Source organism: Rhodococcus sp. SBT000017, assembly GCF_003688915.1.
In the GTDB taxonomy this organism is placed as follows: Bacteria; Actinomycetota; Actinomycetes; order Mycobacteriales; family Mycobacteriaceae; genus Rhodococcoides.
Genome location: NZ_REFU01000001.1, coordinates 575719 through 633389, shown reverse-complemented (window position 1 = coordinate 633389; position 57671 = coordinate 575719). Strand labels below are relative to the sequence as shown.

At 64.9% G+C, this 57671-nt stretch carries 54 protein-coding genes and 1 tRNA gene (2 of these 55 only partly in view); 31 read left to right on the top strand and 24 right to left on the bottom strand.

Annotated elements, in window-relative coordinates; translation table 11 throughout:
- The 12 genes from argF to infC form a co-directional block, all read right to left on the bottom strand.
- Positions 1–844 carry the 5' portion of an ornithine carbamoyltransferase gene (gene argF, locus AYK61_RS02800; RefSeq protein ID WP_121869725.1) on the bottom strand. The gene continues 92 nt to the left of window position 1, outside the view, so only the first 844 of its 936 coding nucleotides appear in the window; it begins with the start codon at positions 842–844; its stop codon lies beyond the left edge, outside the window.
- Complete coding sequence (locus tag AYK61_RS02795) at positions 841–2046, bottom strand: acetylornithine transaminase (RefSeq protein ID WP_121869724.1); 1206 nt, start codon at positions 2044–2046, stop codon at positions 841–843. Before AYK61_RS02795 ends, argF begins: the two co-directional genes overlap by 4 nt.
- Positions 2043–2957, bottom strand: coding sequence for an acetylglutamate kinase (gene argB / locus AYK61_RS02790; RefSeq protein WP_121869723.1), 915 nt, complete (start codon positions 2955–2957; stop codon positions 2043–2045). Before argB ends, AYK61_RS02795 begins: the two co-directional genes overlap by 4 nt.
- Positions 2954–4156, bottom strand: coding sequence for a bifunctional glutamate N-acetyltransferase/amino-acid acetyltransferase ArgJ (gene argJ, locus AYK61_RS02785; RefSeq protein ID WP_183130396.1), 1203 nt, complete (start codon positions 4154–4156; stop codon positions 2954–2956). Before argJ ends, argB begins: the two co-directional genes overlap by 4 nt.
- Positions 4157–4188: 32 nt before the next feature.
- Complete coding sequence (gene argC / locus AYK61_RS02780) at positions 4189–5244, bottom strand: N-acetyl-gamma-glutamyl-phosphate reductase (protein ID WP_121869721.1); 1056 nt, start codon at positions 5242–5244, stop codon at positions 4189–4191.
- A 52-nt stretch (positions 5245–5296) separates the two neighbouring features.
- A complete protein-coding gene (locus AYK61_RS02775) occupies positions 5297–5854 on the bottom strand; it encodes a hypothetical protein (RefSeq protein WP_121869720.1) in 558 nt (185 codons plus the stop codon).
- Positions 5855–5945: 91 nt separating this feature from the next.
- Positions 5946–8432 carry a phenylalanine--tRNA ligase subunit beta gene (gene pheT, locus AYK61_RS02770; RefSeq protein ID WP_121869719.1) on the bottom strand — a complete coding sequence of 829 codons (2487 nt, stop codon included), beginning with the start codon at positions 8430–8432 and terminating at the stop codon, positions 5946–5948.
- A gap of 56 nt (positions 8433–8488) precedes the next feature.
- Positions 8489–9556, bottom strand: a complete 1068-nt coding sequence (gene pheS / locus AYK61_RS02765; protein ID WP_121872376.1) for a phenylalanine--tRNA ligase subunit alpha — start codon at positions 9554–9556, stop codon at positions 8489–8491.
- 140 nt (positions 9557–9696) lie between these two features.
- The gene (locus AYK61_RS02760) at positions 9697–10503 is read right to left on the bottom strand and encodes an RNA methyltransferase (RefSeq protein WP_121869718.1); all 807 of its coding nucleotides are present in this window, start codon (positions 10501–10503) and stop codon (positions 9697–9699) included.
- A gap of 38 nt (positions 10504–10541) precedes the next feature.
- The gene (rplT, locus tag AYK61_RS02755; RefSeq protein WP_032378959.1) at positions 10542–10931 is read right to left on the bottom strand and encodes a 50S ribosomal protein L20; all 390 of its coding nucleotides are present in this window, start codon (positions 10929–10931) and stop codon (positions 10542–10544) included.
- An 87-nt stretch (positions 10932–11018) separates the two neighbouring features.
- Positions 11019–11213: a 50S ribosomal protein L35 gene (gene rpmI / locus AYK61_RS02750; protein ID WP_032394297.1), complete on the bottom strand. Its 195-nt coding sequence runs from the start codon at positions 11211–11213 to the stop codon at positions 11019–11021.
- A gap of 114 nt (positions 11214–11327) precedes the next feature.
- Positions 11328–12068, bottom strand: coding sequence for a translation initiation factor IF-3 (gene infC / locus AYK61_RS02745; protein ID WP_045199680.1), 741 nt, complete (start codon positions 12066–12068; stop codon positions 11328–11330).
- Between the two features lie 380 nt (positions 12069–12448).
- Between infC and AYK61_RS02740 the strand changes: the two genes are divergently transcribed.
- Positions 12449–12829 carry a DUF1844 domain-containing protein gene (locus AYK61_RS02740; RefSeq protein ID WP_045199679.1) on the top strand — a complete coding sequence of 127 codons (381 nt, stop codon included), beginning with the start codon at positions 12449–12451 and terminating at the stop codon, positions 12827–12829.
- A 96-nt stretch (positions 12830–12925) separates the two neighbouring features.
- Here the strand turns inward: AYK61_RS02740 and uvrA are convergent, their stop codons facing one another.
- A complete protein-coding gene (uvrA, locus tag AYK61_RS02735; RefSeq protein WP_121872375.1) occupies positions 12926–15856 on the bottom strand; it encodes an excinuclease ABC subunit UvrA in 2931 nt (976 codons plus the stop codon).
- 259 nt (positions 15857–16115) lie between these two features.
- Here uvrA and AYK61_RS02730 point away from each other — a divergent pair, with 259 nt between their 5' ends.
- The 3 genes from AYK61_RS02730 to AYK61_RS02720 all read left to right on the top strand — a co-directional run bounded on the left by AYK61_RS02730 (position 16116) and on the right by AYK61_RS02720 (position 20594).
- Entirely contained in the window at positions 16116–16805 is a 690-nt protein-coding gene (locus AYK61_RS02730) for an MBL fold metallo-hydrolase (protein ID WP_121872374.1), read from the top strand.
- 137 nt (positions 16806–16942) lie between these two features.
- Complete coding sequence (locus AYK61_RS02725) at positions 16943–18133, top strand: DoxX family protein (protein ID WP_121869717.1); 1191 nt, start codon at positions 16943–16945, stop codon at positions 18131–18133.
- A 139-nt stretch (positions 18134–18272) separates the two neighbouring features.
- Positions 18273–20594, top strand: a complete 2322-nt coding sequence (locus tag AYK61_RS02720; RefSeq protein WP_121869716.1) for an ATP-binding domain-containing protein — start codon at positions 18273–18275, stop codon at positions 20592–20594.
- Positions 20595–20660: 66 nt separating this feature from the next.
- Here AYK61_RS02720 and AYK61_RS02715 read toward each other — a convergent pair whose 3' ends face one another.
- Positions 20661–21113, bottom strand: a complete 453-nt coding sequence (locus tag AYK61_RS02715) for a universal stress protein (protein WP_032378962.1) — start codon at positions 21111–21113, stop codon at positions 20661–20663.
- Positions 21114–21295: 182 nt separating this feature from the next.
- Here AYK61_RS02715 and AYK61_RS02710 point away from each other — a divergent pair, with 182 nt between their 5' ends.
- Both AYK61_RS02710 and AYK61_RS02705 read left to right on the top strand, forming a co-directional pair.
- Entirely contained in the window at positions 21296–24157 is a 2862-nt protein-coding gene (locus AYK61_RS02710; protein ID WP_121869715.1) for an alpha/beta fold hydrolase, read from the top strand.
- Positions 24154–25011, top strand: coding sequence for an ABC transporter permease (locus tag AYK61_RS02705; RefSeq protein WP_121869714.1), 858 nt, complete (start codon positions 24154–24156; stop codon positions 25009–25011). The genes AYK61_RS02710 and AYK61_RS02705 overlap by 4 nt, the downstream gene beginning before the upstream one ends.
- 6 nt (positions 25012–25017) lie before the next feature.
- Here the strand turns inward: AYK61_RS02705 and AYK61_RS02700 are convergent, their stop codons facing one another.
- On the bottom strand, positions 25018–25884 hold the full coding sequence (locus AYK61_RS02700; protein ID WP_121869713.1) for an SCO6745 family protein: 867 nt from the start codon (positions 25882–25884) through the stop codon (positions 25018–25020).
- Between the two features lie 30 nt (positions 25885–25914).
- On the bottom strand, positions 25915–28077 hold the full coding sequence (uvrB, locus tag AYK61_RS02695) for an excinuclease ABC subunit UvrB (RefSeq protein WP_121869712.1): 2163 nt from the start codon (positions 28075–28077) through the stop codon (positions 25915–25917).
- A 78-nt stretch (positions 28078–28155) separates the two neighbouring features.
- Between uvrB and AYK61_RS02690 the strand changes: the two genes are divergently transcribed.
- Entirely contained in the window at positions 28156–28701 is a 546-nt protein-coding gene (locus AYK61_RS02690) for a DUF402 domain-containing protein (protein ID WP_094612596.1), read from the top strand.
- Between the two features lie 31 nt (positions 28702–28732).
- On the opposite strand, the gene coaE is transcribed toward AYK61_RS02690, so the two are convergent.
- Positions 28733–29950 (bottom strand): dephospho-CoA kinase, encoded by a 1218-nt coding sequence (gene coaE, locus AYK61_RS02685; RefSeq protein ID WP_121869711.1) that lies wholly within the window; start codon positions 29948–29950, stop codon positions 28733–28735.
- 129 nt (positions 29951–30079) lie between these two features.
- Between coaE and AYK61_RS02680 the strand changes: the two genes are divergently transcribed.
- A complete protein-coding gene (locus AYK61_RS02680; protein WP_121869710.1) occupies positions 30080–30289 on the top strand; it encodes a hypothetical protein in 210 nt (69 codons plus the stop codon).
- 156 nt (positions 30290–30445) lie between these two features.
- Here the strand turns inward: AYK61_RS02680 and rpsA are convergent, their stop codons facing one another.
- Positions 30446–31924, bottom strand: coding sequence for a 30S ribosomal protein S1 (rpsA, locus tag AYK61_RS02675; protein ID WP_027497255.1), 1479 nt, complete (start codon positions 31922–31924; stop codon positions 30446–30448).
- Between the two features lie 215 nt (positions 31925–32139).
- Here rpsA and AYK61_RS02670 point away from each other — a divergent pair, with 215 nt between their 5' ends.
- Positions 32140–32967 (top strand): class I SAM-dependent methyltransferase, encoded by an 828-nt coding sequence (locus AYK61_RS02670; protein WP_121869709.1) that lies wholly within the window; start codon positions 32140–32142, stop codon positions 32965–32967.
- A gap of 15 nt (positions 32968–32982) precedes the next feature.
- On the opposite strand, the gene AYK61_RS02665 is transcribed toward AYK61_RS02670, so the two are convergent.
- Positions 32983–34080, bottom strand: a complete 1098-nt coding sequence (locus AYK61_RS02665) for an isocitrate/isopropylmalate dehydrogenase family protein (RefSeq protein ID WP_121872373.1) — start codon at positions 34078–34080, stop codon at positions 32983–32985.
- A 10-nt stretch (positions 34081–34090) separates the two neighbouring features.
- On the opposite strand from AYK61_RS02665, the gene AYK61_RS02660 reads away from it, so the two are divergent.
- The 3 genes from AYK61_RS02660 to trxA all read left to right on the top strand — a co-directional run bounded on the left by AYK61_RS02660 (position 34091) and on the right by trxA (position 36262).
- The gene (locus AYK61_RS02660; RefSeq protein ID WP_121869708.1) at positions 34091–34597 is read left to right on the top strand and encodes a 2'-5' RNA ligase family protein; all 507 of its coding nucleotides are present in this window, start codon (positions 34091–34093) and stop codon (positions 34595–34597) included.
- Between the two features lie 209 nt (positions 34598–34806).
- Complete coding sequence (locus tag AYK61_RS02655; RefSeq protein ID WP_121869707.1) at positions 34807–35805, top strand: helix-turn-helix domain-containing protein; 999 nt, start codon at positions 34807–34809, stop codon at positions 35803–35805.
- Between the two features lie 85 nt (positions 35806–35890).
- Positions 35891–36262: a thioredoxin gene (gene trxA, locus AYK61_RS02650; RefSeq protein ID WP_121869706.1), complete on the top strand. Its 372-nt coding sequence runs from the start codon at positions 35891–35893 to the stop codon at positions 36260–36262.
- 77 nt (positions 36263–36339) lie between these two features.
- Here trxA and polA read toward each other — a convergent pair whose 3' ends face one another.
- Entirely contained in the window at positions 36340–39081 is a 2742-nt protein-coding gene (polA, locus tag AYK61_RS02645; protein WP_121869705.1) for a DNA polymerase I, read from the bottom strand.
- A gap of 260 nt (positions 39082–39341) precedes the next feature.
- Here polA and AYK61_RS02640 point away from each other — a divergent pair, with 260 nt between their 5' ends.
- From AYK61_RS02640 to AYK61_RS02625, 4 genes are read left to right on the top strand one after another with little or no spacing between them, the layout of a single operon-like run.
- Positions 39342–40682 carry a branched-chain amino acid ABC transporter permease gene (locus AYK61_RS02640; RefSeq protein ID WP_121872372.1) on the top strand — a complete coding sequence of 447 codons (1341 nt, stop codon included), beginning with the start codon at positions 39342–39344 and terminating at the stop codon, positions 40680–40682.
- Between the two features lie 4 nt (positions 40683–40686).
- A complete protein-coding gene (locus AYK61_RS02635) occupies positions 40687–41676 on the top strand; it encodes a branched-chain amino acid ABC transporter permease (protein WP_121869704.1) in 990 nt (329 codons plus the stop codon).
- 52 nt (positions 41677–41728) lie between these two features.
- Positions 41729–42736, top strand: a complete 1008-nt coding sequence (locus tag AYK61_RS02630; RefSeq protein ID WP_121872371.1) for an ABC transporter ATP-binding protein — start codon at positions 41729–41731, stop codon at positions 42734–42736.
- Positions 42736–43551 carry an ABC transporter ATP-binding protein gene (locus tag AYK61_RS02625; RefSeq protein WP_121869703.1) on the top strand — a complete coding sequence of 272 codons (816 nt, stop codon included), beginning with the start codon at positions 42736–42738 and terminating at the stop codon, positions 43549–43551. Before AYK61_RS02630 ends, AYK61_RS02625 begins: the two co-directional genes overlap by 1 nt.
- Positions 43552–43696: 145 nt before the next feature.
- On the opposite strand, the gene AYK61_RS02620 is transcribed toward AYK61_RS02625, so the two are convergent.
- Complete coding sequence (locus AYK61_RS02620; protein WP_121869702.1) at positions 43697–45031, bottom strand: ABC transporter substrate-binding protein; 1335 nt, start codon at positions 45029–45031, stop codon at positions 43697–43699.
- A gap of 173 nt (positions 45032–45204) precedes the next feature.
- The gene (locus AYK61_RS02615) at positions 45205–45837 is read right to left on the bottom strand and encodes an ANTAR domain-containing response regulator (protein ID WP_121869701.1); all 633 of its coding nucleotides are present in this window, start codon (positions 45835–45837) and stop codon (positions 45205–45207) included.
- Positions 45838–45957: 120 nt separating this feature from the next.
- Between AYK61_RS02615 and AYK61_RS02610 the strand changes: the two genes are divergently transcribed.
- Positions 45958–46034: transfer RNA gene (locus AYK61_RS02610), tRNA-Leu, on the top strand.
- A gap of 58 nt (positions 46035–46092) precedes the next feature.
- Here the strand turns inward: AYK61_RS02610 and AYK61_RS02605 are convergent.
- Together AYK61_RS02605 and AYK61_RS02600 are read right to left on the bottom strand one after the other, a co-directional pair.
- The gene (locus AYK61_RS02605) at positions 46093–47259 is read right to left on the bottom strand and encodes a site-specific integrase (protein WP_121869700.1); all 1167 of its coding nucleotides are present in this window, start codon (positions 47257–47259) and stop codon (positions 46093–46095) included.
- Positions 47259–47936 (bottom strand): helix-turn-helix domain-containing protein, encoded by a 678-nt coding sequence (locus AYK61_RS02600; RefSeq protein ID WP_121869699.1) that lies wholly within the window; start codon positions 47934–47936, stop codon positions 47259–47261. The genes AYK61_RS02605 and AYK61_RS02600 overlap by 1 nt, the downstream gene beginning before the upstream one ends.
- 137 nt (positions 47937–48073) lie before the next feature.
- On the opposite strand from AYK61_RS02600, the gene AYK61_RS02595 reads away from it, so the two are divergent.
- From AYK61_RS02595 to AYK61_RS02535, 14 genes are all read left to right on the top strand, one after another.
- A complete protein-coding gene (locus AYK61_RS02595) occupies positions 48074–48319 on the top strand; it encodes a helix-turn-helix domain-containing protein (RefSeq protein ID WP_259467904.1) in 246 nt (81 codons plus the stop codon).
- Positions 48320–48411: 92 nt separating this feature from the next.
- Complete coding sequence (locus AYK61_RS02590; RefSeq protein WP_121869698.1) at positions 48412–50211, top strand: hypothetical protein; 1800 nt, start codon at positions 48412–48414, stop codon at positions 50209–50211.
- A gap of 556 nt (positions 50212–50767) precedes the next feature.
- Entirely contained in the window at positions 50768–51220 is a 453-nt protein-coding gene (locus AYK61_RS02585; protein ID WP_121869697.1) for a hypothetical protein, read from the top strand.
- Positions 51217–51495, top strand: a complete 279-nt coding sequence (locus AYK61_RS02580; RefSeq protein ID WP_121869696.1) for a flagellar hook-length control protein — start codon at positions 51217–51219, stop codon at positions 51493–51495. The genes AYK61_RS02585 and AYK61_RS02580 overlap by 4 nt, the downstream gene beginning before the upstream one ends.
- On the top strand, positions 51492–51656 hold the full coding sequence (locus AYK61_RS27210) for a hypothetical protein (protein ID WP_183130137.1): 165 nt from the start codon (positions 51492–51494) through the stop codon (positions 51654–51656). Before AYK61_RS02580 ends, AYK61_RS27210 begins: the two co-directional genes overlap by 4 nt.
- A 33-nt stretch (positions 51657–51689) precedes the next feature.
- On the top strand, positions 51690–52409 hold the full coding sequence (locus AYK61_RS02575; protein ID WP_121869695.1) for a recombinase family protein: 720 nt from the start codon (positions 51690–51692) through the stop codon (positions 52407–52409).
- Between the two features lie 32 nt (positions 52410–52441).
- The gene (locus AYK61_RS02570; RefSeq protein ID WP_121869694.1) at positions 52442–53602 is read left to right on the top strand and encodes a hypothetical protein; all 1161 of its coding nucleotides are present in this window, start codon (positions 52442–52444) and stop codon (positions 53600–53602) included.
- The gene (locus AYK61_RS02565; protein ID WP_121869693.1) at positions 53599–54096 is read left to right on the top strand and encodes an endo-1,4-beta-xylanase; all 498 of its coding nucleotides are present in this window, start codon (positions 53599–53601) and stop codon (positions 54094–54096) included. The genes AYK61_RS02570 and AYK61_RS02565 overlap by 4 nt, the downstream gene beginning before the upstream one ends.
- Positions 54097–54193: 97 nt before the next feature.
- A complete protein-coding gene (locus AYK61_RS02560; RefSeq protein WP_128645194.1) occupies positions 54194–54610 on the top strand; it encodes a hypothetical protein in 417 nt (138 codons plus the stop codon).
- Positions 54611–54684: 74 nt separating this feature from the next.
- Entirely contained in the window at positions 54685–54915 is a 231-nt protein-coding gene (locus tag AYK61_RS02555) for a hypothetical protein (RefSeq protein WP_121869691.1), read from the top strand.
- Positions 54915–55112, top strand: coding sequence for a hypothetical protein (locus AYK61_RS02550; RefSeq protein WP_121869690.1), 198 nt, complete (start codon positions 54915–54917; stop codon positions 55110–55112). The genes AYK61_RS02555 and AYK61_RS02550 overlap by 1 nt, the downstream gene beginning before the upstream one ends.
- 164 nt (positions 55113–55276) lie before the next feature.
- Positions 55277–56629, top strand: coding sequence for a terminase large subunit domain-containing protein (locus AYK61_RS02545; protein ID WP_237669051.1), 1353 nt, complete (start codon positions 55277–55279; stop codon positions 56627–56629).
- On the top strand, positions 56626–56991 hold the full coding sequence (locus AYK61_RS02540; RefSeq protein WP_121869689.1) for a hypothetical protein: 366 nt from the start codon (positions 56626–56628) through the stop codon (positions 56989–56991). Before AYK61_RS02545 ends, AYK61_RS02540 begins: the two co-directional genes overlap by 4 nt.
- Before the next feature lie 42 nt (positions 56992–57033).
- Positions 57034–57671 carry the 5' portion of a hypothetical protein gene (locus AYK61_RS02535; protein WP_147458291.1) on the top strand. Its footprint extends 52 nt past the window's final position, so 638 of the gene's 690 nt are visible here — the first part of the coding sequence; its start codon is at positions 57034–57036; its stop codon lies off the right edge, out of view.

Below are 57671 nucleotides of genomic sequence, written 5' to 3'. Positions count from 1 at the left end.
GACCGTCGAGCACCTCGTCGGTGATCTCCTCGCCGCGATGTGCGGGGAGGCAGTGCAGCACAACGGCGTCCGACTGGGCTTTCGAGAGCAGATCGGAATCGATGCGATACGGCCGGAACGGAGCGACGCGATCGAGGCCGTCGTTCTCCTGACCCATCGACGTCCAGGTGTCGGTGACGAGCGCATCGGCACCGCTCGCCGCCTCGACCGGGTCCTCGGTGATGGTGATGGTGGCCCCGGTCTGCTCGGCGCGCGCATGCGCCGCGTCGAGAACGTAGCCGAGCGGCGCGAAATCCTTGGGCGCGGCGATCCGCACGTTCAGCCCGGCCGTAACTCCGCCGATGAGCAGCGAGTGCGCCATGTTGTTGGCACCGTCACCGAAGTAGGCCAAGGTGCGGCCCCGCAGATTCCCCTTGTGCTCGATCAGGGTCTGCAGATCCGCCAGAACCTGGCAGGGGTGGAACTCGTTGGAGAGGGCGTTGACGATCGGAATCGTTGCGCCGGTGGCCATCTGCTCGAGGCGCTTCTGCCCGAACGTGCGCCACACGACCGCCTCGACATAGCGCGAGAGAACCCGCCCCGTGTCCTGCAGCGTCTCCTCGCGACCCAGCTGGGTGTCGCGGCCTGTCACGACGACGGCATGACCACCCAACTGAGCGATGCCCATCTCGAACGAGAAGCGAGTACGCGTCGAGTTCTTCTCGAAGATGACACCGATCCCCTTGGGGCCCTCGAGCGGACGCTTCGAGAACGGTGCACGCTTGAGCTCTGCTGCCAGAGCAAGGATTTCGCCTTGCTGCTCAGGCGTGATGTCGTCGTCCCGGAGAAAGTGCTGAACGGTCATGGCTGATGAGCCTCCTGTGCTGCGTCGAGAATTGCCGGTAACGCCGTCACGAACGACGCGGCTTGCTCTTCGGTGATGATCAACGGTGGCGCGAGCCGGAGCACGTCGGGCTGTGCCGCGTTGAGGAGGAAGCCTGCCTCGCGCGCCGCCGCTTCGGCCGCCGGTGCGACTGCGGCGGTGAGGACAACGCCGAGGAGAAGACCCGAACCGCGCACATGGCTCACCAGAGGGTGATCGAGACCCTCGATGGAGTGCGCGATGGTCTTGCCGATGCTGTCCGCGTGCGAGATCAGATCCTCGTCGGCAATGGTGCGCAGGACGGCCAGAGCCGCCGCAGCGCATACGGGGTTACCACCGAACGTGGTGCCGTGCTTGCCCGGATGCAGCAACTCTCCTGCCGCACCGATGCCGATGCAGGCCCCGATGGGCAGGCCACCGCCCAGACCCTTGGCGAGCGTGATCACGTCGGGCACGATGCCGACCGACTGGTGGGCGTAGAACCATCCCGTTCGGCCGATACCGGTCTGCACCTCGTCCAGGACCAGCAGCGCACCGTGCTTCGCGGTGATCTCCCGCGCCGCAAGGAGGTATCCCTCGGGCGGAACCACCACACCGCCCTCGCCCATGATCGGTTCGAGAAACACTGCGGCGGTGTCGGAATCGACGACGGCTGCCAGCGCGGCGACATCGCCGTACGGAACATGGTGCACGCCTGCAGGCATCGGCTCGAACGGGATCCGCTTGTCCGGCTGACCGGTCAGCGCGAGAGCACCCATCGTCCGTCCGTGAAAGGACTTCTCGGCTGCCACGATGTTGGGGCGGCCGGTCAGGCGAGCGATCTTGAAGGCAGCCTCGTTGGCCTCGGTGCCCGAATTGCACAGGAACACCCGGCCGGTGGATCCGGCACCGAGGTGCGCGAGCAATTGCTCGGCCAGCGCGATACCGGGTTCTGTCGCATAGAGATTCGAGGTGTGACCCAGGGTGGACAGCTGAGTGGTGACCGCCTCGATCACCGCCGGATGGGCATGTCCGAGGATGTTCACGGCGATACCCGCGAGCAGGTCCAGATACTGCTTTCCGTCGGCGTCCGTCACCACCGCACCCTCACCGCGCACGAGCGCCACGCGCGGAACACCGTAGTTGTCCATCAACGAATTCGACCACCGCTGCTGCAGATCGAGGGTGGACTCGGTGCCGGTCATGGCGTGACTCCTGACGTAGAAGAGTGATCGGGGGTGACCATGGTGCCGATTCCCTCACCGGTGAACAGCTCCACCAGCACCGAATGTTCGACGCGACCGTCGATGACATGAGCCGACGGAACACCGGCTCGAACCGCCCGCAGGCAGGCTTCCATCTTCGGCACCATTCCGGCATCGAGCGAGGGCAGCAACGCCTCGAGCGTGGACGCGTCGATCTCGGAGGTCAACGAGTTGCGATCGGGCCAATCCGTGTACAGGCCTTCGACATCGGTGAGCACCACCATCTTCTCGGCGCCGATGGCACTGGCGAGCGCCGCTGCCGCAGTGTCGGCGTTGATGTTGTGGACGACGCCGTCGCGATCCGGAGCGATGGTGGACACCACCGGAATGCGCCCTGCTGCAATGAGATCGAAGACCGCTGCGGGGTTCACCGAGGTGACGTCGCCGACGAGGCCGATGTCGGTCTCGATGCCGTCGACCAGCACGGTGCGACGCGTCGCGGTGAACAGGTGCGCGTCCTCACCGGAGATTCCCACGGCGTAGGGACCGTGACCGTTGATCAAGCCGACGAGCTCGCGCCCGACCTGCCCGAACAGCACCATCCGCGCGACGTCCATGACCTCGGGCGTGGTGACGCGGAATCCGCCGCGGAATTCACCTGCCAGGCCGAGTCTGGTCAGCATGGCCGAGATCTGTGGCCCGCCGCCGTGAACGACGACCGGATGGATTCCGACGGCGCGTAGAAATACCATGTCGGCCGCGAACGCCCGCTTCAGATCGTCGTCGATCATGGCGTTTCCGCCGTACTTCACGACGACGATCTTGCCCGAGAATCGCTGCAGCCAGGGCAGAGCTTCGGCGAGGGTGAAGGCTTTCTGCGCGGCCGTCAACTGCTGTGCGGCCGAGGTCATGACGAGTACGCCGAATTCTCTTCGACGTACGCGTGCGAGAGATCGGTGGTTCGAATGGTGGCCGACCCGGCGCCGAGACCGAGATCGATGGTCACCGCGATGTCGACGCCGGACAGATCGACTTCCCGAGCTCCCGGCGCTCCCACGCCGTCGATGCACACCGGATTGCCGTTGAAGGACACGGCGATTCGATCCGGATCGAGCTCGATCGGGGCGATACCGATTGCCGCGAGCACCCGACCCCAGTTGGGATCCGACCCGAACAGGGCCGTCTTGGTCAGCGAGTCCCTGGCGACCGCGCGCGCGCCGATCAGGGCGTCGTCCTCGCTCATCGCGCCCGACACGGTGATCCGCACCCGCTTGGTCACGCCCTCGGCGTCGGCCATCATCTGGTCGGCCAGGTCGTCGCACACCGCCAGGACCGCGGCGTCGAGTTCTTCCTGCGATGGTGCCACTCCGCTGGCCCCGGAAGAGAGCAGCAGCACGGTGTCGTTCGTCGAGGACGCGCCGTCGACGTCGAGCCGGTCGTAGGACATCCGGGTCGCCGCGCGCAGCGCCTTGTCCAACTGGTCTGCGGTGGCTACGGCATCGGTGGTGATGACGCTGAGCATCGTGGCCAACGACGGTGCCAACATGCCTGCCCCCTTGGCCATGCCGCCGACGTTCCATTTGTCGGCGTGATGAACAGCCGCCTGCTTGGGCACGGTGTCGGTGGTCATGATCGCGTACGCCGCATCGGTACCACCGGAAATGCCGCCTGCGAGTTCGTGTACCACCTCGGTCACGCCGGGCAGCAGCTTGTCCATCGGGAGCCGGTCACCGATGAGACCCGTCGAGCACACGGCAACCTCGATCGCCCCGGTCTCCGAACCCCAGTTGCTCAGTGCCGATGCGACTTCCTCGGCCGTGCGGTGCGAATCCTGAAAGCCCGGCGTACCCGTGCAGGCATTGGCACCACCGGAATTGAGAATCACCGCACGCAGCCGTCCGGTGGAGAGCACCTGCTGCGACCACAACACGGGCGCAGCCTTGACCTTGTTGCGGGTGAACACACCCGCCGCAGCGAAATCGGGGCCCTCGTTGAACACCAAAGCCAGATCGGACTTGCCACTTGCCTTGATCCCAGCCGGAATACCGGCGGCGCGGAAACCCGCGGGACAGGTGACACCCTGCGTGCGCACGAGCTTGCCCGCAACCATGCCGACGGCCTCCGCCTGGCTCCCGACGCTGCTCATGGCGCTACTCCTACGGTAGAGAGACCCTCGGTCTCGGTGATTCCCAGTGCAAGATTCATGGATTGGACGGCGGCTCCCGCCGTGCCCTTGGCCAAGTTGTCGATGGCCGCGATCACGACGAGCAAGCCTGCGTCCGCATCGACCGACACGCTCATCTGCACGGCGTTCGACCCGATGACCGAACCGGTCTGCGGAAGTCGTCCGGCGGGAAGCACGTGCACGAACGGCTCTGCAGCGTAGGCCTTCTCGTAGACCTCGACGGCCTGCGCCTGCGTGGCGGTGGTGATCGCGGTGCAGGTGGCCAGGATTCCGCGAGGCATCGGTGCGAGAACCGGCGTGAAGGACACCGCAACAGCGCTACCGGCGACGGCCGAGAGGTTCTGCACGATCTCGGGAGTGTGGCGGTGTGCGCCCGCAACCGCGTACGCCCGAACCGAACCCATCACCTCCGAACCGAGAAGATCGGCCTTGGGAGCTCGGCCTGCACCCGAAGTACCGCTGACGGCAACGATATTGACGCGCGGCTCGATGATTCCTGCGGCGACAGCGGGTGCGAGCGCGAGAGACGACACCGTCGGGTAGCACCCGGGAACGGCGATGCGAGTGGCACCGACCAGCCGCTCCCGGCAGCCCGGCAACTCCGGCAAGCCGTACGGCCAACTGCCCGCGTGAGGACTCTTGTAGTACTTCTCCCAGGCAGCACCGTCGGTGAGGCGGAAATCGGCCCCGCAATCGATGATCACCACGGACTCGGGAAGCTGCAGCGCGAGTTCGGCGGACTTGCCGTGCGGGAGTCCCAGGAACACGACGTCGTGCCCGGCGAGTTCGTCGACGGTGGTCGGGGCGAGAACACGGTCTGCGAGAGGCAACAGATGGGGATGGAATTCACCCAGCGTCGCACCGGCATTGCCGCCCGCGGTCAGAGTGCCGATGACCAACGAACCGTCGCGCACTCCCGGGTGCCCGAGCAGCAATCGAAGAATTTCACCGCCGGCGTACCCACTTGCGCCCGCCACCGCGATGCGCCTCGGCGTGGCCTCCGAAATAGTCATGCGGTTTATTATGCAGCATCATGCAAGCTCATTCATGAACGGGTCCGGTGTGTCAGCGTCCGCCCATGGACTTGCGGATCTCGTCGAGCTTCCTCCGGCCGGCTTCCTGGCGTTCGTTCCACTGCTCGTCGAGGTCATGGCCCGCCCTCGACTCACGGTCCAACTCCTCCGCACCGACGGCTGTACCCGATCGCTGTTCCACCTTGTCGCGCACACCGTCCCACGTCGGCACCCCCGAATCGGTGAAGTCACCGATCGGCGCGCTCACCGCACCGGAACCGTATCCGGTACCGACGGGCAGGTCCTCGACCAGCTCCGCATCGATGATCCCCGGAACCGTGCCGCCGAGCGGAGCCCCCGGCGGTGGGTCACCGAGCGGCTGGTCGATCCGCGGCTTGGTCACCTGCGGAACGTCCACGTCGGGAACCGTTCCGGGTGGCGCTCCGCGATCGGGCGTGACCGGCTCCGGCCGGGCAGTACCCAACTCGGCCGCCAGAGCAGACGCAGCAGCTGCCACCGGGGCGAGCCGCGGGCGACCCGCCACGGCGGCAAGAATCTCCTCGATCACCTGAAGATCCGTCGCCGCACCGTCTGTTCCGAATTCACTCATGCGCTGCTCCCGTCACCCGTGATACTCGTGACTCCACGCTACGGACACACGAGCCCGGGCGTGCACGCATCAACTACTCAGCAGCGCTGATTCAACTGCGCAGCTGCGCGCCGACGGCCTTCGATGCCGCTTCGACCGCCGCATCGCGGGCAGCCGTCGCCTGATCCTCGGTCAAGGTGCCGTCGGCTCCGCGGAAGCGCAGCGCGAACGCCAGTGACTTGCGGCCCTCACCGACCTGTTCACCCTCGTAGACGTCGAACAGCCGAATCGACTCCAGCAGGTCGCCACCGCCGATCGTGAGCGCGGCTTGTACCGACGCTGCCGGCACGGACGCGTCGACCACCACGGCCACGTCCTGCAACACCGCCGGATACGGGGACACCTCGGGAGCAGGGAGCGATTCGACGACGGGCAGAGCGCTCAGACTCAACTCCACGGCACACGTACGCGGCGGCAAGCCCGCCCGCTCGAGCACCGCCGGATGCAGCTCGCCCGCGTATCCGACGACGTCGCCGTCGAGCAGGACCTCCGCGCACCGACCCGGATGCCACGGAAGATGCTGTGCTGCCCGAAGATCGACGTGCACTCCGGACGCCTCGGCAACGGTACGCACCGCAGCGAACGCATCGGTGGCCTCGGCCGCGCGGCCGGGACCCCACGGACCCGCCAACTCACGCTGACCGGTGAGCACCATGCCCACGTGCACAGGCTGCGCAGGCAACGAACCACGAAGCATGGCGATCTGGTCGTCGGTGGGACGACGATCGACCGGCAACGCGTCCACGGCGGCGGTGGCGTCGTGCCGGAGCACCACCTGGGCAATGCCGAACAGCGAGACGTCTCGCTGACCGCGGGCGATGTTCCTGCTCAGCATCTCGAGCAATCCCGGAAGCACAGTGGTCGCGAGCTCGGGACGGTCGGCCTCGAGCGGATTGAGCACCGAGGTGGTCGCGCGCCGCGGGTCGTCCGCGTCGAGACCCCACGTGTCGAACACGCCCTTGGGCAAGAACACCGGGGGCAACACCTCGACGTACCCGGCGAACGCGAGTGCCTTACCGACCGCGCGCCTGCGCTTCTGTTCGGCGGTGAGGCCACGACCTCCCGGGGCCGACGGCAGTACCGACGGGATCTGTTCGAGCCCTTCGAGCCGCAGCACCTCCTCCACCAGGTCGGCGCGCTGCACCAGGTCCGGTCGCCAGGACGGCGGGGTGACGATGAGCTGGCCGTGCCCGCCGTCGTCGACCGACACCTCGACCCCGCAGCCGATCTGCGTCAACCGTCGGGCAGCGGTGCCGTTGGGGTACTGCACTCCGGCGATGCGGTCCGGCAGGTCGAAGTCCATCGTGACCGTGGGATATTCGGCGGCTTCACCGATATCGGTCAACACGGGCTCGATCCGGCCGCCGGCAATCTCGACCAACAACTGTGCTGCCCGGTCGAGCGCCGCCACCGGAAGAGCCGAATCCACGGTCCGCTCGAAACGCTTGCTGGCCTCGCTGGAGAGCTTGTGTCGACGACCGGTGCGGAACACCGCGAGCGGATCGAACGATGCCGCTTCGAGCACGACCTCGGTGGTCGAATCGTCGACTTCGGTCGACGCGCCGCCCATGACACCGGCCAACGAGATCGCTCCCGATCTGTCGGCAATGACGACGTCCTCGGGATCGAGGGAACGCTCGACGCCGTCCAGCGTGGTCAGCTTCTCCCCCGCATTCGCGCGGCGGACGACCAGATCGCCGTCGAACTTGGCCGCATCGAACGCGTGCAGCGGCTGGCCGAGCTCGTGGAGCACGTAGTTGGTGACATCGACGGCCGCCGAGATCGGGCGCACGCCGGCGAGCAACAGTCGACGCTGCATCCACCAGGGTGTCGTCGCCGTCGGGTCGATGCCGACAATCTTGCGCAACGCGAATCGCGATGCGTTCGAGGCCGGTTCGACGGTGACCGACCATGCGTCACCGGTGACCTCGGTGGGGACCGTGCGCGCCGGATCCACGAACGGGAGATCGAAACTGCAGGCCAGTTCACGGGCGAGGCCGCGGACGGAGAAGGCGTACCCGCGATCGGGGGTCACGTTGAGCTCGATGACCGAGTCCTGCAGACCCAGAACGGGTTTGGCGTCGTCGCCCGGAGCGGCCGTGCCCTCGGGCAGCACCAGAATTCCGGAGTGATCCTTACCCAACCCGAGTTCGAGCGTCGAGCAGATCATGCCGTTGGAATTGCGGCCGTACGTCTTGCGCGACGCGATGGCGAATCCCCCGGGCAGGACGCTGCCCGGCAGAGCGGCCACGATCAGGTCACCCTCGGCGAAGTTCCTGGCTCCGCACACGATTTCCTGCGGCTCGGCGGCTCCGACGTCCACGAGGCAGAAGCGAATCGGCTTCTTGAACTCGGTCAGCTCCTCGATCGAACTCACCCGACCCACCACCAGTGGGCCGGTCACGTTGTCGAGCGAGTCGAGTTCCTCGACCTCGAACCCGACCCGCACGAAACCGGCGTCGAGCTCCTCGGGCGACACGGCCCAGTCGGGAGACCCCGCGTGCAGGACCTCGGTCAGCCAGGATTGTGGGACTCGCACGTGTGCTCAGCTCTTTCTTGTATCCGAGAAGTAGTGGGTCGGGTGAGAAGCTTCCGTCAGGCCTGGACACCGAAGGGCAACGTGAACCTGATGTCGCCCTCGACGATGTCGCGCATGTCCGGGATGTCGTTGCGGAACTGCAGAGTCCGCTCGAGGCCCATGCCGAAAGCGAATCCGGTGTAGACCTCTGGATCGATGCCGCTGGCCTGCAACACCTTCGGGTTGACCATTCCGCAGCCACCCCACTCGACCCAACCGGCCCCGCCCTTCTTCTTGGGGAACCACACGTCGACCTCGGCCGACGGCTCGGTGAACGGGAAGTAGTTGGGCCGCATGCGAGTACGGGTGTCGTTGCCGAACAGCGCCTTGGCGAACGCATCCAGTGTGCCGCGCAGATGCGCCATGGTCAGGCCCTTGTCGATGGCAAGACCCTCGACCTGGTGGAAGACCGGCGTGTGCGTGGTGTCGAGTTCGTCCGTGCGAAACGTCCGACCCGGGCAGACGACGTAGATCGGCACCTCACGCGAGAGCATCGACCGGACCTGTACCGGGGAGGTATGGGTGCGCAATACCTGCCGCGAACCCTCCGGTGCGATGTGGAACGTGTCCTGCATCGTGCGTGCCGGGTGGTCGGGCAGGAAGTTGAGCGCATCGAAATTGAAGTGTTCGGTTTCGACCTCGGGGCCTTCTTCGACCTCCCAGCCCATTCCGACGAACACGTCGGCAACCTGTTCGGCGATGATCGTGATGGGGTGCCGGGCGCCGACGGGGGCTCGGTCGGTCGGCAGTGTGACGTCGATGGTTTCGGCGACCAGGATGGCATCGTCACGCTCGGCCGACAGCACGGCGCGTCGCTCGTCGAAGGCCTTCTGCACTCGATCGCGCGCTGCCTTGACGCGTTTGCCCGCATCCGCCTTCTGGTCCCCCGGGATCGCACCGAGTGCGCGCTGCGCCAGCGCCAACGGAGCTTTGCCGCCCACATGGTCGATCTTGACCTTGGTCAGAGCATCGAGGTCCGACGCGTCGGCGAACGCCTGCTCGGCCGAGTCCACTGCGGATCCGAGCGCGGACTCCTCGAGAACGCTCGGATCTACCGGCTCGGTTCCGACATCTTTCTTCGCCACGACAGCTGCACTCCTCGAGTAATAGTCGGTGTCTGCCACGAAGGGTCGTTGCGCAGGCTTCACTCCTGCGCAACAAGGGTCGTTGCGCAGGCTTCACTCCTGCGCGGAGCAGACAGGTATCGATCCTAGGCGAGACCTGCTCACGGAGTTTCGGAGCGTCGCTGCGCCCTGGCACTGGCGTACAGGCAGATCGCCGCGGCGGTTGCCAGGTTGAGGCTCTCGGCGCGGCCGTGGATCGGGATTCGAATCCGGTGATCGGCGTCGCGTGTCACCGACTCGGGCAGCCCGTGCGCCTCGTTGCCGAACAACCACGCGGTCGGTTGCGTGAGCAGTTCGTCGGCGTCGTCCAGGTCCACTTCGCCATCGGCGGCCGTGGCGACGATGGTCAGACCCGCTCTGCGCAACGCGTCGATTCCGGACTCGATCGTTCGCTCCCGAGCAATGGGCAGATGGAACACGCTGCCTGCAGAGGCGCGGACGCATTTGCCATTGTGTGGGTCCACCGAGTCGCCCAGCAGCACGACCGAATCCGCTCCGGCCGCGTCGGCGACGCGAATGACCGTCCCGGCATTGCCCGGCTCTGCCATCTCCACCGGTACGGCCACCAACCGCGGTGTTCCGGCCAGCGCACGGTCGATCGGGACGTCGACCAACTCGGTGACTGCGATCAGGCCCTGCGGGGTGACGGTGTCGGACAATGCCTTCGCAGCACGGTCGGTGATCGGATGAACTCGTGCGCCGCCGGCCTCGACGGACGCGATGAGGTCATGGTGGCGCTCGAGGGCATCCGCGGTGAAGAACAGATCACGAACCAACCGTGACTGCGCCGCCTCGGACACAGCATTGAAGCCTTCGGCGAGAAAGAGCCCGGTCTTCTTGCGTTCCGCGGCTCGAGCGAGCTTGACGGCCGAAACGACCCGCGGAGTTCGCTCGGTCAGCGAATCCACGGGCCGTTTCGGTGTTGAGTCGTCGTACGTCGACTCGCTCAGGCTGCTTCTCCGGCCGGAGCGTTGACATCGGCAGGCAATGCAGCCTTGGCGATGGCGACCAGGCTGGCGAACGCAGCAGCATCCGACACAGCGAGCTCGGCGAGGATCTTGCGGTCGACCTCGACGCCCGCGGCCTTGAGGCCCTGGACGAAGCGGTTGTACGTGATGTCGTTGGCCCGAGCTGCAGCGTTGATACGCGTGATCCACAGCTTGCGGAAGTCACCCTTACGCGCGCGGCGGTCCCGGTAGGCGTAGGTCAGCGAGTGGAGCTGCTGCTCCTTGGCCTTGGTGTACAGACGTGAGCGCTGTCCGCGGTATCCCTTGGACGCTTCGAGAATCGAACGGCGCTTCTTCTGGGCGTTGACGGCCCTTTTTACGCGTGCCACTGGTAAATCCTGTCGATCTGGGGGCTTGTGAAACCCCGAATGGTAATGGGATGAAGCCGACCGTTATCGGTCGGCGGCCGGTCCAGATCAGATGCCGAGCAGGCGCTTGATCCGCGGGACGTCGGGCTTCTTGACGACGGCGACACCATCGAGGCGACGAGTCACCTTGGTGGGCTTGTGCTCGAGCAGGTGGCGACGGCCGGCCTTCTGGCGCAGGATCTTGCCGCTGCCGGACACCTTGAATCGCTTCTTGGCACCACTGTGGGTCTTCTGCTTGGGCATGAAATCCTCTTCTTCTAATAGCTCTTCGGTGGTGCATGGCACAGCCGTACATCGCTACGGAAAACCTGTGCACCGAAGCAGGTGTAGGGCTGTCTTACTGGTAGAGCGCGAGGCTCAGTTGGTCTGCGCCGGAGTAGCCGGAGCTGCTGCGGCCGGTGCCTCGGCAGCCGGGGCTGCGTCGGCGGGCTGTTCCGGCGCGGGGGCCGGTGCGCGCTGCGCGGGCGGAGCCGCTGCGCTCTCCTGTGCCTTGACGCGAGTCTTGGCACCCTTGTGCGGTGCCAACACCATCGTCATATTGCGGCCGTCCTGCTTGGCCGAGGTCTCCACGAAGCCGAGCTCCGCGACGTCCGCGCCCAGGCGCTGCAGCAGACGGAAGCCGAGTTCGGGACGCGACTGCTCGCGGCCGCGGAACATGATGGTGACCTTGACCTTCGAGCCGGCTTCGAGGAAGCGAACGACGTTGCGCTTCTTCGTCTCGTAGTCGTGTGCGTCGATCTTGGGACGGAGCTTCTGCTCCTTGATGACGGTCAGCGTCTGGTTCTTGCGCGATTCGCGCGCCTTCTGCGCAGCCTCGTACTTGAACTTCCCGTAGTCCATGATCTTGCAGACCGGCGGACGTGCGTCGGGAGCTACTTCTACAAGGTCGAGGTCGGCTTCGAGAGCCAAGCGGAGTGCATCTTCAACACGCACGATCCCCACCTGTTCACCGCCCGGTCCGACAAGCCGGACCTCGGGAACTCGGATGCGATCGTTGATGCGGGTCTCAGTGCTGATGGGGCCTCCTAGGTAGTGCGGTGTGGTGTGTAACCCGACCGCCTGCCACTGGCACAGCCCGTCGCCGTCGATCCTCGACATTCCCCGCAGCGATGCGAACCGCTGCAACGAAAAAACCCTGCTCTCGGTGTGATCCGATAGCAGGGCCCGATGTCGACCGGTCGATCCGCACGACAACCATCGTCGTACAGTCTCCTCACTGGGAGGAAGCACAGCGGAAATCGGTAAGATCTCCATCGTGCGACCGGACCGGAAGTAGCTTGTTGAAGGCTACGTGCCGGTGGGAGTCGGGCTCCACTTGCTGCCTCCGTGCGGTGAACTCCATCGAGGAGCGCACGCCGAAGACGGTCGTCGAGTCACACTACCAGCCGATTCGAGAAACCGACAATCGAGCCCGATCGCCCCGGACAGCGTCGGCACCCGATTCTGCCGGCCGAAGGCGGCGTGGGATTCTCGTAGGCATGACCAGCTCCCCCAATCCCGACGATGCCGCAGGTGCCGACCCCCTGGGTGCCGAGCCCGAAGTCCGTGAACTCGCCGAGGTCCCCGCGGTCGAGGTCATCAGCCGCGCTGCGGTGATGCTGATGAGTTCTGCAGCCGAGAAGTTGGGTCTCTCCGAGCCGGATCCCGCGGAGAGCCCCTACCTGGACCTCGACGAGGCACGACGCGTCATCACCGCATTGGCAGGCCTGGTCACCGCGTCGGTGGAATACCTCGGCCCCCATGCCGGACCCATTCGCGACGGGCTGCAGGCACTGCAGCGCGCATTCCGGGAAGCATCTGCCCACCCGGACGAGCCAGGAAAGGGCCCGGGCGAGAAGTACACCGGTCCGGTGCACTGAGCAGAACACCAGCGAAGTAGACACACACGAAGCCGCATCCGGTGAGTACCGGATGCGGCTTCGTCGTGCGCGGGCTGTTACCCCTGTCTGCTGCGCTTATCGGACAGCGGCGACCTTGCGAGGCCTGCGCTTCTTCGGAGCGGCCTTCACCGGCGGAGCGACGACGGACTCACGAGTGAGCGCCTCCTGAAGGAACTTGCCGGTGTAGCTCTCGGAAACCGCGGCCACGGCCTCCGGATCCCCTTGCGCCACAACCATTCCGCCGCCGGAGCCGCCTTCGGGACCCATGTCGATGACCCAGTCCGAGACCTTGATGACGTCGAGATTGTGCTCGATCACGATCACCGTATTGCCCTTGTCCACGAGACCGTTCACGACGCCGAGCAACTTGCGAATGTCCTCGAAGTGCAAGCCGGTGGTCGGTTCGTCGAGGATGTAGACCGTACGGCCGGTGGACCGCTTCTGCAATTCTGCGGCCAGTTTGACGCGCTGCGCCTCGCCGCCGGACAACGTCGTTGCCGGTTGGCCGAGGCGGACGTACCCGAGACCGACCTCGACGAGCGTCTTGAGGTAACGGTGGATCGAGGTGATGGCCTCGAAGAAGTCGGCGGCCTCCTCGATCGGCATGTCCAGGACCTCGGCGATGGTCTTGCCCTTGTAATGGACCTCGAGTGTCTCGCGGTTGTACCGCGCACCCTCACAGACCTCGCACGGAACGTAGACGTCCGGCAGGAAGTTCATCTCGATCTTGAGGGTGCCGTCTCCCGAGCATGCCTCGCACCGGCCGCCCTTGACGTTGAACGAGAATCGACCGGGCTGATAGCCGCGCACCTTGGCCTCGGTTGTCGCCGCGAACAGGGTGCGGATCTTGTCGAACACCCCGGTGTACGTTGCCGCGTTCGAGCGCGGTGTGCGTCCGATCGGCGACTGGTCCACCCGCACGAGCTTGTCGAGCTGATCGAGTCCGTTGATGCGCGTGTGCCGACCGGGAACCTGACGGGCACCGTTGAGCTTGTTCGCCATCACCGTCGCGAGGATGTCGTTGACGAGCGTGGACTTGCCCGAACCCGACACCCCGGTGACCGAGGTCAGCACGCCGAGCGGGAAGCTGACGTCGATGCCGCGGAGGTTGTGCTCTCGGGCACCGACCACGGTGACCTGACGCTTCTTGTCCACGACACGACGGGTGTCGGGCAGCGGAATTTCCATCCGCCCGGACAGGTACGCACCGGTCAACGATTCCTCGTTGGTCAGCAGGTCCTCGTACGAACCGCTGTGCACGACGCGTCCACCGTGCTCACCCGCCAATGGACCGATGTCGACGATCCAATCGGAGGTGCGGATGGTGTCCTCGTCGTGCTCGACGACGATCAACGTGTTCCCGAGATCGCGCAGCCGCGTCAACGTGTCGATGAGCCGACGGTTGTCGCGCTGATGCAGTCCGATCGAGGGCTCGTCGAGGACGTACAGAACGCCGACGAGTCCCGACCCGATCTGGGTGGCGAGTCGGATGCGCTGGGCCTCGCCGCCGGACAGCGAGCCGGCGGTCCTGGCCAGTGACAGGTATTCCAGACCGACGTCCAACAGGAAGCCGAGCCGAGCCTGCACCTCTTTGAGGACCTGACCTGCGATTGCTTCCTCGCGGCGACCGAGAGTGAGGCTGTTCAGGAAATCTGCGGTGTCGGCGATCGACAACTCGCACACCTCGGCGATCGACTTCGGCCCGAAGTCGCCCGCCGCGATCGTCACCGACAGGATCTCGGGCCGCAGCCTGGCACCGTTGCAGGTGGGACACGGCACGTCGCGCATGTAGCCGTCGTAGCGTTCCTTCATCTGCTCGGACTCGGTCTGCTCCAACCGGCGGTGCAGGAACGGCATCACACCCTCGAACTCGGCGTAGTACGACCGCGTGCGGCCGTAGCGGTTTTTGTACTTCACGTGCACCTGGTGATCGCTGCCCTCGAGGACCGCACGCTTGACCTTGGCGGGCAGCTTGTTCCACGGCGCGTTCAGGTCGAATCCCATGGCGTCGGCGAGCCCGGACAGCAGGCGACCGAAGTACTCCGACGTCTGGCCCATCGACCACGGTGCGATGGCACCGTCCGCGAGGCTGAGATCGCCGTCTGGAACGACCAGCTCCGGGTCGACCTCCTTGCGGACGCCGAGCCCGACGCAATCCGGGCACGCACCGTACGGCGAGTTGAAGGAGAACGACCGAGGTTCGAGATCGTCGATCGACAACGGGTGACCGTTGGGGCAGGCGAGCTTCTCGGAGAACCGGCGCTCACGGTCCGACGCATTCTCGTCACGGTCGACGAAATCGAGCACCACGATGCCGTCGGCCAACCGAAGGGCGGTTTCCACCGAATCGGTCAGCCGCTGCTTCGAACTCGACTTGACGGTCAGGCGGTCGACGACGACCTCGATGTCGTGCTTTTCCTGCTTCTTGAGCACCGGCGGGCTCGTGAGCTGATGTACGACGCCGTCGACCCGAACACGCGAGTAGCCCTGGGTGTTGAGCGAATCGAACAGGTCGACGAACTCGCCCTTACGGGTACGCACCACCGGGGCGAGAACCTGAAACTTCAGGCCCTCCTCCATGTCCAGCACCTGATCGACGATCTGCTGCGGAGTCTGCTTCGCGATCTGTTCGCGGCACACGGGGCAGTGAGCCGTTCCCGCACGCGCGTACAACAGACGGAGGTAGTCGTAGACCTCGGTGATGGTGCCCACGGTCGATCGCGGGTTGCGGTTGGTCGACTTCTGATCGATGGAGACCGCAGGCGAGAGGCCCTCGATGAAATCGACGTCCGGCTTGTCCATCTGACCGAGGAACTGTCGCGCGTATGCGGACAACGACTCGACGTAGCGACGCTGCCCTTCGGCGAAGATCGTGTCGAAGGCGAGGGACGACTTGCCCGAGCCGGACAGACCCGTGAACACGATCAGCGCATCCCGCGGCAGGTCGATGTCGACTCCCCGCAGATTGTGCTCCCGTGCACCTCGCACTATCAGGCGATCCGCCACTGTGTTCCCTTCTTTCCGAACGAGCACGTCCAGCCGAGTTGCTGCGGGGCGCAGCACTGCACGACCTTCGAGTCGCGTGATGACGTGTGATGCCGACGCACCGGTCACCGTCGTGTAACCGTGGACCCCACGTCGAAAACCTGTTGTGGTGAGGGACGAACCTCACGCAGTAGCAATGGTAGATCCAGGCACCGACAGACTTTTCCACGTGCGCGACCCCGACGCCCATCGTGCCGTCGACGACGGTAGCGTCCTCGAAATGGACGAGCACCTCATGGTCATCGATGACAATTACACCGGCGTCCTCTCCCAGGGTTCGCAGCCGCAGCGGCGAACGATTCCCGGAGCGACGATCACGAAGATGTCGGTCGGCCCCATGGACAACAACACCTACCTTGTCGTCTGTTCCGCAACAGGTCACTCGCTGCTGATCGACGCCGCCAACGAGGCCGACCGTATCTCGTTGCTCATCGACGAGAATGCGCCGACACTCTCACTCATCGTGACGACTCACCAGCACGCCGACCACTGGCAGGCGCTGGCAGACATCGCCGGCGGTACGGACTCGCCGACCGCAGCCCACGAACTCGATGCCGGCCCCCTACCGGTGGCTCCGGACCGCCTGCTGGCCGATCGGGACACCGTGTCGGTGGGCGAGCTCACGTTCGATGTGGTGCACCTGACCGGACACACCCCCGGTTCCATCGCCCTCGCACTGACCGATTCCGACGGCGCGCGCACCCACCTCTTCACCGGAGATTCACTCTTTCCCGGTGGCGTCGGCAAGACGGGCAGCCCGGAGGATTTCGCCCATCTGCTCGACGACGTGACGGCGAAATTGTTCGACCGCTTCGACGACGAGACCGTCGTCTACCCGGGCCACGGAAAGGACACGACGCTCGGTGCCGAGCGCCCTCACCTGGACGAATGGCGCACACGCGGCTGGTGACGATCGGCGTGCTTGAGACCGTGAACCACGGGGTATGAATAGTGTGACAAAAGGACGCACAGCGGTAGGTTTTCGGACCGCCGTGCCGTCCCTGGTTCCACCGCCGATGACACGAGAAACTACGCAGGAGGCTGTCAATGCTGGTCCGCCGTATCGCCCGTCCGCTGATGTCTACGATTTTCATCGCAGGGGGCGTCGACGCACTCCGTAATCCCACCGGCAAGGCGCAGGTCGCCACTCCGCTGATCGAGCAGGGCAAGGACGTCCTCCCCAACGACGTCACCGCGAACGTGCCGAGCGACCCGGAGACGTTGGTCCGTATCAATGGCGGAATCCAGGTCGCCGGCGGCATTCTGCTGGCCACCGGCAAGGCACCGCGCATCGCCTCGCTCGCTCTCGCCGGAAGTCTCGTACCGACGACACTCGCCGGGCACGCCTTCTGGAACGAGACGGACCCGGAGGCAAAGGCTGCGCAGCGTATCCACTTCTTCAAGAACCTGAGCCTGCTCGGCGGACTGCTCATCGCGGCCGTCGACACCGAGGGCAAGCCGTCGGTCGCATGGCGTAGCAAGCGCGCAGCACGCCGCGCTCAGGAGAGCGTCGTCTCGGCACTGCCGGGTCACTCCACCCACGAGACCGGTGAGCGGGTCAAGGAAATCGCAGCCGTCGCCGCGAGCCGCAGCGCCGATCTCGCCGAGGCGGCACAGCCGAAGCTGGCCAAGTTCGCCGACGCCGCCCAGCCCAAGTTGGCCAAGCTCGCCGACATCGCCACCGACAAGGGCTCGGAGCTGGCCGAGGTCGCTCAGCCGGCACTGAACCGCTGGGCTCACGTGGCCGCCGACAAGGGTTCCGTCCTCGCCGAGGAAGCACAGAAGCGTGGATCGAAGCTCGCCGAACTCGCCGCCGACCGCGGTAGCGACTTGGCCGAAGAGGCGCAGAAGCGCGGCTCCAAGCTCGCCGACAAGGCTGCGCACCGCGGAACCGACCTGGCCGAGATCGCGCAGAAGCGCGGATCCAAGCTCGTCGACGTTGCCGCTGATCGTCGCCACGAATTGACCGACGTGGCCCAGAAGCGCGCGTCCAAGCTCGCCGATCTGGCTGCCGAGAGGGGTTCGGTCTTGGCCGACGAAGCGCAGAAGCGCGGAGTCACCTGGGCCGATCTGGCGTCCGATCGTGTGGAGACGCTGAGCAAGCGGGCCCGCAAGCGTGCGGAGAAGCAGAGCAAGGAACTCGAGAAGGTGACCGAGCAGGCTCGCGCCAAGCTCGAGAAGCGAGTTGCCAAGGCTCAGAAGAACTTGGACAAGAAGCTGCAGCAGTACGCGAAGTAGTTCTCGCCGAGAACACAGCAACAGACGCGGCCCTGCCCCGGAACCAGCGGTTCTGCGGCAGGGCCGTTGTGCGACGTAGACTGCTCTGGCTGATTTCGAGGCGATATCTTCGCCTCGGCCGAACTCCCGAGGAGACCCTTTGCCGGACGACGGCCACACATCGAGAAACTCCGATGTGCCGATCGAAGAAGACATCGAGCAGGCGCACCTGACGCGGCTGTACACCCAGCTCGACGCACTGCGCGAGTACGCCGCGAACCGATTGCGCGCGGTGCTGTTGGAGACCGGCGGCACCCCGCAGGCCCGTAGCGAACGCGAATCGTTCAACCAGATGTACACCGAGGACATCGCCAAGTACGACGCCGCCGAGAACGGACTGTGTTTCGGACGCATCGACCTCGATCCCGATTCCCTCGACCCCAAGGTCGACGACCGGCCCGAGCGCTACATCGGTCGCGTGGGAATTCTCGACGACAAGAACGACTACGAGACGCTGCTGTTGGACTGGCGAGCACCGATGGCCCGGCCGTTCTACCTGGCGACTCCCGCTGCACCCGAAAACGTGTTGCGGCGCAGGCACATTCGCACCCGCGGTCGTCGAGTGACGTCGATCGCCGACGAATTCCTCGACCTGAACTCTGCCCGATCGTCGAGCGATGCCGCCGTGGCGGGCGGTGTCGCGAGCGAAGGTGCGCTGCTCTCGGCACTCGACGCCGCACGTACCGGCCAGATGAACGACATCGTCGAGACGATTCAGAGCGAGCAGGACGCGATCATCCGATCGCAGCATCGCAGTGTGTTGGTGGTTCAGGGCGGACCGGGCACCGGCAAGACGGCCGTCGCGCTGCACCGCGCCGCCTACCTGCTCTACACCTACCGCCAGCAGCTCGGTAAGAGCGGTGTCCTCATCATCGGACCCAACGCCACGTTCCTCGACTACATCGGGCAGGTGCTGCCGTCACTCGGCGAGACGGGTGTACTGCTGTCCACGATCGGCGATCTCTATCCGGGAGTCCGCGCACAACGCGAGGACTCGGCCGTGGCGACCGAGGTCAAGGGCAGACTGTCGATGGTCGAGGTGCTGACCCAAGCGGTACGCGACCGTCAGGAAGTCCCCGCGCAGCCCCGTCGACTGAAGTTCGACACCTACGACATCACGCTCGACCGCAAGATCGTGACCAGGGCTCGCGGTCGCGCCCGCTCGTCCCGGCGACCACACAACCTGGCTCGGCCCCTGTTCGTGTCCTCGGTCATCGACCAGTTGGCCAATCAGTTGGCGGCGAAACTCGGACAGAACCTCGTCGACGGGTCCAGCCTGCTCAGCGCCGACGACATCGCGGACATGCGCGACGAGATGCGCGAGGATCAGGACGTCATGGCCGCTGTCGACGAACTGTGGCCGGATCTGTCTCCCCAGCAGGTTCTCCGCGACCTCTTCGCATCGCCCGAGAAGATCGCCTCGGCGGCGCCGGCACTCGATGAGTTGGAGCGTGAGTCTCTCGTTCGTCGGGGCCACGGCTTCTCGTCGGCCGACGCTCCCCTGCTCGACGAACTCGCCGAGCTGCTCGGCGTCGACGACGCAGCCGAACGTGAACAGGCACAACGTCAGTGGCGCGGTCAGATCGCCGATGCCCAGGGCGCGTTGGACATCCTGACCGGTTCGGCACCTCAGGACCTCGAGGACGAACTCGATCCGGAGATTCTGATGGCCTACGACCTCATCGATGCCGATCAGCTTGCGCGACGGCAGAATTCGGGTCAGCGATTGACCACGGCCGAACGGGCCGCCGGTGACCGAACGTGGACCTACGGGCACGTGATCGTCGACGAGGCGCAGGAACTCTCTGCGATGGCGTGGCGAATGGTGATGCGGCGCATACCGAATCGGTGGATGACACTGGTGGGCGATACGGCGCAGACCGGCGATCCCGCCGGAACCTCGTCGTGGGGTTCGGTTCTCGAACCGTATGTGGCCAAGCGCTGGAAGCGAACCGAACTGACGGTGAACTACCGAACACCGTCCGAGATCATGGCCGTGGCACACGATGTGTTGGCTGCCATCGATCCCGAGCAGTCCGAGCCGCGATCCATCCGCAGCACCGGAGCCAGGCCGTGGGCCCAACGAGTGGCAGCGGCCGATCTGGTCACTGCGGTGGAGAAGCGTGTGGCCGATCACCCGCGCCCTGGCCTGAGCGCCGTGCTGGTTCCCGCAGGCCACGTCGACCGATTCCGCCATCTGGCATCGGAACTGGTCACCGTATCGACGGTCAAGGATGCCAAGGGACTCGAGTTCGACTCGGTGCTGATCGTCGAACCAGGTGCCATCGTGGCCGAGTCGATCAAGGGCATGAACGATCTGTACGTGGCGCTCACCCGAGCGACGCAACGACTCGGCGTGGTGCACGTGGACGCACTGCCGGGTGAACTCTCGGCGCTGCAACCGTTCGAGCCGGAAGCCTAGAGCACCGTACACACCGACGGCCCGCTCCCCTTCGAGGAGCGGGCCGTTGGTGTGTACGGGGTGAGATCAGCGGACGGTGTGCACGATCAGAACATCGCACGTGGACTTGCGAGCGGCGTCCGACGGGACCGATCCCAACAGGCGGCCCGTCAACGAGTTCAGGCCGCGGTTGCCGACGACGAGCAGGTCGCCCTTCACCTCGTCCACGAGTGCCAGCAGCGACTCGACGGGAGCACCGACGATCGCCTTCTCCTCGATGTTCTTCGCACCGGCCTTGGTGGCGTGCTCGCGCGCCGTGCGCAGAATCTCACGCGTCGGTGCCGATCCGGTGATCTGGTAGGCGTCCTCGCGCAATGCGTCGGCGGCAGCGGACGTGTCCTTCGGATCGGCCGGGTAGTACGCGCAGGCGATCACCAGGGTGGCATCGGCGTCTCCCGCCAGAGCCGCGGCCTTCTCCACTGCCCGCAGTGACGATTCGGAGCCATCGGTCCCGACGACGACGGTGCGGTAGGCGCTCATTCATTCCTCCATTTGTCGGTCACACACAGATGTGACACTTCTGGTCGAACTCGATTGGTGCAAGTCACAGGACCGAAAGACGTGGTCCGGGGACTGATTCGCTGACATTAGCCGGAACCGGCCGATCGGCACGTGAACTTGGGGAACAACACGATCCGCGCCACTCACATACATTGGTTTCCATGCCGATTCCCCGCCCGCCACTGTCGAGACGGGCCATGACTGTCGGTGCCGCCGTGATTGCGGTTCTGGCGGTAGCCGCCCTCGCATTCGTCTTCCTCCCCCAGGATTCGAGCGCCGACACATCCACTCGTGATGCGCGCATCACGCTACCGGACAACCCCGGGTCGACGGGCACCGTCGACATCGACGCTCGTCTCTACGCCCCCGCCGTCACCCCCGCGCCGACGGTGCTGCTCGCCCACGGCTTCGGCGGCAGCAAGGACTCGGTCGACGGTGAGGCACGTGACCTCGCGACGCGCGGGTACACCGTGCTCGCCTACAGCGCACGCGGGTTCGGCGACAGCACGGGTTCGATCTCGCTCAACGACCCCGATCGCGAGGTCGCCGACGCACGCGGACTCATCGACTGGCTCGCCGAACAACCGGAGGTGGAACTCGACGCTCCCGGCGACCCGCACGTCGGAGTCGCCGGCGGATCCTACGGCGGCGCACTGGCACTGAGCGCAGGCGGGACCGACCCCAGGATCGATTCGATAGCCGCAGCGATCACCTGGAACGACCTGGGTCAGGCACTGTTCCCCAACTACGGCGTCACCTCCGCCGAAGACCGAGAAGCCCTCGGCGACACCGTCACTCCCGCAGCTGCCGAGTACGGCGGACCCGGTGTCCTCAAGCGCGGCTGGGCCGGAGTGTTCTTCGGAGTGGGCGCAGCGAGTGCACCGCCCGGCGGAAACGGCGACGAAGGCACCGATCCAAGCACCGCCGAGAGCACCTCGGCCTGCGGACGATTCGCACCCGAATTCTGCGACGCCTACACCCAATCCGCGGTGACCGGAATCCCCAGCCAGCAACTCCTCGATCTGCTGACTGCCCACTCGCCGGTCGCGGTGGCGTCGAACATCACCGTACCGACTCTGCTGGTTCAGGGCACCCAGGACACTCTGTTCGGTCTGGATCAGGCCGACGCAACGGCGCGTCAGATCGCCGCGGCCGGTGGGAACGTCACCGTGCGATGGTTCGACGGCGGCCACGACGCAGGCGGAACGGACGGCACGAGCGATCGAGCCATCGCCGACTTCTTCGACACGACGTTGCGTGACACCGACGCCGCGACCGGCACCGGCACCGGCACCGAGCCGTTCGTCTACTCCACTCAGCGGGCAGCCGACGAGCGCGGCGGCGACCGTGACCGCCGAATGACGGCTCCCGCCTACCCGGGACTGACCTCCGCAGCCGATCCCACGGAGACCGAATCGGTGACGTTCGCTCCGACCGCAGAGAACCAGTCGATCGTTCGTCCGCCCGGAGCGTCGCCGTCGGCGATCTCGTCGATACCTGGTTTGGGCTCGGTGCTCTCGACTCTCGGATCGACCGGGGCCGGAGCCGCCCTGACCGCGGACCTGCCGGGCCAGTCGGCCACGTTCACCAGCGATCCCGTCGATTCGTCGGTGACGATCACCGGTGCACCGAGGGTGAACCTGCGCGTGGCGTCGCTGGCCTCACCCGGTCAAGCCGTTCTGTTCGCGAAGCTCTACGACGTAGCACCGAACGGCACGAGAACTCTTCCGGGCGGGGCGGTCTCGGCAATTCGCCTACCCGATACCGAGGGCATCGATCCCGTCGACGTCACCGTTGCGCTTCCCGGCATCAGCTACACCGTGCAGCAGGGTCATCGGCTCGAACTGAGCATCTCCACCACCGATCAGGCCTATGCCGTTCCTCTCGAACCGGCACAGTTCAGCGTGGCCATGACCGACAACACCATCGCGTTGCCCACCGTCCCCGCTGAGGCGAGCGCCAACAGCACCGTTCCGTTGGCACCGCTGATCGGCATCGGTGTCGTCCTGCTCGTGGTCGCCGGCGCGATCGTCGCCGGAGTCGTGCGGACCAAACGTCGCGCAGTAGCCGAAGTGGACGAGGACCTGATCGACACTCCCCTGGTGATCACCGATCTGGCCAAGACCTACTCCAATGGCTTCCGCGCCGTCGACGGCGTCAGCTTCGAGGTGAAGCAGGGCCAGGTTCTGGGTCTCCTCGGGCCCAACGGTGCAGGAAAGACCACAACCCTGCGCATGTTGATGGGCCTGATCACACCCACCGGTGGCGACATTCGAGTCTTCGGCCACAAGGTGACGCCCGGAGCCCCGGTGCTGTCCAGGTTGGGCTCGTTCGTCGAGGGATCCGGATTCCTACCGCACCTGACCGGAACGCAGAATCTGCGGCTGTACTGGGAAGCGACGGGTCGCCCGATCGAGGACGCTCACCTCGAGGAAGCCCTCGAGATCGCCGACCTCGGCACCGCGATCGAACGCAAGGTCAAGTCGTACAGCCAAGGCATGCGGCAGCGGCTGGCGATCGCCCAGGCCATGCTGGGGCTGCCGGATCTGATGGTCCTCGACGAACCGACCAACGGACTCGACCCACCCCAGATCAGGACGATGCGCGATGTGCTGATCAACTACGCGAAGACCGGTCGAACCGTGTTGGTGTCGAGCCATCTGCTCGCCGAAGTGGAGCAGACCTGTACCCACGTGGTCGTCATGAATCGCGGATCGGTGATCAGTTCCGGCACGGTGCGCGAACTGACCGCCGCCGGCGGACAGACCGAGATCAGGGTCGACGACGCCTCCCGCGCGCAGTCGGTGCTGGGTGCCTCCGGCCACGACGGTGCAGTGATCGTCGACGACGGCACGGTGACCGTCGACCTGACCGACGCCGATGCCGCCGTCGTGATCAGAGAGCTTGTCACCGCAGGGGTCTCGGTGCGCGGATTCTCGCAGTCGACGCGCCTCGAAGACGTGTTCCTCGACCTCGTCCACCGGGACAACCCAGGGTCCGACACCAGCAAGGATCGATCATGAGCACCACACACGCAGACGGGCGCGCTGCCGGATACACCGGCGGCAGCACCTTGCCGTTCCGTACCGAGTTGCGCAGGCAACTGGGACGTCGCCGCACTCAGCTGGCCATCGGCTTCCTGGCCCTGCTCCCGGTGATCCTGGCCATCGCCTTCACCGTCGGCAGCTCGAGTGCGGACTCCGATGCCGATGGGCTCATCGAGCTCGGCACACGCGGAGGCATGAACTTCACGGTCTTCGCTCTGTTCATGTCCGTGGGATTTCTGCTGATCGTGGTGGTGGCCCTGTTCTTCGGCGACTCGGTGGCAAGCGAAGCCTCGTGGTCGAGTCTGCGATACTTGCTGGCCATTCCCGTGCCCCGGAGTCGCCTGCTGACGCAGAAAGCACTGGTGTCTGCGACGCTGTCCAGTGCTGCGATCCTGGTGCTCGTCGGGGTGTCCCTGTTGATCGGCACAGTGATGTACGGGGCGGAGTCGCTCATCACGCCGCTGGGTGAGGGACTGCCCTACGGCACCTCGCTGCTACGGCTGCTGATCGCGGTCGCGTACATCGGCATCAACCTGCTGTGGGTCGCCGGCCTGGCGATGCTGCTGTCGGTGCTCACCGACGCCCCTCTCGGGGCCGTCGGCGGCGCGGTGATGACGTCGATTCTGATGCAGATTCTGGATCAGATCACGGCGCTGGGATCGCTGCGCAACTACCTGCCCGGGCACTACGCCAATTCGTGGATCGACGCATTCGGCACGAGCATCGACTGGAACGACATGGTGGTCGGCTCGTTCTCGGCCATCACGTACGCGGCACTGTTCGGGCTGATCGCGTGGCGACGTTTCGGCACCAAGGACATCACCAGCTGAGGCGGGTTACTTCCTCTTGATCGCAGGCCCGAAGACGCCCTCGGGAATGACGCCCTGGCCGACGATCGACTCGCGCCACGGTGTCGCGAGCGAGACCAGCCGAGCGGCACCGTCCTCTCCGAGGGCTGCCCACGGCGAGACGGCGAGGTCGTTGGTGATGTCCTCGACCAATGAGCGGAGATCTTTGCCGTCCTGAGTCAGCGCACCGTCCGACGAGAGCAGCTCTCGGTCGGCCAGAGACGCGACCGCTGCGTCCCACTGCTCCGTCGACCATCCACGACGCTTGCGCGCGAATTCCTTCTCGAAGCCGTAGCCGGTGGCAGTGTGGGTGATCAACGCTTCCAAGCCGCTCAGGCCCGCCGTCTGCAGCGCCGCGATGTGACCGTCGCCGCGGTATTCGCGAATCAGGGTCAGGGCGTGCCACAGCACGAGATGCGGAGCTGTCGGCCAGTCGAGCTCGGCATACGCGGCGTACAGGGGACGACCGTCGTCACCGGGAATTCCACGCGCCGCGATCGATGCCAGATCGGCAGCCTCGGCCATGTCCGCAGACGTCAGAACCTCGGGGCCGAGCAGTCGGCCGAAAGCGGCATCGAGAGTGTCATAGCGGATGGCCATGATCTCGTCGGGTGACGCGATGTCCCAGGCGGCCGGGATGAGCGGTGCCACCAATTCTCGGTTGAAGTTGTAGAACGTGGCGGTCACGACACCTGCGCCGACGCGCCCCAGAGGCGCTGCTCGGCCCGCGAAATAGCAGGCCCGGGGCGGCAACCCGGCGGCGACGAGCGCGTCCTGCGTCTCCGGAAGGAAATAGGTCATCGAGTGAATCAGTTCGAGCGCGCGAGAGGTGCGGCCGGCGGTGGTTGCGTCCATCACTGAACCGTATCGCGTCTCCGGCCTGCCCTATTTGAGCCCGGCCGCGTCCATCCCGCGCAGTTCCTTCTTCAGATCCTGGATCTCGTCGCGTAGTCGGCCGGCGAGCTCGAACTTGAGCTCGCGTGCCGCGTTCATCATCTGATCGGTCATGTTCTTGATCAGATCGGCCAGCTCGGCTCGCGGCATCGACGACACGTCCTGGCCCTCGTACACACCGGTGCTGACCGACCTGCCCGCCTCGCCCTGCGCTCGCCGTCCACGGCTGGCGTTACGACCGGACCCCCCGACTTCGACGACGGAATCGGTGTCCTCGGCCTCCTGGTACACCTGGTCGAGGATGTCGGCGATCCTCTTGCGCAGCGGCTGCGGATCGACGCCTCGCTCCTTGTTGTACGCGATCTGCTTCTCGCGCCGACGCTCGGTTTCCTCGATCGCGTAGGTCATCGAATCGGTCATCTTGTCGGCGTACATGTGCACCTCACCGGAGACGTTTCGCGCGGCACGGCCGATGGTCTGGATGAGGCTGGTACCGCTGCGGAGGAAGCCTTCCTTGTCGGCGTCGAGAATCGCCACCAACGAGACCTCCGGCAGGTCGAGACCCTCACGGAGCAGGTTGATGCCCACCAGCACGTCGTACTCGCCCAGCCGGAGTTGCCGGAGCAGTTCGACGCGGCGCAGGGTGTCGATGTCCGAGTGCAGGTAGCGGACACGGATGCCCAGTTCGAGCAGGTAGTCGGTCAGATCCTCCGACATCTTCTTGGTCAGCGTGGTCACGAGCACACGCTCGTCCTTCTCCGCGCGTTCTCGGATCTGATGGACCAGGTCGTCGATCTGGCCCTTGGTCGGCTTGATGACGACCTTGGGGTCGACGAGCCCGGTCGGACGGATCACCTGCTCGACGAACTCTCCCCCGGTCTGGCCCAGCTCGTACTTGCCCGGAGTAGCCGAGAGGTAGACCGTCTGACCGATCCGTTGGGTGAACTCCTCCCACGTCAACGGCCGGTTGTCCGTCGCGGACGGCAAGCGGAACCCGAAGTCGACGAGGTTGCGCTTGCGCGACATGTCGCCCTCGTACATGGCTCCGATCTGAGGCACCGTCACGTGAGACTCGTCGATGACGAGCAGAAAGTCCTCGGGAAAGTAATCGATCAACGTAGCGGGCGCAGTGCCTGCACCACGGCCGTCGATGTGCCGCGAGTAGTTCTCGATACCCGAGCAGAACCCGACCTGCTTGATCATCTCCAGGTCGTATTGCGTCCGCATCCGGAGCCGCTGAGCCTCGAGCAGCTTCCCTTTGCCCTCCAGCTCGGCGAGCCGACCTTCGAGTTCGGCTTCGATGTCCTTGACGGCTCGTTCCATCCGCTCAGGACCGGCAACGTAGTGCGTGGCCGGGAAGATGCGCACCGAATCGACCTGCCGAACGATGTCGCCGGTGAGCGGATGGAGGTAGTACAGCGCTTCGATCTCATCGCCGAAGAACTCGATGCGAATCGCCAGTTCTTCGTAGGACGGAATGATCTCGACGGTGTCACCGCGAACCCGGAACGATCCGCGGGTGAAGGCCATGTCGTTGCGGGTGTACTGCACGTCCACCAGCAGCCGGAGCAGCGCGTCACGCTGCACTTCGACGTTGACCTCCAGCTCGATCGACCGATCGACGTACGACTGCGGGGTACCGAGACCGTAGATGCACGACACCGACGCCACCACGACCACGTCGCGGCGCGAGAGCAGGGATGCCGTCGCCGAGTGCCGCAGCCGCTCGACATCGTCGTTGATCGACGAGTCCTTCTCGATGTAGGTATCGGTCTGCGCGATGTACGCCTCGGGCTGGTAGTAGTCGTAGTACGAGACGAAGTACTCGACTGCGTTGTTGGGCAACATGTCTCGCAGCTCGTTCGCCAACTGCGCCGCCAACGTCTTGTTCGGTGCCATCACCAGGGTTGGGCGCTGCAGCTTCTCGATGAGCCAGGCGGTGGTGGCCGATTTGCCGGTACCGGTGGCACCGAGCAACACGATGTCCTTCTCGTCCGCCTTGATCCGGCGTTCGAGCTCGGCGATGGCGGTCGGCTGATCGCCTGCCGGTGTGTGTTCGCTGACGACCTCGAACGCCGGTCCGGTGCGCTCGATTGCGCCCACCGGACGGTGTTCGGAGTGCGCGACAACGGGATGTTCGGATGCAAACGCCATTTCACAAGCGTAGACGCGACCACCGACAAGTTCCGTCGGACAGACCCAGGACGCCGGTTCCCGGTAGCTTCTACAGGCATGGTCGCTCACACGTCAGCCGGTGCGCACACCGTCGTTCATGCCCCCAAGCACGAGACGTTCGACCTCGTCGCCAAGACGAACGTGGATCCCAAGGGGTTCGTCCGTGTCGTCGACGAATACCGCGTCGAGCCATGGGGGCTGTACATGGCCCGCCCATCTGACCATGCCCATTTCGACTACCTGGAGTCCTGGTTGTTGCCCGCCCTCGGGCTCCGGGCCTCGGTGTTCCACTACCTGCCCGCGCACGCCCGCGATCAGGACTACTACGTCGACATCGGCGAGTACACCGCCGGCACCACCCGATGGACATCCGTCGACCACTATCTCGACCTCAGTGTCCGCACCGGCCGCGACTACGACCTCTTGGACGTCGACGAGTTGTTCGACGCTCGGGTGGCGCAACACCTCGACACCCCCACGGCCGAGCTCGCGCTGGCCAGATCCATCACGGCCATCGAAGGACTGACGCGGCACGACTACGACCTGAATGCGTGGCTCGCGTCCGTCGGCATGCCGACCGAGTGGAACGGCAAACCATCCTGATCGAGCCCGACCCGATTCACCCCGACCCGATTCACGCGGTCCAGTTCGTTTCCTCCGCCCACTGCCATGCCCGACGGTATGCCACATCGAACCACGGGGCCTTGGCGTTCTCGTAGGCCTCGATCGCCGATTGGAAGTCGGTGATTCCGGCAGCGGCCTCGGACGCCCGTCGCTTGATTCCGGAATATTCGGTGGTGATGCTGTCGTCGGCCCGCAGCCAGTCACGAAACAGCAGGGCGAACGTCTGATTCGGCCAGCCGTCCACCCGGATGTGTACGTTCGCAGGCCGGCCGGGGTCCGCGCTGCCGTGAAACCGCTTGGACCACACGGCCGGATCGGCTTCGCCGCCGATCCCGTATGCAGGCTTCGGATGGTCGAAGTTGCTGGCCTCTCGCCGAGGGAACCCTGCCACGCGCAGCTGTTCGGCGACGGAATCGGCGTCGTCGAGCCCCCGGACGGTGATCTGGATGTCGATGACATCCTTGGCGTCGAGGCCGGGCACTGCGGTGGAGCCGATGTGGTCGATTCGGACCGCTTTGTCGGCGCAGGCAAGGGCCAGGCGCGAGATGATGCGTCGGGCCTGGGATTCCCACGTGGGGTCGGCCGTCACCTGTTCCGGATGAACACGTGCGATGACACCCTCCCTGATGTTGCGCTCGAAGGGAATCAGACGGTCGTTCCACAGGATTCGGACGTCGTCGTCGACGCTGCCCGGTGCGCCGGTGTTGTCGATCCACACGTCTGCCGCGGCTCGGCGCGCATCATCGGTTGCCTGCGCTGCGATCCGCGCGCGAGCATCGGCCTCGGGCATGCCGCGCTGTCCCGTCAGACGACGCACCCGTTCCTCGGCGTCGACCCACACGATGACCACCAGGTGGAAGAACGGGCCCATCGATCCCTCGACGAGGAGCGGAATGTCCTGCACCACTACGGCATCCGGCGCTGCTCCGTCGATGATCTCGGCGGTACGCGCACCGACCAACGGATGAACGATGGCGTTGAGCTTCTTGCGGGATTCCTCGTCGCCGAATGCCTTGGCCGCCAATGCGGGACGGTCGAGCGAGCCATCGGGTGCGAGAATGTCGGCTCCGAAGGTATCCGTCAGTCGTTGCAGCCCAGGTGTTCCCGGCTCCACGACTTCACGGGCCAGTACATCGGAGTCGACGAGCACTCCCCCGAGTTCGGTCAGCACCTTCGCAACGGTCGATTTTCCGGCACCTATTCCACCGGTCAGTCCCAGTCTCAGCATGCCCCCAGTCTGACACTCGAACACGCCGAAGCACACCAGCCTCAAATGCACCGGTTTCGGAGTTCGGTCGGTTATCTTCGACGAGCGCGACCTCGATGTGCCGACCCACAGCTATTGAAAAGGACACCCATGCGAAGCAATCAGATCCAACCGGGTCGGCACCGCCTTGGCATGGATGCAGGCGTACATTGCATTCTCATCCCGGAAGTAGCCTCGGCGTTGGCCGACCATCGGCGTAACTGGTTCACCAACCTCCTGACCCCCGCCCGCCACAGCTTCGCCACCATGCGCAAGCGGACGGCGAGCGTCGGCCAGTGGAGTCCAGCCACCGCCGCGTAGTTCGCACTCCCCCTCCACCATGGGCCCGGTTCATCCGAATCGGGTCCATTGTCGTTTCCGCAGGGTTTCTGCTCACCTGATTCGAACGACAAAGCCCCGGTTCTCATGGAGAGAACCGGGGCTCGGTGTCACACCCTCACGGGTGGACCACTTCTATCAGGCGTTGCCCGACAGCTTCTCGCGAAGTGCAGCGAGCTGCGCATCGCTGGCCAGCGAACCACCGGTCGAGGCCGGAGCCGACGCTGCGGGAGCGTCGCCTTCTGCATCGGCGGGGGCCTGACCCGACTCGGAGGAGTAGTTGGTGTTGGCGGCTTCGGCAGCTTCGTCCTTGGCCGTCTTCTCCATCTGAGCGGTGTGCATCTTGTGGCGACGCTCTGCCTCGGCGTAACGGCCTTCCCACTCTTCACGCTGCTTCTCGTAACCTTCGAGCCATTCGTTGGTCTCGGAGTCGAAGCCCTCGGGGAAGATGTAGTTGCCACCCTCGTCGTACGAGTCGGCCATGCCGTACTTGGACGGATCGAACTCTTCTGCGTAGTCCTCGTTGGCCTGCTTGAGGCTCAACGAAATCCGGCGACGCTCGAGATCGATGTCGATGACCTTGACGAGTGCGTCGTCGCCGACACCCACGACCTGGTCCGGAACCTCCACGTGGCGCTCGGCCAGCTCGGAGATGTGCACGAGGCCCTCGATGCCCTCTTCGACGCGCACGAATGCACCGAAGGGAACCAGCTTGGTGACCTTGCCGGGCACGATCTGGCCGATCGCGTGGGTGCGAGCGAACTGGCGCCACGGATCTTCCTGAGTTGCCTTGAGCGACAGGGAAACACGCTCGCGGTCCAGGTCGACGTCGAGAACCTCGACGGTGACCTCGGTGCCGACCTCGACAACCTCGGACGGGTGATCGATGTGCTTCCAGGACAGCTCGGAGACGTGCACGAGTCCGTCGACGCCACCCAGGTCCACGAAGGCACCGAAGTTGACGATGGAGGACACGACGCCCTTGCGGACCTGGCCCTTCTGGAGCTGGTGCAGGAACTCGCTGCGGACCTCGGACTGGGTCTGCTCGAGCCATGCGCGACGCGACAGGACCACGTTGTTGCGGTTCTTGTCGAGCTCGATGATCTTGGCCTCGATCTCCTTGCCGACGTACGGCTGGAGATCGCGGACGCGACGCATCTCGACGAGCGAGGCGGGGAGGAAGCCACGAAGACCGATATCGAGGATGAGTCCACCCTTGACGACCTCGATGACGGTGCCCTTGACGGCCTCGTCCTTCTCCTTGAGCTCCTCGATCGTGCCCCAAGCGCGCTCGTACTGAGCTCGCTTCTTGGACAGGATCAGACGGCCTTCCTTGTCCTCCTTGGTGAGGACGAGTGCTTCGATCTCATCTCCCACGGAGACGACCTCGTTGGGGTCGACGTCGTGCTTGATGGAGAGCTCGCGGGAAGGAATGACGCCTTCGGTCTTGTAACCGATGTCGAGTAGAACCTCGTCACGATCGACCTTGACGATGGTGCCCTCGACGATGTCACCATCGTTGAAGTACTTGATCGTGGCGTCGATGGCGGCGAGAAAATCCTCTGCGGAGCCGATATCGTTGACGGCTACCTGCGGTGAGGTTGTGGTTGAGGGCATGTGTTGAGTTGCTCCGGACGGGTTGGGTATCGGTTGATGGATGTTCGGTCGGACTTGGTGAAACGTGTGCAGCACGAGCATCTTCGGCGTATCCGTCACCGGATCCGTGTGCGCCGACGTCGAGCGAACCCGACCTGGGCGCAGCATGAACACACTCGCGTTGAACAGGGTACGCGATGCCGCAGTACCAGCACAAACCCGGTTAGAGTCGGCGTGTGACCGATCTTTCCACACCGTCGTCCACTCCCGGCCGCGGCCGAATCGATTCGGTCGCGAGCGACCGCGCGAGTCGTCTCTGGTGGGATTCCGACGCCGAGAGCTACCACCGTACGCACGGCGCGTTTCTGGGAGTATCGACCGAATCCGGGGAGTTCGTCTGGTGCCCGGAGGGTCTGCACGAGGGCGACGTGCATCTGCTGGGCGATGTCGCGGACAAGGACGTCCTCGAGGTGGGCTGCGGTAGCGCACCGTGCGCCCGCTGGCTCGGGACTCAGGGTGCGCGCGCGATCGGTCTCGACATCTCGATGGGCATGTTGCAGCGCGGCGTCGATGCCATGACCGCAGGCGGGTCGACGGTTCCGCTGGTGCAGGCCAGTGCCGAGTCCTTGCCGTTCGCCGACGAACGGTTCGACATCGTCTGCTCGGCCTTCGGTGCCGTGCCGTTCGTCGCGGACTCCGCCAATGTGATGAAGGAAGTGGCGCGGGTCCTGCGGCCGGGCGGGATCTGGGTGTTCGCGGTCAACCACCCGATGCGCTGGGTGTTCCCCGACGATCCCGGGGTGGGCGGTCTGACCGCGACGATTCCGTACTTCGATCGAACCCCGTACGTCGAGTACGACGCCGACGGGACCCCCAATTACGTGGAGCACCACCGCACGATCGGTGATCGCGTGCGCGAGCTGGTCGACGCAGGTCTCGAAGTGCGCGACATCGTCGAGCCGGACTGGCCGGAGTGGCTCGACCGCGAGTGGGGTCAGTGGAGCCCACTGCGCGGGCAACTCTTTCCCGGCACCGCGATCTTCAGTAGCCGCAAACCGCTCTGACCGACAACGCTGCGATCAGCGCCGGTGCACCCGGGCTTCGACGGCCTCGGTGAATGCACTGGTCGACGCCTGCCCGCCGAGGTCGGCTGTCGCGACCCCGGATTCGACCGTGGCATCGACGGCGTGTCGGATCCTGCCTGCGGCCGCGGCCAACCGTTCGTCCCGATGCCGCGGGGCGAGCCACTCGAGCAGCATCGCAGCCGACAGGAATAGCGCCGTCGGATTGGCACGGTTCTTGCCTGCGATGTCCGGGGCCGATCCGTGCGAGGCCTGCGCCATCGCCTGCGTTTCCGAGGAGTTGATCGACGGCGCGGTGCCCAGCGACCCGGACAGCTCGCCCGTCAGATCCGACAGAATGTCGCCGAACATGTTCTCGGCCACGATGACGTCGTAATCCTCGCCCCGTCGAACCAGGTGCGCCGCAAGCGCGTCGACGTGTTCCTCGGTCACGTCGACGTGCGGAAACTGCTCTCCCACTGCGCGGCACGCATCGCGGAACAGCCCCGTCGTCATCGAGAGCACATTGGTCTTGTGCACGATCGTCAGCTTCCTGCTGCGGCGCTCGGCCAACGAGAATGCCTCACGTGCAATGCGTTCGCAGGCCGCGCGCGTGAACACTCCGACCGCCAGTGCCACATCGGGAGTGGGCATGAACTCCCCGCTGCCGACGAACATGTTGCGATCGGCGTAGAACCCCTCGGTGTTCTCCCGCACGACCACCAGATCCATCCGCGGGGACACCGCCCGTACGCCGGGCAGCGTTCTAGCCGGCCGGATGTTGGCGAACAGATCGAAATTCTTGCGAATCCGTCCGCCCGGAGTCAGCTGTGACCGGAACGGGTCCGGATAGGACGCGCTGTCGTGCGGTCCGAGAATCCAGCTTTCGAGCTCGCCCAACTTCGAGAGCGTGGAATCGGGCATGGGCGTCCCGTGCTCGTCGATGGCACCTAGGCCCAGCGGCAGGTGCACCCAATCGACTGCCGGTCCACCGATGGCTGCCAGGGCCGCGTCGACCACCCGGATCGTTGCGGGCACGATCTCGTGGCCTATCCCGTCGCCGGGCATGGCCCCGATCCGTAGCGCCGTTGCATTCCGGCCGTCCGTCTGCGACATCATGGCCTCCATGGTGCAGTCCGCAGAACTTCTCCTCGACGCCGGCCTCGACGCCGCGGTTCGCCGCGAGTGGGCGGCACTGTCCGAAGCCGGCCTCCCGAGCCAGGACCGCCACCGCGGTGAGTCGAACCGCCCGCACGTCACCGTCGCGGTGGCGTCGTCGATGCCGGCCGCGGTGGACGACGGCGATGCGGTCCGCTTCGATCCGTTCGATGTGCGTCTCGGTGGGCTCGTCGTGTTCGGTGGTCGAACGATCACGCTGGCTCGACTGGTCGTTCCGTCGAGCGAGTTGCTCGATCTGCACGCCCGGCTGTACGAGGCCGTGGGCGAACGATCGCTCGATCACCTCGAACCCGGCCGTTGGACACCTCACGTGACGGTCGCCCGACGGTTGACCCCCGAGGAGGCAGGAGCAGCGGTGCGCATGCTCTCTGTGAACGTCGACGATCTGGTCGGATCCGCAGTTGCGCTGCGCAGATGGGACGGCGAGGGCAAACGTGAATGGCGAATCGGATGATCGGCGAACGTCAGAACCGATAGTCACCGAACTGAGTCACCTCCGCGTGGGTATCGGGAGCGAAGCCTGCGAGCACGAAGGCGTCGAGGGCAAGGAAAAGCAGCACAAGCACCAATACAATTGTCATGCCGTTAGCTTCCAACCTGCAGAGACAGTGCACGAGTGGCAGTAACGCCACATATCGACGACTTTCTGCCATACTTCTACGCATGCTGAAACGAGTGGTCGTCGCGCTGATGCCGTTGACCGAACCTTTCGAGCTGGGCGTCGCCTGCGAGGTGTTCGGATTCGATCGCTCGGACGAGGGCCTTCCCACCTACGACTTCTCCCTGATCGCGGGTGTACCCCAACCGATCCGCACCCGCGTCGGCTACACCATCGACGTGCCACACGATCTCGACAGTCTCGACAGCGCCGACCTGATCATCATCCCGGCCGGGGGCACCGAGGCGGCAGTCGACGGCAGCTTCGTCTGCGGCACCGAATACGACGCATCCATCGAACCTCTGCTGGCCAAACTGCGCGCGGCGGTGGAACGAGGCGCGATGGTCGCGAGCCTCTGCAACGGCGCCTTCGTACTCGGCAAGGCGGGACTCCTCGACGGCCGACCCTGCACGACGCATTGGCGGCACTCTGCCTCTCTGGCCGCGAAATACCCCCTGGCACAGGTGGATCCGAATGTCCTCTACGTGGATGCAGGCAACGTACTCACCAGCGCCGGCACGGCAGCCGGCATCGACCTGTGCCTGCACATCGTGCGCAAGTACCAGGGCAGTGTCGTGGCGAACGGCATCGCCCGCAGGATGGTCGTTCCTCCGCATCGTGACGGCGGCCAGGCTCAATTCGTCACCAGTCCCCTGCCCGCCACTCGCACCGAGACACTGGCTCCGCTGCTGGACTGGATGACCGAGAATCTCGACTCCGAGCTCACCATCGGTCGATTGGCGGCGCGGGTGAACATGTCTGCGCGAACCTTCGCCCGCAAGTTCGCGGCCGAGACCGGAACGACTCCCGCACGCTGGCTCAACGACCAACGAGTACTGGCTGCGCAGCAGCTGTTGGAGAACTCCGACCTGCCGATGGATTCGATTGCCGAGGTGGTCGGCTTCGGAAACGCCGCGGCCCTGCGTCAGCATTTCGTGCGATTGCGATGCACCACGCCCAATTCGTATCGCCGCACGTTCCGTGCCGCACCCCAGCCCGCCTGAGCAGGGGGCCGTACACAGCCGGGATGATTCCGGCGAGTACCTGCGTTGAGACACACCAGAAGCGCAATCAATCGAAAGGGACCGCGTGGCCACTCAGACTTTGACCCAGCAGAATTTCGACGAGATCGTGACGAGCAACGACGTGGTGTTGGTCGATTTCTGGGCGTCCTGGTGCGGACCGTGCCGCCAGTTCGCTCCCACCTTCGAGCAATCGTCCGACGCACACCCCGACGTCGTGCACGCCAAGGTCGACACCGAGGCCGAGCAGGGCCTTGCTGCGGCAGCGCAGATCCAGTCGATCCCGACGATCATGGCGTTCCGCGAAGGAATTCTCGTCTACGCACAGCCCGGCGCACTGCCTGCACCGGCGCTCGAGGACCTCGTCGGTCAGATCAAGGCACTCGACATGGACGTCGTGCGCCAGCAGATCGCCGAGCAGGCTCCCGCGGCGGAGTAATCTCTGGTCGCTGCACATTAAGTGAAGGGCCGCTCACCGAATTCGGTGAGCGGCCCTTCGCCTGGCCATAGGTCGAATCAGTGTGCTGCGGCATCCCAGCTGCGCCCGGTGCCGACCGAGACTTCGAGGGGCACCGACAGTTCGATGGCCGAGGACATCTTGTCGCGTACCAGTGCCTCGACTTCCTCGCGCTCGGATTCGACGACCTCGAGCACCAATTCGTCGTGTACCTGCAACAGCATTCGTGACTTCAGCGTCGACTCCGCCAGCGACTTGTGTACGTCGATCATCGCAACCTTGATGATGTCTGCGGCAGTGCCCTGGATCGGGGCATTGAGTGCGGCCCGCTCGGCCACCTCGCGACGCTGACGATTGTCGCTGTTGAGATCGGGCAAGTAGCGGCGCCTGCCGTACAGCGTGGAGGTGTACCCCACCTTGCGCGCTTCCTCGACGGCGTTGCGCAGGTAGTCACGGACGCCTCCGAACCGCGCGAAGTACGCCTCCATCTGCTGCTTCGCCTCGTCGGTGGAGATCTTGAGCTGCGCGGCGAGACCGAAAGCGCTGAGCCCGTAGGCCAGTCCGTACGACATCGCCTTGACCCGGCGGCGCAGTTCGGGGGTGACCTCCTCGATCGGCACGCCGAATGCCCGGGCACCGACGAAGCTGTGCAGATCCTCGCCGGTGTTGAAGGCCTCGATCAGCCCTTCGTCGCCGGAGACGTGCGCCATGATGCGCATCTCGATCTGGCTGTAGTCGGCCGTGAGCAGGGTGTCGTACCCCGCCCCGACGACGAAGCCGTCCCGGATGTGGCGGCCCGCCTCGTTGCGAACCGGAATGTTCTGCAGGTTCGGCTCGGTGGAGGACAGCCGTCCCGTGGCCGCGACCGTCTGATTGAACGTCGTGTGAATGCGTCCGTCGTCGGCAACGGATTTCAGCAGGCCGTCGACCGTCACCTTCATCCGCGTCGCGTCCCGGTGATCGAGCAGAAACTTCAGGAACGGATGCTCGGTCTTCTCGAACAACCCTTGCAGCGCATCGGCATCGGTGGTGTACCCGGTCTTGGTCTTCTTCGTCTTGGGCATGTCGAGTTCCTCGAACAGCACCACCTGCAACTGCTTCGGTGACCCGAGGTTGATCTGCTTGTCGATCACGCCGTAGGCGGAGTTCGCGGCCTCGTCCACCTGCGCAGCGAATCCGGACTGCAGTGCGCGGAGGTGATCACCGTTCACGGCGATACCCGTTGCCTCGACATCGGCCAACACCGTCAGCAGCGGCAGCTCCATCTCGGAGAGCAGGGTGGTCGACTCGATGGCGGCCAGCTCGGCGTCCAGCGCATCGGCCAGGTCGATGACGGCCCGCGCCTTGAGAATCTCGCCCTCTGCGAACGCCGCATCGGCGGTGTCCTCGGCGTCGAGCAACGACATCTGACCTTCACCCGCATCCTCCACCCGGAGTTCGCGTTTGAGGTAGCGCAACGACAGGTCGTCGAGGTTGAAGGATCGCTGACCGGGCCGCACCAGGTACGCAGCAAGGGCGGTGTCGGTGGTCAACCCGCCGAGGGTCCAGCCGCGCCCACGAACCGCATGCAGAGCCCACTTGGCCTCGTGCAGCGCCTTGGGTTGCGCCGGATCGGCGAGCCAGGCGGCGAGTGCCTGCTCGTCGGATTCGTCGAGAGCGGTCGTCGTGACGAACGCCCCCTCACCGTCGGCCGCAGCGATCGCCACCGACGTCGCGTCGCTGTCGAACGGCCGACGCGGGCCGAGGATCGACAGCCCGCTGCGCCGGCCGTCGGCCGCGTGTTCTGCCAGCCACGCGGCCAGTTCGCCCGGCGCGACGATGCCGCCGCGGACGTCGAAACCCTCCTCAGCTTCGGGTTCGACCGACGCGAGAGTCTCGAACAACCGGTCCCGCAGAATGCGGAACTCCAGATCGTCGAACAAGGCATGGATCTTCTCGCGATCCCACGGAGCCAGTTCGAGCTGATCGGGGGTGTAGGGCAACGGCACATCGCGCACCATCTCGGTGAGCTCGCGGTTGAGCACCACACTCGACAGGTTGGCGCGCAGTGCATCTCCCACTTTGCCCTTGACCTTGTCCACGTTGTCGACGAGAGCGGTGAGGGAACCGTATTCGATGATCCACTTGGTCGCCGTCTTCTCGCCGACCCCGGGAATGCCGGGAAGGTTGTCGCTCGGGTCGCCGCGCAGAGCCGCGAAGTCCGGGTACTGCGACGGCGTCAATCCGTACTTGGTGGCGACCTCGTCGGGGGTGAACCGCGTCAGATCCGAGACACCCTTGCGCGGATACAGCACCGTGACGTTGTCGGTCACCAACTGGAGCGCATCGCGGTCGCCGGTGACCACCAGAACGCGGTAGCCGAGCGCCTCCGCCTGGGTCACCAGGGTGGCGATGATGTCGTCCGCCTCGAAGCCCGCCTCTGCCATCACCGGGATACCCATGGCCCCGAGTACGTCCTTGGTGATGTCGACCTGGCCGGCGAACTCGTCCGGCGTCTTGCTGCGGTTGGCCTTGTACTCGGGGAACCGCTCGGCGCGGAAGGTCTGCCGTGAGACGTCGAACGCCGCCGCGATGTGCGTCGGTTTCTCGTCCCGCAGCAGATTGATCAACATCGAGGTGAACCCGTACACGGCATTGGTGGACTGACCGCTGGTGGTCTTGAAGTTGTCCGCAGGTAACGCGAAGAAGGCACGGAACGCCATCGAGTGGCCGTCGATGAGCAGCAACGTGGGCCGCTCCCCGCCTGCTTTCGCATCGGTCTCGGCTGCGGGCGCTGCACTTTTCTCGGTTACTGGGCTCACGGTTGACCAGTCTAGGGAGCCGGTCCGACAACTCGTAGCCGGATGCACGCGGCAGCCGCGATCGCACTCACGGCGAGCGTCGCGCACCGCGAAACACAACCGATACTTTCCGGAAATCTCAGTCGCCGATTTTGCGTCGTTTCAGCGGATAGAGTCCGACAATTGCAGGAAACCCCCATTCCCGTGGCACAACGACAACCGTCCGGAGGACGTGCGTGGCTCCAAATGTTCGATGGACCAGAAAGGTGCAACCGCCGAGGTTGCGCGCAAGATCTGCCGTTCGGCTCTTCCAGCGAACACTCCTACTCGCCGTTCTGAGTTCCATTGCCGCGCTGCTGTTCAGTGCGCCGGCATTGGCCCAGGAACCTACCCCCACTCCCCCGGCAGCACCGGGGACCAGTGCCGAACAGGCACCGCCCGCAGACGCGGTCAGCGTCGCCGGATCTCTCAACAACGGTGGCGAACGACTCATCGGCGTCGACGTCGCTGCGCTCGACGCGTCCGGCTCCGAAGTCGCCCGCACCACCAGTGAAACCGGCGGCCGGTGGACCCTCGAATTGTCTCCCGGCACATACACATTCCAGGTCGTCGAGGAAACGCTCCCCGACGGGGTGAGCGTCCAGGGCGAGGTCCAGCGCGATGTGCAGGCCGGGCGCTCCAACACCGTCATCTTCTCGTTCGGTGAGGCCAGAACAGCCACCAGCGTCCCGGTCTGGGAGCAGTTCCTGCGAACCACGGTGGACGGCTTCCGGTTCGGACTCGTCATCGCGCTCGCTGCCGTCGGCCTGAGCCTGATCTTCGGAACCACCGGACTGACGAACTTTGCGCACGGTGAGTTGGTCACGCTCGGCGCGGTTGCGGCCTGGGTCTTCAACGTCACGATGGGTATCCAACTCATCCCGGCCACGATCCTCGCGATCATCGTCGGCGTCGCGATCGGCTGGCTCAACAACGCGGCCATCTGGAAACCGTTGCGAAAACGTCGAACCGGCCTCATTGCTCAGCTCGTGGTGTCCATCGGCCTCGCGATCGCGCTCCGCTACCTGATCCTCATCTTCTTCTCGGACCGAGCCGAGCCGTTCGCGGATTACCAGGCTCAGACTCAGAACGAGTGGGGCCCGTTCGCCATCACCAACGTCAACCTCGCGTGCATCATCATCAGCGTGGTGGTCCTCGTCGGTGTGGCACTCATGTTGCAGCGCACGCGCATCGGCAAGGCCATGCGCGCCGTCGCCGACAATCGCGACCTCGCCGCATCCTCGGGCATCAATGTCGAGCGTGTCGTGACGTTCGTCTGGTGCCTCGGCGGCGGTCTCGCCGCCCTCGGCGGTGTTCTGTTCGGTCTCTCCGAACTCGCCGGTCGCGTGCAGTGGGAGATGGGCTTCAAGCTCCTACTGCTGATGTTCGCCGGAATCACATTGGGGGGACTGGGAACCGCGTACGGGGCCTTCCTCGGCTGCGTCATCGTCGGTCTGCTCGTGCAGTGGTCGACGCTGATCATCAATCCCGATCTCAAGTACATCGGAGGACTGCTCGTCTTGATACTCATCCTCATCGTCAGGCCGCAGGGCATACTCGGCTCGCGGCAAAGGATCGGGTGACCTCATGGATATTCTCGGAGCACTCCAGGTTTCCCTCGCTCAACTCGTCGGGCCGTCCGCGATCTTCTACGCGCTGCTTGCCATCGGCCTGAACCTGCACTTCGGCTACGCCGGCCTGCTCAACTTCGGTCAGATCGGCTTCGCGCTGCTCGGCGGCTACGGCGTTGGCATCATGACCATCACCTACGAACAACCGCTGTGGTTGGGCATTCTGGTCGGCCTCGGTGCCGCCGGTCTGTTGGCTCTGGTGCTGGGCATTCCCACGCTACGACTGCGCGCCGACTACCTGGCCATCGTCACGATCGCCGCGTCGGAAATCCTTCGTCTCGTGTTCAGATCCACGGCCAGCGACTCGGTGACCGCATCGACCAACGGCCTGTTCGGATTTGCCGATCCGTTCACCTCGCTCAGCCCATTCGATTCGGGCAAGCAATACGACTTCGTCGGGGTGAAGTTCTACGGTGACGATCTGTGGGCCATGGTCGTCGGTTGGTCGCTGGTCCTCATTCTCTGCGGCGTCGTCTATCTCCTGACACACAGCCCGTGGGGTCGCGTCCTGAAAGCGGTGCGCGAAGACGAGGATGCGGCACGCTCGCTCGGTAAGAACGTCTTCGTGTACAAGATGCAGGCGCTCGTGCTCGGTGGTGTGATCGGCGGCATGGGCGGTGTCTTCAACGCCCTGCAGACCAAGTCGATCAACCCCGACTTCTACTCCACGGCGCAGACGTTCTTCGCCTTCGGAGCCCTGATTCTCGGCGGCGCGGCCACAGTGTTCGGTCCCGTCGTCGGAGCCATGCTGTTCTGGTTCCTGCTTTCGATCCCCGACGCCATTCTGCGTCAAGCCATCTCGGGGCCGGATCCGCTGCTCGACCTCACCGAGCAGCAGGTCGGTGCCACCCGTTTCGTCCTCCTGGGAATCCTGATCGCACTACTGATGGTGTTCAGACCCCAGGGCATTCTCGGCAACAAGCGAGAGGTTCAGCTCAATGCCTGACGCGAAGAACTCGCCGAACAAGAATCCCAGCACCCTCGAATCACGGGCGGCCATGGCCCTCGACGCCGATCAGCGTGCGGCGCTGTTCGCCGGAGTGGCAGGTGAACCCGGCTCGGCGAAACCCGATCCGACTCTCGTGGTGGATGGCATCTCGCGCACGTTCGGCGGTCTCAAGGCCGTCGACGTAGCGCATCTCGAGATACAACGCGGCTGTATCACCGGTCTGATCGGCCCGAACGGTGCAGGCAAGACGACGCTCTTCAATCTGCTCACCGGGTTCGATCGACCCGACACCGGCACCTGGTCGATGGACGGTCAGGAACTGGGCAAGATGCATCCGCACCAGGTGGCCCGCAAGGGCGTCGTCAGAACGTTCCAGCTCACCAAGGCACTGTCGAAACTGACGGTTCTCGACAACGTTCGACTCGGTGCCACCGGGCAACGCGGCGAACGCATTCTGAACACCTTCCTCCCGTGGACCTGGAAGGCACAGGAGCGTGAGGTGACCGAGCGTGCGAACGAGCTGCTCGCTCGCTTCAAACTCGATGCCAAGGCCGACGACCTCGCCGGATCATTGTCCGGCGGCCAGCGCAAACTGCTCGAGATGGCCCGCGCGCTGATGACCGACCCGTCCGTGGTGATGCTCGACGAGCCGATGGCCGGGGTCAATCCCGCACTGACGCAATCACTTCTGGGGCACATCAAGTCACTGCGCGACGACGGCATGACGGTGGTGTTCGTCGAACACGACATGGACGTCATCCGAGACATCAGCGACTGGGTGGTGGTGATGGCGCAGGGCAGTGTGATCGCCGAATCGACACCGGAGGAGCTCTCGAACAACGGTGCCGTCGTCGATGCGTATCTCGGCAGCCACCACGATCAGGCTCTCGAATTCGATGCCGACGGCAATCCCGTCGGTGCCACTGCCGAACTGGCAGAGGTACTGAAGAAAGCCGAGGTCGAGGAGCTTGCGGCCGGTGGCGATCTGTCGGAACCGGAGTTCGTGAAGCCCGACACCACCGACGGTGGATCCCACCGGGCCAAGGAGGTCAACTGATGAGCGAACCGACCACCGAGAAGCAGCAACTGACACCCGCGGAGTTCGCGGCCACGCCCGGGGAACACGCCCGCCTCGCCGAAGGTGCTCTACTGCGCGCCGACGGCCTGGTCGCCGGGTACATCCCCGGTGTGAACATCCTCAGTGAGTGCAACTTCTTCCTCAACGACGGGGAGATCGTCGGGATCATCGGCCCCAACGGGGCCGGCAAGTCGACTCTGCTGAAGACGCTGTTCGGGCTCGTTGCCGTTCGGGAGGGCAGCGTCAAACTGCGCGGAGACACCATCACGTCCGCGGAGGCGCACGTGCTGGTGACGAAAGGCGTCGGCTACGTCCCGCAGACGCAGAATGTGTTCCCGTCGCTCACCATCGAAGAGAACCTCGAAATGGGAATCTATCTGCGTCCCAAGAAGTTCAACGAACGCTTCGATTTCGTCAGCGAGCTCTTTCCACTTCTGAGCGATCGCCGCAAGGTCAAAGCCGGCGCGCTCTCCGGCGGTGAGCGACAGATGGTGGCGATGGGACGCGCACTGATGATGGAACCATCGGTACTGCTGCTCGACGAGCCGTCGGCCGGGTTGTCGCCGATGTTCCAGGACGAGGTGTTCATCCGCTGCAAGAAGATCAATGCGGCCGGTGTCTCGATCATCATGGTCGAGCAGAATGCCCGTCGATGCCTGCAGATCTGCGACCGCGGATACGTTCTCGATCAGGGCCGCAACGCCTACACCGATACCGGTCCGGCGTTGATGAACGACCCGAAGGTGATCGAGCTGTATCTCGGCACACTGGCAGGAAGCAAAGAGAAGAAGTAGCTGCTCGGCAGCGACGAAGGCCCCGGTTCGATCGACATCGAACCGGGGCCTTCTCGCTGGCGTCGAACATGCGGCGCGTACGCAAGCCACTGGGCCCGAGTCCTGATCGAGGACTCGGGCCCAGTGGCTGTGTGACAGTTACAGATCACTCACCGACGACGATGTATCCATCCGTGGTGAGGGTGTTGTCCGGCCCGAAGACCAGGTTGCCGTACGAACCGGTTGCCGGTTCGCCTGCGTCACTGAAGTTGAGCGCACCGGTGACACCGTCGTAGTCGATGTCGGTGCCTGCCTGCAGCAACGGAAGGCATTCCTCGAACGTCGTGCACTTCTCGCCGTCCTTGGTGACACTGTTGATGTTGGCCGCAATATCCACGCCCGCAGTCGATCCGGCCTGAATTGCTGCCAGTGCAGGAATCACAACGGCGTCGTAGGACTCACCCGCGTAGTTGAAGTCGACGAGCGCGGGATCGACGGTCTTGAGTCGGTCCTGGAACGCGGTACCGACGTCGGTCAGCGGCGTGGTGCCCCGCATCGTGTCGAGCAGACCCGGAGCCATCGACTCGCCGAGTGCATTGCCCATATTGCCGTCGACGCCGTAGACCAACGTGCCGTCGGACGGTCCGATTCCGAGCTCGTGCATACGGGTGATGATGCGAGCGGACTCGTCGAATCCGATCACGGCGACAGCATCGGGTGCGAAGTTGTTCACGTCGTCGATCTCGGCGTTGTACGACTGAGCGTTGGGATCGTAGATGATCGTCTGGAGCTGATCGGACGCGATTCCCGCGGCTTCGAGGTTCTCGACCGTGTTGTTGGCCAAGCCCGTTCCGTACGGGTCGTTCAGGGCGAGGATCGACACCCGCTGGGCACCGTCCTGGGCGATGAGGTCCGCGAGGGCCTGAGCCTGCAGCACATCGGTGGGAGCGGTGCGGAAGTAGAGGCCGCTGTCCGGGTAGCAGACGAACTGGTCGGACGTGTTGGCCGGCGAGATCTGCACGACGCCCGCGCTGGTGATCTTGTCGATGACCTGCAGGGAGACTGCCGAGGACGCTGCACCGACGATGACGTCGGCACCGCCTGCGAGCAGGCGGTCGACGGTGGTGTTGGCGGTGTCGGTGGTGGTGTCACCGGAGTCGCCGGGGATCAGCGTGACCGGCTGGTCCAAGACACCACCGGCAGCGTTGATGTCGTTGACTGCGAGCTGGACACCAGCGACCTCGGGCGGTCCGAGGAAGGCCAGGCTGCCGGTGTTGGGCAGCAAGGTTCCGACGACCAGAGGATCGGTGACGGGCGTGGCCCCTGCTGTGGCCTGCTCGGGCTCGCAATCGGTGGAGACGGTCGTTTCCGCGGCTGCAGTGCCGCCGCTGGCCGTGGTGGAGTCGGTCGAGCCCGAGTCGTCGCTCGACGAACAGCCGAACAGTGCGAGCGAGGTAACGCTCACCACCGCAGCCGTGCGGACATAGGTCCGAATTGCCATCTAGGTTCTCCTTGAAATTGCTCGTCGTTGAAGCGCACCTGAGTTGCATGTGGCTCACGTGTGGATCAGACGCTAACGCTCGGAGCCGATTCGCAAGGCCTAGAACGAGGCTCGTGACCTGACTGTGACCTAGGGAGTCGAAGTTTTACGTGGCCGTAGCTTTCGGGAGCCGATCACCCCTCTGCCGCAGGCTTGTTCGCAGGAGTACCGAGTGTCTCGATCACTACTTCGGCGACGGCTTTCATCGTCGTCCTGCGATCCATTGCGGCGCGCTGAATCCACTTGAACGCCTGCGGTTCTGTGAGCGATTGCGATTCCATCAGGATGCCCTTGGCCTTCTCGATGAGCTTGCGCGTCTCGAGCCGATCCTGCAGATCCACGATCTCGGCTTCGAGCGCGGAGATCTCACCGAAACGGCTGGCGGCCAACTCCACCGCAGGCATCAGATCGGCCTTGGTGAACGGCTTGACCAGATACGCCATCGCACCGGCATCGCGAGCCTTCTCCACGAGCTCGCGTTGACTGAACGCGGTGAGAATCACGACGGGCGCAATGCGCTTCTCGGCGATCTCAGACGCGGCATCGATTCCGTCCCGCCGCGGCATCTTCACATCCATGATGACCAGATCGGGACGCAGTTCGACGGCCAACTCCACCGCCTGCTGACCGTCGGCCGCTTCACCGACCACGTCGTAGCCCTCCTCGCGGAGCATCTCCACGAGGTCCAATCGGATCAGGGATTCGTCCTCTGCCACCACCACGCGAAGCGGGGGCTTGCCAGTACCGTGCGCACCAGGAGCATTCATCTGTATCGGTCTCCTTTGACTGTCATCGCCCATCAGGGCCGTCGAGCATCTGAAGGGTACCGGTGCGCGACGCCGAAAGCGCATCTTCTAAACTCGACAATCGTTGCTTGAAAGACGCCAGCCCTCGTATCCCAATTGGCAGAGGAAACGGATTCAAAACCCGTCCAGTGTGAGTTCGAGTCTCACCGAGGGCACCACGCAGTATCGCTAAGTCGTTGCTGGTCAACGACTTAGAACACGCAGGACGTCGGCTGCCTACGTCGCTCGTGACCACATTTTGACCACATCACCCTCAGAAACGCGTGAATCGTGTGCGTCGGCGACCGCCTCGGCGTCGGTGTCGAACAGGTCCGCATAGGTGTCCAGCGTCATCGCGGCCGACGCGTGTCCGAGCATCTTCTGGACCGCCTTGACGTTTGCACCCGCCGAAACAGCGAGCGACGCGGCGGTGTGCCGCAGATCGTGCGGTGTCACCCGCGGGAACTCTGGTGTCTCGGCTGCGCCGATCGAGTCGACCTCGGTGGTGCGCTGCTCGGCGGTGGCCGCCACGCACCGAGCCACCGCGTGCGAGAACCACGTCCGGGCACCGGGCGACTTCGCGTAGTCACCTCGGGCGTTCGGGAACACGAGGGCATCTCTCGCCTTGCCCGCGCACGCAGCCGCGAGCGGCTCGCTGAGGAACTTGGGAAACGTCATGGTGCGCAGCTCGTGTGTTTTCGGCGTGCCGACGACGACCTTGCCGCCGACGTTGACGGCGTTTCGCCGGACGTGGATCCGACGACGCAACATGTCGACGTCCGACACACGCAGCGCCGCAAGCTCACCCCACCGCAGGCCGCAGTATGCGAGCACGAGCACGATCGCTCCCTTGGTCGGCCCCGCCTCGCGCGCGAAGTGCCACACCTGGTCGTCGGTCAAGTAGCTGTGCTCGGCCTTGCCCTTGCGTGGCAGCTTCACTCCTCGCGCAGGATTGGCGATGAGTCGGCGATCCTTGACCGCCTCGTCGAGGATCGACGCAAATACGCCGAACGCTCGAATGACAGTCACCGGGCCACTTTTGGCGCTCATGTCCGAGACCCACTGCTGCACGGCGGAGTGACGAATATCGGCGATCCGTACATCCGCCCATCGAGGCTCGACATGGACGCGCCACGCAACATCGACTGTTCGCGCGCTCGACGCCTTGAGGTGGGTCTGCCGCGCGAGCCACCCGACACCGAGCGATCCGACGGTCACCTTGCCCTCGGACTCGTCGATGTACTCCCCGCGCAGCTTGCTCACGTGGATTGTCGCGGCGAAGTCCTGCGCCGCCCTTTTGGTCGTGAACCCACGTTTCGTAGTCTGCTTGCGCTCGGGCGTGCGGTAGTTGACCCGATAGAACGACTTACCTCGGGTGTCGGTGTACTTGGTGATCGTCGCCATCAGTGGTCGCCCTCCGCGAGTGCCGTCCGTAGTTCGGAAAACAGGCCGCGCGTGACCTGTCCCCTGCGTTGTGCGTTGCCCTCGGGACCTGCGCGCCTGTCCCGCTCCAGCCCGAATGGTGCGCCCCACAGCCGGTACGACCACGCTGTGAGCTCGAAGATGTCGAGGCCGAGTGTCTTGGCCGCACGCGTGTCCGCGAGCCCTGTCATCGCCGACACCGCGAGTGCGACTGCCGCCCGGTCGGCCCCCGACGGAAGTCGACTCCCCTCGGGCACCGCAGCCCCCGCGTGGTCGCCGATTTCGGGCAGTGATCCGGGCGCGTTCGCGTGCGGTACGTCCTCAGCAGTGAACGCAGTCGATCCCCCGCCCACTGCGCGACGCATAGCCGATGCGTACACCTCCAGACCATCGGTGAGCTGCACTACGGCGCTCCCCTCGAACAGGTCGGGGAGCGTCACGTCTCCCCCACTCGTGCGCGTCAGCGCTGCGCAGTAAACCAGCATCGTCGACAGGCTCGGCGTTCCTCGCCCCGATTCGATGTCGCTGACCCGGCTCGGCGTCCACGCTGCGCCGTACAGCGCCGATGCTCGCGCGAGATCATCGAGAGAGGTCCCGGCGTCTCGGCGTAGACGTCTGGCGTTTCGGCCGACCAGCGAGCCGATGGTTTCGGATGACACAGTGCGACTGTAGCAGTGAAGTTACGTGACAGCACGTAACATCACTGGTAAGTTCCACTCAGCGCACCCGACCGGGTGACGAGGCAGCGGAATCGGATCCGCAGCGACGCTATACGTTTCGCAACGAAGGATCCGACATGCCAGCACGCACCGCCCCCACGACACCGTCCCCTGCCCCGGCCGGACTCGACGTCCTGCTCGATGCCCGCGAGACCGCGACCTACCTACGCACGACCGAGGCAAAGCTGCGGCAGGACCGCTCTCGCCGTGTCGGCGTTCCCTACGTCAAGGTCGGTGCTCGTGTGCTGTACCGAGTGGGCGACATCCGCGCCTACATCGACGACAACGTGCAGACGGCCGACGTAGCTTCCCGCGCGCGCTGACGAAACGCCCAATGGGCAACTCAGACAGTCATTTCGACGCATCATCACTCATCCACGGTGACCTGTTACGTCTACCGAAGGACCCACACGCAATGACTCAGACAGCAAACAGGCCCGGAGCGAGCGACTCCGGGCCTGCGACCGACCAACCCACGATCGACACCGACAACCAGAATACCGCCGAGGTGGCATCCACCGCAGCCGAGTTCGTCTCGGGCCACCACCTCGCCGAGGTCCTCGGGGTGAAGGCTTCGGCCGACATCGTCGAGACACTCGGCCCGGAAATCGCGCGCAGCATCATTCGGTGGCATCACCGCGAGGTAGACGAAGTCCACGAATCCGAGAATCTCGAAGACTTGCTGGCAGTACCGGTCGAGTCAGTGCAGGTTGTCGTCGCCCCTGTCATTACCCGCGCGGACGTCGCCGCGTGGGCGTCGGACACCGGAGAACGTGACCCGCATGCGATCGTCGCCGAGCGCCGAGCCGAGACCGAGGCACGACGCCGACTCAACACGGACTATTCACCGATGGCAGACAGGACGGCCCCGAAACCGACAACCGGGCTGCGCGGGGTGCTCGACGGGCACGCGGACTTGTTCGACTCATCCCCCGAGCTGGCCGCGATTCATCAATTTGCCCGAGCGCGGGGAGCTGGAGCATGGGCGACGCTCGGCGGCGCTCTGGTGCGCGCTGTTCTCGGCGTACCCCACCGAGTGACACTGCCGCCCATCATCGGCGGGCCTGTGTCACTGAATCTGTTACTCGCCGTCGCAGGTGTCTCGGGCGGCGGTAAGGACCTATCCGACGCCGCTGCGTCGGCAGTGATCGACGCCCGCGTGAGTGGCGCGCCTACATACTGGGACCCGTTCCCCGTCGGAACTGGCGAGGGGCTGAATCGTACGTTCGCAGCCGCCCACAAAGACACGGAGACCGGCAGGGCGAAAACGGAGTTCCATTGTCGCTCGGCATTGTTCACGGTGCGCGACATCGGTGCTTTCGACGCGCTGGCCGACCGCCGCGGACAGACGTTGGTCACCGAGCTACTCAAAGCCGCAATGGGCCAAGAGATCGGTTTCACCAACGCCACCATCGAGCACCGCGTGATCCTGCCCGCGCACAGCTACCGACTCGGATTGACGGCAGGCGTTCAACCGGGCAACGGATCGAGCCTGCTCGGCGAAAAGGCAGTGCGCGACGGTCTCACACAGCGGTTCCTGTGGTTTCCGGTGCGCGAGGGCCGACGGCGACCCCCTGTCGACGAACCGCAGCCGATCTCACTCGACATACCGCAATTCGGGGTGACCGTAGACCCGCTCGACCCGGACGACGTCGACCGGCCGCTCGTACACATGGATGTTGCCGAACAGATCCGGCGCGAGATCATCGCTGTGAATGACGCGAAGGACGAGGACGTGTTTGGCCGCACCTCCGATCCCCTCGCGGGTCACAGGCTGCTCGCGCGACTCAAGGCAGCCGCAGCGTTGGCGGTTCTGCACGGACGCACCAGCGTCGACCTGGAGGACTGGCAGCGCGCCGGGTCGATTGTGTCGGTGTCCGAGGCGGTGGTCGCCGAGGTAGCCGCCGCCTCGGGTGACGCAGCAGCCGCCGACGCAGCTGCACAGGGCCGGCTGGACGGGCACCGATCGGCAGCCGCCGACGCGACCCGAACCTCGGTCGCCGACCATGAACTCGCAGAGAAGTTCCTCAGCATCCTGGCCGATCGCGGGGACGAATGGACTCCGCACCGCTCGCTGGTGTCCGGGGTCACGTCGAGTCGACGCCGCTCGATCGAGCCCGCGTTGTGTTTGCTCGCCGAACGCGGGCAGATCGAACGACGGCGGTACGAGTACCAAAAAGGCCGCACCCGAGACGAGTTCCGGGCTACACGCTGACCACACAGCTCGACCACAAGAGACGCCGCGACGGTACACACCGCTGCGGCGTCTCTGGTTTTCCCTGCTTACGCGGGCTGTGGCCCATGAAAGACCAGGTCAGAACGGTTGTGGCGGTACCCCATGGTGGCCGTGGCGGACAAACGTCCTGGTGAGCGCCGCTGTGGCGGTGTGGCGGTGTGGCGGGGGGGTGTGTCTTTTCCGCTCCGATTGAAAGTGATTGCAACACAAGACAATACACTTATATACGTGTATTAATTTAATTCCCGTATATACACGCGTTTACTGAATGCCAGAGAGAAAAACACACACTACCGCCACAGCGCCACACCGCCACACCGCCCGTGACCAGTGGTTTCAGCCGTGGCAGCGTCGCCACACCCCCACACCGCCACAGCGACGAGCGAAGCTCCGAGGATGGCATGGTCACTCGATAGACCGGTCAGCGGCCAGGACGATTGCCGCTGACCTGCGGCGAGCCCCGAACATCTGCACCCTCGCCCTGTCTAATAACCAAATACAACCAAGTGCGTCGTACCGAGAATGGAGGCCATCGATGACGAACCGACCACGCGCAGCGACGTTGGACCGCGTCGGTAAAGCGATCGACCTACGCAACTCGGGCGCGACGTGGCAGCACGTCGCCGATCAGCTCGGCTACCGGTCCCCCTCCTCGGCGGCTGCGTCGGTGCGTCAGTACGTCGATCGCATGGCAGAGGGAAACGACGTCGGCCACTTGCTCGCAATGGAGGAATTGAAGTTGCAGCAGCGCGAGCGCTACATCATGGCAGCGGCGGCGGAAGTACCCGCTGACGACGTCGGTGGCCGTGACACCGTCGACAAAGCACGTGATCGGATTGCAAAGCATCGTGCGTTCATCCACGGACTCGGCAAGGTGAACGTCGACCACACCGTTACTGTCCAGCCATCCACAACCACGATCCTCGCGGACGCCCGAAAGCGACTGCTGGAGATCGACGGCACCATCGAGGGAGAGATCGTCGAATGACCGCCAAGCGAGATGCGATCGTGGCCGCGCTGTCGGTCGCCGAGGACATTGACGGTGGACGCATCGCGACCGCCGATCTCGACCGAGTAGCCGCCGAGAAATGCCGCGCGCTGTTCGGCGTCGTGCGTGGCCCCGACGACCCACTGTGGTCGCTGCACGTCGAGGTCGCTCGGCAGGTGCTCGCACTCGACGGTCTGCCGCCCGACGAGATGTCCGAGTGGCTCGCTGTCGCCCGTCGCCGTGCCGACCAGACACCAGCAAGCTCGACGCCGTGACCGACCCGGAGATCCTCGCTGACACGGCATCTCGGCTACGTCGAGTCCTCGCCGCGATAGACGCCGACGAGATCGAGGCGAGCGGCGACGACCGGGCTCGGATCGAGGGCGCGGCGTTGGCACTGGAGACCATCGCTGGAGTTGATCCCACGTTTCTTTAACCCAAACGGTCGTTTGCGTTATAGGATGACAGTATGACCACGCCTCGCACTCGTCGCCGCAAAGCGGACGTCGGCACCGTCGTCACTTATCTGCGTGTCAGCACCGACGAGCAAGCAACGTCCGGCGCTGGTCTCGATGCGCAGCGGTCGGCTGTCTCGGGCGAGATCGAGAGGCGCGGCTGGACTCTCGTCGAGACGTTCGCCGACGAGGGCGTGTCGGGGTCCAAGGCAGTCGACGCGCGGCCGGGTCTCGTGGGCGCAATCGAGGCGATCGAGTCCGGCACCGCCGCGATACTCGTGGTCGCCAAGTCCGATCGCCTCGCTCGCAACCTGCGAGCACTGCTCGACGTCATCGACCGCGTCGAGCGCGCAGGCGGCGTCGTGGTCGCCGTCGACCAGACCATCGACACCAGCACGGCAGCGGGTCGATTCACGACGGCGATTATGGGCGGCGTAGCCGAGCTGGAGCGATCGCTCATCAGCGACCGGACCAAGGCCGCGCTTGCCGTCAGGAAAGCACAAGGCGTCCGGCTGGGCCGACCGCTGTCCGTTCCGCTGACCGTCGTCGATCGGATCACAGCCGAGCGCGCAGGCGGCGCGACCTGGCAACGCATTGCCGACGGACTCAACGACGACGGGACGCCGACCGGCCAAGGCGGCTCGCGATGGTTCCCAAACACCGTCTCTCGGATCCACAAGCGCGCGTCAGTCAATCGAATGGATGGCACGGCTACCGCCATGGGTTCCGTGTAGTAAGTCTGGGACGTTCAGATAGCCTCGCGTCTGTGACCCACGACTCCGAGCAATCCCGCGTCATAGCGGCGATGCGCCTCAGCGGCTCGCGGTTCCACGCGAAAGGCATGCCCGCCGAGTCATTGGTCGAGGTCGCAGCCCTTGAGGACATCCTCCGATCACTCGTGAGGCTGTATTGGCGCGATCGCCACCCAAACAGCAAACGCATTCCTAATAATTACGACGACAGAATCGCGCTACGACTCGTCGAGAAGATCGGTGACGGTTCCGCTGTGCCGTTGCTCGAATATGACCTTGACCCCGGCCTCGCTGATCTGTTCGCCGAGGATGAACTCAAACAGGATTACAGTCGCGCCCTGCTTACGGTCGAGGCATTTATCGAATACGCCCTGTCCGGTGAGGGCCAGATCCCGGCCGACATTAGGCGCATTGAAGCGAACAAAGTCAAGAAGCTCGGGCAAACGATGGACCGCGGCGACACGATCCAAGTTGCTGCCACTAACCGCGTCGATTGGGAGTCGGTCTCCCGCTACACCCCGTCGACGCGGACCACCGCAATCGAGGGTCTCGACGTCGAAACCAAACGCGCCGTCGTCGTAGAGGGTCGAGTCGTCGACTTCCACGTCATGTCCGGCCGACTGATCGTGCGCGACCGTGAACACAAAAGAGATGTAGCAGTCCCCTACTACGGCACTGAGGTTTCGGTCAGCATCGACCCGGCACAGCAGCTGTTCAAGTGTCACGCCGAGGGCATCGGCGACTTCAACGCAGATGGTCGCCTGACCAAACTAGCTTCAGTCACCACGCTCGCTGTCGTGAACGTTACCGAGGACGCGCGACTCGCTCGCGAAGCACTAACGGCGCTCGCCGACCTTGACGAAGGTTGGATGGACGGTGAGGCAGGAGAACCAATTTCCGACTCTGTAATCCAGCGAGGCCAAATGGTGATCGAATCAATGCTCGCTCTCGGAAACCTCACAAGCACCGTCTTCCCGACGGAAGAGGGCGGGATTCGTTTTTACTGGTCCGGGAATGAGAACCAGCTCTCGATCGAGGTCGAGCCAGACGGAGCAATATACGTCCACACCGCGGACACCGATGCGGGCACATTCAATGACGAAACGATTCCTGCCGAGGTGTCCGAGTTGACCGATGCCTTGGACTCGTGGTTGTCAGCGGACGGAAAGAAATGACCGAGGATCCTGAGTTCCGTCGCGAGCGAATGACCGACCCTTCCGCGCAGTTGCTTCGACCGATCATCCATCAATGGGTGACCGCAGACGTAGTCAATTTCGAGGCGTTCAAACTCAGCACAGCCGACAAAAGAGACTCGAATCGGCTGTCCATTGCTCGCGGCGCGGCGACATCGGCTGAGCAGGCATATCGCGATCGGGCCGACGCAGTCAGACGCCGCTGCGAGGACAACGGTAGGCCGTACATCGCTCCTGTTGGAGTTCTCGGACTCGACTTGAGTGAGGTCGAATCGGTCGAGATCAAATCCCCGAGCGGCGATTCGAGTCGACAGCCCCTGACCGTATGGGACGACTCAATGAACAGCTCTCGTCCCGACGACCACGGCCACATTGACTACAACGAGCTGCCGCCGTCCGACAAGGGTGCCTACACGCTGGTCGCCAAAACCCTTGTTGCTCGGGCACAGAAGAACGGTTGGAAGTACAAGCCATAAAGGTACCGTCCGAACCCCGATTGGAAGTCTGGGTAGAGATCCGGCTCAGAGGGCGATCGAGATAGCTCGGCGGAGCCTCGGGTGCTTGGATAGCCGCGTGATCGATTTTCTCAGCTCCAATGTGGGCATCCGCTGCGTGTTGACGGTCGGATTGGTAGCGCAGCTGGCAGGCGTTGCGCTTGTGGTCCGTGATCTGATGACGCGACACGGTGCGGCCCGGCGTTTCACCAAGAACATCAACATGATCGAGAAGGTCCATAGGGAGCTGCAAGACGACTCCGAGAGCGAAGCGCTCGAAGCTGCGAACGGCGACGAGATCTACGCCGCCATGATCAGGCCGAACGTCGAAATCGGCTTCCGGGCGAGCAAGGCCGAGATGGCGACGCATCACATCGTTACCTACCTGCTCGCCGAGGTCGAAGTCCCGAAACGATGGAAGACGTGGGTCGGCCCGATACTCCTATTTTTCGGAATCGTCCTGGCATACGCGGGGGCAATGCTGTCCATCCGCTAGACCCGAGTGTTAATGCGGCGCAATTCATCTCGACGCCCAAGCCACTCTGCACGCCCGTAACTTATGGTGCGGGCATGGAAACTACACAGCCCGTCGACCCGCGGTCCCGAACGATGGAGAGCTGGCGCGCGACCCTGGCCGTTCTCGCGAGCCGAGGCGAGGTCGACACCCCCCGCGTGGTGGAAGCGCGCGCTGCGCTGAGCTGGCACCGATGCGAGCGCTTCTTCCGACGTGAGATCACCCGAGGTGCGCTCGCCCCGGCGACGGCCGAGAAGATGCTCGACCGACTCCGAGGAGCGAAGTGATGCCTTTTCAGACCCCCGCGCTGGACGACACCACGACGGATTGCACCGGCCAACTGTGCGAGATCGCAGGCCGCGACCGAGCGGTAGCCGCGCAACTCCGAGCACAGGCAACGAAGCTGGTCAAGCTCGCCGAGGTGCTCGAATCTAACTCGTCGATCGCGTCATCGGCCGCGGGCGACCTGCTCGCGGGTAAGTGACCGACGCCGTCACGGTGCGGACACTGGTCGCGGCCCGCGAGCTGTCCGCTCGACGCAACCAGGTCAAGCCGTCCACACCGGCCGAGTTGGCAGCGCGGCTCGATCCGAGGTTCGTCGTCACGCCGACGATCGCTCTGCTGAGTGACGTCGCGCGCCGGTCGGTGATGGAGCCCGACCAGCGCGACATCGTGAGCACGCCGCCTCGGACGGGAAAGAGTCGACTGCTCGCGGTCTGGACCGTGGTGTGGGCACTCGCCGACAATCCCAACCGTCAGATCGTGCTCGTGTCGTACTCCGACGAGCTGGCGCAGGCACACAGCCGCGAAGCGCGACAGCTCATAAACGAACACGCCGCCGTGCTCGGCATCCGGCTATCCCCCGACAAGACAGCGGTCGGACGGTGGCGGGTCGACGGCCATGACGGCGGCTTGCTTGCTACCGGAATCAACAGCGGCGTAACGGGATTCGGTGCAGACCTGCTGATAATCGACGACCCTGTCAAAGATGCCGCCGAGGCCGACTCGGCAGCCCACCGCCGACGAGTGATCAACGAATACAGGAGCACGCTCGCGACCCGAGTGCATCCGGGTGGCTCGGTTCTGATTGTGATGACGCGGTGGCACGAGTCCGACCTCGCGGGCGAGTTGCTATCTGCCGAGCCCGACGTGTGGACCCGAACGAACATCCCCGCCGTGTCTGCGAGCGGTGTCCCCGACGCACTCGGGCGTGAACAGAGCGGCGTCGCGATGACCAGCGCACTCGGGTACACACCGGATCACTACGCGGCGGCGCGGCGAACCTCGGGCGAAAGAACCTGGAACGCGCTCTACCAGGGCGTACCAACTCCGCCCGAGGGCGGCTTGGTCCGTCGCGAATGGTTCGACGCCTGGCGTCTGTCCACACCGCCAGCTAGCCCGGCATTCACGGTCGTCGGGGTCGACCCGTCCGATAGTGGCCGCGGTGACGCGTGCGGCTTAGTCGCCGCGTGCGTCGATAGTGACGGCGTGGTCGCGGTCCTGCGTGACCGGTCGCGGCCGATGACCTCCGAGGCGTGGGCGAGGGCAGCGGTCGACCTGGCTGTCGAAGTCGGCGCATCCGAGATCGCGATCGAGGGATTCAGCGCGAGAGAGACATACATCGCCGTCGTCCGCGACCGGCTGCGCAGAGCCGAGGTTGACCGGCACATACGCGTGACGAGCTGGCCCCCGCGAGGATCGGGGCGCGGCGGCGGTGACTCGGTCGCCCGGTCGTCTGCGCTTGTCCAAGCGCTCGAAGTCGGCACGTGCCGCGTCGTCGGCACCCTGGCAGAGCTGGAGAAGTTGGCGGCGAATTGGCAAGTGGGACAGCATCAACCGGACTCACTCGCGGCACTCGTGGTCTCTCACGATGTGCTGAGCCACGCAGCCGGGCAGCAAGGAATGACCCTCGCCAACCCGTTTCGGTCGATGGAGGGCTCACGCGGCGCTACAGTCACTCCGCTCGACGCGGCGCTCTCACGACGTAGGAGATTCGCATGACCTGCATTCCCCGCGGCCCACACCCGCCGTGCCCGGTCGATGGGTGCGAGCACGACGACCCCGACGGAACCCTCGCCCAGCAAGGTCGCGCATTGCTGGCCCGCCGACTCATCGGCACCGCCGACCCGGCCGGGTGCTCGTGCACCAAGTGCACAGGCGACCCGTTCGACGACACCGAGGCCGCACAGGCACTCGACCACTTATCGGACCGCGAGGCGGTGTTGTTCCTGCTCGACGTGATTCGTCAGGACCGGTATACGAAGTGTGGGCAGTGCGGCGGTCTCGTCGTGCACTTCGCCGATACCGTTGCAGGACAAGTGAACTACGCGCGCGGCGAGTGCCCGTTCCATCCCGTCGAGTAACGACGGACATCCTTTGCACGGTGCCCGAGTAGCTTGCTCACCATGAAGCGAACACCGAGCGCCGAGGAGCATCCGATGAAGCCGTTTCGCCGACGTAGATTAGAACTGAGCACCGAGCGACCGAAGCTCGAACAGCACGCGCAACGTCTGCGGCGTCGGCGATGGCTGCCGAACGTCCTCCGTGCGGAGTTCAGCCTGAGTGACGAAATCTCGGCAATCGTTGCGCCGCTGACAGCTCGGATCGCACACGACCCGGTTCCGAGGGCGTATGCCGAGATGGTGGACGAACTGGCCGATGCGGTGCTTGGATGCGTTCGCGAACTGGACCATCTGACCGGCAACGGTGACGATCAGCGCCGCACCGCGCACCTCAGCGAGGAAGACCGACGCCGAGCGTTGGATCTGCTGCGCAGCCACCGAGCCGGACAGCGGCCCGAGATCACCGAGGCAGACCTGGCGTCTGGTGCCTGGGCCGAGGCACTCGTCGAGCTGGCAGCGCCCGTATCTGGGCCGCTGTCCGACCTGCTGGGCCGCGCGTTGCCACCCGAGAAAGTGGACGTGTCGGTGTCCGAGTCGGTCGAGGCCGCGCTCCGAGAAGTCGACCGCCGCGCTCTGAGCCTCGAACGCCGACTAGACCGCCGAGCTGCCGACCGCGAGCTGTTCCACTCCACCCGCCCTGT

What these genes read in the sequence shown, in the direction of transcription:
- AYK61_RS02795 (WP_121869724.1), bottom strand. Translation starts at nt 2,046, where the DNA reads ATGACCGGCACCGAGTCCACCCTCGATCTGCAGCAGCGGTGGTCGAAT.
- argB (WP_121869723.1), bottom strand. Translation starts at nt 2,957, where the DNA reads ATGACCTCGGCCGCACAGCAGTTGACGGCCGCGCAGAAAGCCTTCACC.
- argJ (WP_183130396.1), bottom strand. Translation starts at nt 4,156, where the DNA reads ATGGTTGCGGGCAAGCTCGTGCGCACGCAGGGTGTCACCTGTCCCGCG.
- argC (WP_121869721.1), bottom strand. Translation starts at nt 5,244, where the DNA reads ATGACTATTTCGGAGGCCACGCCGAGGCGCATCGCGGTGGCGGGCGCA.
- AYK61_RS02775 (WP_121869720.1), bottom strand. Translation starts at nt 5,854, where the DNA reads ATGAGTGAATTCGGAACAGACGGTGCGGCGACGGATCTTCAGGTGATC.
- rpmI (WP_032394297.1), bottom strand. Translation starts at nt 11,213, where the DNA reads ATGCCCAAGCAGAAGACCCACAGTGGTGCCAAGAAGCGATTCAAGGTG.
- infC (WP_045199680.1), bottom strand. Translation starts at nt 12,068, where the DNA reads ATGTCGAGGATCGACGGCGACGGGCTGTGCCAGTGGCAGGCGGTCGGG.
- AYK61_RS02740 (WP_045199679.1), top strand. Translation starts at nt 12,449, where the DNA reads ATGACCAGCTCCCCCAATCCCGACGATGCCGCAGGTGCCGACCCCCTG.
- AYK61_RS02730 (WP_121872374.1), top strand. Translation starts at nt 16,116, where the DNA reads ATGGACGAGCACCTCATGGTCATCGATGACAATTACACCGGCGTCCTC.
- AYK61_RS02725 (WP_121869717.1), top strand. Translation starts at nt 16,943, where the DNA reads ATGCTGGTCCGCCGTATCGCCCGTCCGCTGATGTCTACGATTTTCATC.
- AYK61_RS02715 (WP_032378962.1), bottom strand. Translation starts at nt 21,113, where the DNA reads ATGAGCGCCTACCGCACCGTCGTCGTCGGGACCGATGGCTCCGAATCG.
- AYK61_RS02710 (WP_121869715.1), top strand. Translation starts at nt 21,296, where the DNA reads ATGCCGATTCCCCGCCCGCCACTGTCGAGACGGGCCATGACTGTCGGT.
- AYK61_RS02705 (WP_121869714.1), top strand. Translation starts at nt 24,154, where the DNA reads ATGAGCACCACACACGCAGACGGGCGCGCTGCCGGATACACCGGCGGC.
- AYK61_RS02700 (WP_121869713.1), bottom strand. Translation starts at nt 25,884, where the DNA reads ATGGACGCAACCACCGCCGGCCGCACCTCTCGCGCGCTCGAACTGATT.
- uvrB (WP_121869712.1), bottom strand. Translation starts at nt 28,077, where the DNA reads ATGGCGTTTGCATCCGAACATCCCGTTGTCGCGCACTCCGAACACCGT.
- AYK61_RS02690 (WP_094612596.1), top strand. Translation starts at nt 28,156, where the DNA reads ATGGTCGCTCACACGTCAGCCGGTGCGCACACCGTCGTTCATGCCCCC.
- coaE (WP_121869711.1), bottom strand. Translation starts at nt 29,950, where the DNA reads ATGCTGAGACTGGGACTGACCGGTGGAATAGGTGCCGGAAAATCGACC.
- AYK61_RS02680 (WP_121869710.1), top strand. Translation starts at nt 30,080, where the DNA reads ATGCGAAGCAATCAGATCCAACCGGGTCGGCACCGCCTTGGCATGGAT.
- rpsA (WP_027497255.1), bottom strand. Translation starts at nt 31,924, where the DNA reads ATGCCCTCAACCACAACCTCACCGCAGGTAGCCGTCAACGATATCGGC.
- AYK61_RS02665 (WP_121872373.1), bottom strand. Translation starts at nt 34,080, where the DNA reads ATGTCGCAGACGGACGGCCGGAATGCAACGGCGCTACGGATCGGGGCC.
- AYK61_RS02660 (WP_121869708.1), top strand. Translation starts at nt 34,091, where the DNA reads ATGGTGCAGTCCGCAGAACTTCTCCTCGACGCCGGCCTCGACGCCGCG.
- AYK61_RS02655 (WP_121869707.1), top strand. Translation starts at nt 34,807, where the DNA reads ATGCTGAAACGAGTGGTCGTCGCGCTGATGCCGTTGACCGAACCTTTC.
- AYK61_RS02635 (WP_121869704.1), top strand. Translation starts at nt 40,687, where the DNA reads ATGGATATTCTCGGAGCACTCCAGGTTTCCCTCGCTCAACTCGTCGGG.
- AYK61_RS02630 (WP_121872371.1), top strand. Translation starts at nt 41,729, where the DNA reads ATGGCCCTCGACGCCGATCAGCGTGCGGCGCTGTTCGCCGGAGTGGCA.
- AYK61_RS02625 (WP_121869703.1), top strand. Translation starts at nt 42,736, where the DNA reads ATGAGCGAACCGACCACCGAGAAGCAGCAACTGACACCCGCGGAGTTC.
- AYK61_RS02620 (WP_121869702.1), bottom strand. Translation starts at nt 45,031, where the DNA reads ATGGCAATTCGGACCTATGTCCGCACGGCTGCGGTGGTGAGCGTTACC.
- AYK61_RS02615 (WP_121869701.1), bottom strand. Translation starts at nt 45,837, where the DNA reads ATGAATGCTCCTGGTGCGCACGGTACTGGCAAGCCCCCGCTTCGCGTG.
- AYK61_RS02605 (WP_121869700.1), bottom strand. Translation starts at nt 47,259, where the DNA reads ATGGCGACGATCACCAAGTACACCGACACCCGAGGTAAGTCGTTCTAT.
- AYK61_RS02595 (WP_259467904.1), top strand. Translation starts at nt 48,074, where the DNA reads ATGCCAGCACGCACCGCCCCCACGACACCGTCCCCTGCCCCGGCCGGA.
- AYK61_RS02590 (WP_121869698.1), top strand. Translation starts at nt 48,412, where the DNA reads ATGACTCAGACAGCAAACAGGCCCGGAGCGAGCGACTCCGGGCCTGCG.
- AYK61_RS02585 (WP_121869697.1), top strand. Translation starts at nt 50,768, where the DNA reads ATGACGAACCGACCACGCGCAGCGACGTTGGACCGCGTCGGTAAAGCG.
- AYK61_RS02580 (WP_121869696.1), top strand. Translation starts at nt 51,217, where the DNA reads ATGACCGCCAAGCGAGATGCGATCGTGGCCGCGCTGTCGGTCGCCGAG.
- AYK61_RS02575 (WP_121869695.1), top strand. Translation starts at nt 51,690, where the DNA reads ATGACCACGCCTCGCACTCGTCGCCGCAAAGCGGACGTCGGCACCGTC.
- AYK61_RS02565 (WP_121869693.1), top strand. Translation starts at nt 53,599, where the DNA reads ATGACCGAGGATCCTGAGTTCCGTCGCGAGCGAATGACCGACCCTTCC.
- AYK61_RS02555 (WP_121869691.1), top strand. Translation starts at nt 54,685, where the DNA reads ATGGAAACTACACAGCCCGTCGACCCGCGGTCCCGAACGATGGAGAGC.
- AYK61_RS02550 (WP_121869690.1), top strand. Translation starts at nt 54,915, where the DNA reads ATGCCTTTTCAGACCCCCGCGCTGGACGACACCACGACGGATTGCACC.
- AYK61_RS02545 (WP_237669051.1), top strand. Translation starts at nt 55,277, where the DNA reads ATGGAGCCCGACCAGCGCGACATCGTGAGCACGCCGCCTCGGACGGGA.
- AYK61_RS02540 (WP_121869689.1), top strand. Translation starts at nt 56,626, where the DNA reads ATGACCTGCATTCCCCGCGGCCCACACCCGCCGTGCCCGGTCGATGGG.